Origin of the sequence: Waltera acetigignens, from assembly GCF_025567015.1 — a bacterium.
Lineage (GTDB): Bacteria > Bacillota > Clostridia > Lachnospirales > Lachnospiraceae > Acetatifactor > Acetatifactor acetigignens.
On record NZ_JAOQJO010000001.1, the window covers coordinates 407,448 to 465,118 of the forward strand.

55 protein-coding genes and 2 pseudogenes are annotated in these 57,671 nt (G+C 48.5%); 4 read left to right on the forward strand and 53 right to left on the reverse strand.

Going from position 1 to position 57,671, the window contains the following annotated elements; translation table 11 throughout:
- The 11 genes from OCV96_RS01900 to gpr form a co-directional block, all read right to left on the reverse strand.
- The coding region (locus OCV96_RS01900) for an exonuclease domain-containing protein (protein WP_262593356.1) at positions 1-2,402 on the reverse strand (2,402 nt) is incomplete at its 3' end.
- A 5-nt stretch (positions 2,403-2,407) separates the two neighbouring features.
- Positions 2,408-3,475, reverse strand: a complete 1,068-nt coding sequence (ispG, locus tag OCV96_RS01905; protein ID WP_262593357.1) for a flavodoxin-dependent (E)-4-hydroxy-3-methylbut-2-enyl-diphosphate synthase — start codon at positions 3,473-3,475, stop codon at positions 2,408-2,410.
- 66 nt (positions 3,476-3,541) lie between these two features.
- Complete coding sequence (gene dprA / locus OCV96_RS01910) at positions 3,542-4,711, reverse strand: DNA-processing protein DprA (RefSeq protein WP_262593358.1); 1,170 nt, start codon at positions 4,709-4,711, stop codon at positions 3,542-3,544.
- 105 nt (positions 4,712-4,816) lie between these two features.
- Positions 4,817-6,361 carry a YifB family Mg chelatase-like AAA ATPase gene (locus OCV96_RS01915; protein ID WP_262593359.1) on the reverse strand — a complete coding sequence of 515 codons (1,545 nt, stop codon included), beginning with the start codon at positions 6,359-6,361 and terminating at the stop codon, positions 4,817-4,819.
- 309 nt (positions 6,362-6,670) lie between these two features.
- Positions 6,671-7,723, reverse strand: coding sequence for a type IV pilus twitching motility protein PilT (locus OCV96_RS01920; RefSeq protein ID WP_022311815.1), 1,053 nt, complete (start codon positions 7,721-7,723; stop codon positions 6,671-6,673).
- Between the two features lie 12 nt (positions 7,724-7,735).
- The gene (locus tag OCV96_RS01925; protein WP_227732228.1) at positions 7,736-8,809 is read right to left on the reverse strand and encodes an HD-GYP domain-containing protein; all 1,074 of its coding nucleotides are present in this window, start codon (positions 8,807-8,809) and stop codon (positions 7,736-7,738) included.
- 75 nt (positions 8,810-8,884) lie between these two features.
- Positions 8,885-9,520, reverse strand: coding sequence for an RNA polymerase sporulation sigma factor SigK (gene sigK, locus OCV96_RS01930; protein WP_022311813.1), 636 nt, complete (start codon positions 9,518-9,520; stop codon positions 8,885-8,887).
- A 79-nt stretch (positions 9,521-9,599) separates the two neighbouring features.
- Positions 9,600-10,763, reverse strand: a complete 1,164-nt coding sequence (gene hemW, locus OCV96_RS01935) for a radical SAM family heme chaperone HemW (protein ID WP_262593360.1) — start codon at positions 10,761-10,763, stop codon at positions 9,600-9,602.
- Positions 10,764-10,784: 21 nt separating this feature from the next.
- Complete coding sequence (gene lepA / locus OCV96_RS01940) at positions 10,785-12,602, reverse strand: translation elongation factor 4 (protein ID WP_118502524.1); 1,818 nt, start codon at positions 12,600-12,602, stop codon at positions 10,785-10,787.
- A gap of 111 nt (positions 12,603-12,713) precedes the next feature.
- Positions 12,714-13,868 (reverse strand): stage II sporulation protein P, encoded by a 1,155-nt coding sequence (spoIIP, locus tag OCV96_RS01945; RefSeq protein WP_243102663.1) that lies wholly within the window; start codon positions 13,866-13,868, stop codon positions 12,714-12,716.
- A 152-nt stretch (positions 13,869-14,020) separates the two neighbouring features.
- Complete coding sequence (gene gpr, locus OCV96_RS01950; protein ID WP_117464776.1) at positions 14,021-14,941, reverse strand: GPR endopeptidase; 921 nt, start codon at positions 14,939-14,941, stop codon at positions 14,021-14,023.
- Positions 14,942-15,129: 188 nt separating this feature from the next.
- Between gpr and rpsT the strand changes: the two genes are divergently transcribed.
- The gene (gene rpsT / locus OCV96_RS01955) at positions 15,130-15,393 is read left to right on the forward strand and encodes a 30S ribosomal protein S20 (RefSeq protein ID WP_022311808.1); all 264 of its coding nucleotides are present in this window, start codon (positions 15,130-15,132) and stop codon (positions 15,391-15,393) included.
- A 328-nt stretch (positions 15,394-15,721) separates the two neighbouring features.
- Here the strand turns inward: rpsT and OCV96_RS01960 are convergent, their stop codons facing one another.
- The 11 genes from OCV96_RS01960 to gap all read right to left on the reverse strand — a co-directional run bounded on the left by OCV96_RS01960 (position 15,722) and on the right by gap (position 29,567).
- Positions 15,722-17,812: a polyribonucleotide nucleotidyltransferase gene (locus tag OCV96_RS01960; RefSeq protein WP_117464775.1), complete on the reverse strand. Its 2,091-nt coding sequence runs from the start codon at positions 17,810-17,812 to the stop codon at positions 15,722-15,724.
- 281 nt (positions 17,813-18,093) lie between these two features.
- Positions 18,094-18,360, reverse strand: a complete 267-nt coding sequence (gene rpsO, locus OCV96_RS01965; protein WP_022311806.1) for a 30S ribosomal protein S15 — start codon at positions 18,358-18,360, stop codon at positions 18,094-18,096.
- 126 nt (positions 18,361-18,486) lie between these two features.
- Entirely contained in the window at positions 18,487-20,409 is a 1,923-nt protein-coding gene (locus tag OCV96_RS01970; protein ID WP_227064081.1) for a GGDEF domain-containing protein, read from the reverse strand.
- 212 nt (positions 20,410-20,621) lie between these two features.
- On the reverse strand, positions 20,622-21,665 hold the full coding sequence (locus OCV96_RS01975) for a C40 family peptidase (protein WP_118668714.1): 1,044 nt from the start codon (positions 21,663-21,665) through the stop codon (positions 20,622-20,624).
- A 219-nt stretch (positions 21,666-21,884) separates the two neighbouring features.
- Positions 21,885-22,817, reverse strand: coding sequence for a TPM domain-containing protein (locus OCV96_RS01980; RefSeq protein WP_262593361.1), 933 nt, complete (start codon positions 22,815-22,817; stop codon positions 21,885-21,887).
- Positions 22,818-22,844: 27 nt separating this feature from the next.
- Entirely contained in the window at positions 22,845-23,939 is a 1,095-nt protein-coding gene (locus OCV96_RS01985; RefSeq protein ID WP_262593362.1) for a TFIIB-type zinc ribbon-containing protein, read from the reverse strand.
- Between the two features lie 132 nt (positions 23,940-24,071).
- A complete protein-coding gene (locus OCV96_RS01990; protein WP_022311801.1) occupies positions 24,072-24,608 on the reverse strand; it encodes a DUF3877 family protein in 537 nt (178 codons plus the stop codon).
- Positions 24,609-24,752: 144 nt separating this feature from the next.
- Positions 24,753-26,054 (reverse strand): amidohydrolase family protein, encoded by a 1,302-nt coding sequence (locus OCV96_RS01995; RefSeq protein WP_262593363.1) that lies wholly within the window; start codon positions 26,052-26,054, stop codon positions 24,753-24,755.
- Between the two features lie 329 nt (positions 26,055-26,383).
- Positions 26,384-27,133, reverse strand: a complete 750-nt coding sequence (gene tpiA, locus OCV96_RS02000) for a triose-phosphate isomerase (protein WP_022154141.1) — start codon at positions 27,131-27,133, stop codon at positions 26,384-26,386.
- 103 nt (positions 27,134-27,236) lie between these two features.
- On the reverse strand, positions 27,237-28,460 hold the full coding sequence (locus OCV96_RS02005) for a phosphoglycerate kinase (protein ID WP_262593364.1): 1,224 nt from the start codon (positions 28,458-28,460) through the stop codon (positions 27,237-27,239).
- 93 nt (positions 28,461-28,553) lie between these two features.
- The gene (gene gap / locus OCV96_RS02010) at positions 28,554-29,567 is read right to left on the reverse strand and encodes a type I glyceraldehyde-3-phosphate dehydrogenase (protein WP_022154143.1); all 1,014 of its coding nucleotides are present in this window, start codon (positions 29,565-29,567) and stop codon (positions 28,554-28,556) included.
- A gap of 236 nt (positions 29,568-29,803) precedes the next feature.
- Between gap and OCV96_RS02015 the strand changes: the two genes are divergently transcribed.
- Positions 29,804-30,625, forward strand: coding sequence for a histidinol-phosphatase HisJ family protein (locus tag OCV96_RS02015; RefSeq protein ID WP_022313482.1), 822 nt, complete (start codon positions 29,804-29,806; stop codon positions 30,623-30,625).
- 13 nt (positions 30,626-30,638) lie between these two features.
- On the opposite strand, the gene OCV96_RS02020 is transcribed toward OCV96_RS02015, so the two are convergent.
- From OCV96_RS02020 to nifS, 8 genes are all read right to left on the reverse strand, one after another.
- Complete coding sequence (locus tag OCV96_RS02020) at positions 30,639-31,007, reverse strand: DUF3783 domain-containing protein (protein WP_262593365.1); 369 nt, start codon at positions 31,005-31,007, stop codon at positions 30,639-30,641.
- On the reverse strand, positions 31,007-31,423 hold the full coding sequence (locus tag OCV96_RS02025; RefSeq protein ID WP_022313481.1) for a 2-thiouracil desulfurase family protein: 417 nt from the start codon (positions 31,421-31,423) through the stop codon (positions 31,007-31,009). The genes OCV96_RS02020 and OCV96_RS02025 overlap by 1 nt, the downstream gene beginning before the upstream one ends.
- A 31-nt stretch (positions 31,424-31,454) precedes the next feature.
- Entirely contained in the window at positions 31,455-33,035 is a 1,581-nt protein-coding gene (gene cls / locus OCV96_RS02030) for a cardiolipin synthase (RefSeq protein ID WP_337413172.1), read from the reverse strand.
- A 92-nt stretch (positions 33,036-33,127) separates the two neighbouring features.
- On the reverse strand, positions 33,128-33,328 hold the full coding sequence (locus OCV96_RS19570) for a hypothetical protein (protein ID WP_262593425.1): 201 nt from the start codon (positions 33,326-33,328) through the stop codon (positions 33,128-33,130).
- An 83-nt stretch (positions 33,329-33,411) separates the two neighbouring features.
- Positions 33,412-33,951: a hypothetical protein gene (locus OCV96_RS02040; RefSeq protein WP_262593366.1), complete on the reverse strand. Its 540-nt coding sequence runs from the start codon at positions 33,949-33,951 to the stop codon at positions 33,412-33,414.
- Between the two features lie 179 nt (positions 33,952-34,130).
- The gene (gene mnmA, locus OCV96_RS02045; RefSeq protein WP_022313478.1) at positions 34,131-35,210 is read right to left on the reverse strand and encodes a tRNA 2-thiouridine(34) synthase MnmA; all 1,080 of its coding nucleotides are present in this window, start codon (positions 35,208-35,210) and stop codon (positions 34,131-34,133) included.
- Between the two features lie 5 nt (positions 35,211-35,215).
- On the reverse strand, positions 35,216-35,653 hold the full coding sequence (nifU, locus tag OCV96_RS02050) for a Fe-S cluster assembly scaffold protein NifU (protein WP_022154150.1): 438 nt from the start codon (positions 35,651-35,653) through the stop codon (positions 35,216-35,218).
- 26 nt (positions 35,654-35,679) lie between these two features.
- Positions 35,680-36,858 carry a cysteine desulfurase NifS gene (gene nifS, locus OCV96_RS02055; RefSeq protein ID WP_022313477.1) on the reverse strand — a complete coding sequence of 393 codons (1,179 nt, stop codon included), beginning with the start codon at positions 36,856-36,858 and terminating at the stop codon, positions 35,680-35,682.
- 136 nt (positions 36,859-36,994) lie between these two features.
- Between nifS and OCV96_RS02060 the strand changes: the two genes are divergently transcribed.
- Positions 36,995-38,359 carry a polysaccharide biosynthesis protein gene (locus OCV96_RS02060; protein ID WP_262593367.1) on the forward strand — a complete coding sequence of 455 codons (1,365 nt, stop codon included), beginning with the start codon at positions 36,995-36,997 and terminating at the stop codon, positions 38,357-38,359.
- 37 nt (positions 38,360-38,396) lie between these two features.
- Here the strand turns inward: OCV96_RS02060 and OCV96_RS02065 are convergent, their stop codons facing one another.
- The 3 genes from OCV96_RS02065 to OCV96_RS02075 all read right to left on the reverse strand — a co-directional run bounded on the left by OCV96_RS02065 (position 38,397) and on the right by OCV96_RS02075 (position 39,658).
- Positions 38,397-38,768, reverse strand: coding sequence for a hypothetical protein (locus OCV96_RS02065; protein ID WP_262593368.1), 372 nt, complete (start codon positions 38,766-38,768; stop codon positions 38,397-38,399).
- Positions 38,769-38,906: 138 nt separating this feature from the next.
- Positions 38,907-39,371, reverse strand: coding sequence for a transcriptional regulator NrdR (nrdR, locus tag OCV96_RS02070; protein ID WP_022313475.1), 465 nt, complete (start codon positions 39,369-39,371; stop codon positions 38,907-38,909).
- Positions 39,372-39,424: 53 nt separating this feature from the next.
- The gene (locus OCV96_RS02075; protein ID WP_022313474.1) at positions 39,425-39,658 is read right to left on the reverse strand and encodes a YlmC/YmxH family sporulation protein; all 234 of its coding nucleotides are present in this window, start codon (positions 39,656-39,658) and stop codon (positions 39,425-39,427) included.
- Positions 39,659-39,820: 162 nt separating this feature from the next.
- On the opposite strand from OCV96_RS02075, the gene sigG reads away from it, so the two are divergent.
- Positions 39,821-40,600, forward strand: a complete 780-nt coding sequence (gene sigG / locus OCV96_RS02080) for an RNA polymerase sporulation sigma factor SigG (protein WP_118502548.1) — start codon at positions 39,821-39,823, stop codon at positions 40,598-40,600.
- Here sigG and OCV96_RS02085 read toward each other — a convergent pair.
- From OCV96_RS02085 to lgt, 20 genes and pseudogenes are all read right to left on the reverse strand, one after another.
- Positions 40,590-41,138: a VanZ family protein gene (locus OCV96_RS02085; RefSeq protein WP_118668721.1), complete on the reverse strand. Its 549-nt coding sequence runs from the start codon at positions 41,136-41,138 to the stop codon at positions 40,590-40,592. The two genes, sigG and OCV96_RS02085, sit on opposite strands and share 11 nt — an antisense overlap.
- A gap of 39 nt (positions 41,139-41,177) precedes the next feature.
- Positions 41,178-41,486 carry a hypothetical protein gene (locus OCV96_RS02090; RefSeq protein ID WP_022313472.1) on the reverse strand — a complete coding sequence of 103 codons (309 nt, stop codon included), beginning with the start codon at positions 41,484-41,486 and terminating at the stop codon, positions 41,178-41,180.
- Positions 41,487-41,633: 147 nt separating this feature from the next.
- Positions 41,634-42,371: an RNA polymerase sporulation sigma factor SigE gene (gene sigE, locus OCV96_RS02095; protein ID WP_022313471.1), complete on the reverse strand. Its 738-nt coding sequence runs from the start codon at positions 42,369-42,371 to the stop codon at positions 41,634-41,636.
- The gene (locus tag OCV96_RS02100; protein WP_262593369.1) at positions 42,331-43,242 is read right to left on the reverse strand and encodes a sigma-E processing peptidase SpoIIGA; all 912 of its coding nucleotides are present in this window, start codon (positions 43,240-43,242) and stop codon (positions 42,331-42,333) included. The genes sigE and OCV96_RS02100 overlap by 41 nt, the downstream gene beginning before the upstream one ends.
- 124 nt (positions 43,243-43,366) lie before the next feature.
- Positions 43,367-44,041, reverse strand: a pseudogene (locus tag OCV96_RS02105) (penicillin-binding transpeptidase domain-containing protein); the annotation flags it as partial.
- A 46-nt stretch (positions 44,042-44,087) separates the two neighbouring features.
- Positions 44,088-45,974 carry a recombinase family protein gene (locus OCV96_RS02110; RefSeq protein WP_262593370.1) on the reverse strand — a complete coding sequence of 629 codons (1,887 nt, stop codon included), beginning with the start codon at positions 45,972-45,974 and terminating at the stop codon, positions 44,088-44,090.
- Complete coding sequence (locus OCV96_RS02115) at positions 45,971-46,153, reverse strand: hypothetical protein (protein ID WP_262593371.1); 183 nt, start codon at positions 46,151-46,153, stop codon at positions 45,971-45,973. The genes OCV96_RS02110 and OCV96_RS02115 overlap by 4 nt, the downstream gene beginning before the upstream one ends.
- 899 nt (positions 46,154-47,052) lie before the next feature.
- Positions 47,053-47,304 carry a hypothetical protein gene (locus OCV96_RS02120; protein ID WP_178050114.1) on the reverse strand — a complete coding sequence of 84 codons (252 nt, stop codon included), beginning with the start codon at positions 47,302-47,304 and terminating at the stop codon, positions 47,053-47,055.
- 4 nt (positions 47,305-47,308) lie between these two features.
- Positions 47,309-47,575 carry a recombinase family protein gene (locus OCV96_RS02125; protein WP_227063120.1) on the reverse strand — a complete coding sequence of 89 codons (267 nt, stop codon included), beginning with the start codon at positions 47,573-47,575 and terminating at the stop codon, positions 47,309-47,311.
- Positions 47,576-47,933: 358 nt separating this feature from the next.
- On the reverse strand, positions 47,934-48,284 hold the full coding sequence (locus tag OCV96_RS02130; protein WP_227063122.1) for a DUF3846 domain-containing protein: 351 nt from the start codon (positions 48,282-48,284) through the stop codon (positions 47,934-47,936).
- Between the two features lie 33 nt (positions 48,285-48,317).
- Positions 48,318-48,842 (reverse strand): hypothetical protein, encoded by a 525-nt coding sequence (locus OCV96_RS02135; protein ID WP_227063124.1) that lies wholly within the window; start codon positions 48,840-48,842, stop codon positions 48,318-48,320.
- Positions 48,843-49,123: 281 nt separating this feature from the next.
- Positions 49,124-49,759, reverse strand: a complete 636-nt coding sequence (locus tag OCV96_RS02140) for a hypothetical protein (RefSeq protein ID WP_227063125.1) — start codon at positions 49,757-49,759, stop codon at positions 49,124-49,126.
- 156 nt (positions 49,760-49,915) lie between these two features.
- On the reverse strand, positions 49,916-50,374 hold the full coding sequence (locus tag OCV96_RS02145) for a hypothetical protein (RefSeq protein ID WP_227063127.1): 459 nt from the start codon (positions 50,372-50,374) through the stop codon (positions 49,916-49,918).
- Between the two features lie 16 nt (positions 50,375-50,390).
- Complete coding sequence (locus tag OCV96_RS02150; RefSeq protein ID WP_022312575.1) at positions 50,391-50,849, reverse strand: hypothetical protein; 459 nt, start codon at positions 50,847-50,849, stop codon at positions 50,391-50,393.
- Positions 50,850-50,966: 117 nt separating this feature from the next.
- Positions 50,967-52,055, reverse strand: a pseudogene (locus OCV96_RS02155) (peptidoglycan D,D-transpeptidase FtsI family protein); the annotation flags it as partial.
- 114 nt (positions 52,056-52,169) lie between these two features.
- Entirely contained in the window at positions 52,170-54,431 is a 2,262-nt protein-coding gene (locus OCV96_RS02160; protein WP_262593372.1) for a peptidoglycan D,D-transpeptidase FtsI family protein, read from the reverse strand.
- Positions 54,432-54,449: 18 nt separating this feature from the next.
- On the reverse strand, positions 54,450-54,905 hold the full coding sequence (locus OCV96_RS02165; RefSeq protein WP_022312572.1) for an FtsB/FtsL family cell division protein: 456 nt from the start codon (positions 54,903-54,905) through the stop codon (positions 54,450-54,452).
- Positions 54,906-54,938: 33 nt separating this feature from the next.
- Entirely contained in the window at positions 54,939-55,868 is a 930-nt protein-coding gene (gene rsmH / locus OCV96_RS02170) for a 16S rRNA (cytosine(1402)-N(4))-methyltransferase RsmH (protein ID WP_262593373.1), read from the reverse strand.
- Positions 55,869-55,903: 35 nt separating this feature from the next.
- Positions 55,904-56,335, reverse strand: coding sequence for a division/cell wall cluster transcriptional repressor MraZ (mraZ, locus tag OCV96_RS02175; RefSeq protein WP_262593426.1), 432 nt, complete (start codon positions 56,333-56,335; stop codon positions 55,904-55,906).
- A 299-nt stretch (positions 56,336-56,634) separates the two neighbouring features.
- Complete coding sequence (gene lgt, locus OCV96_RS02180) at positions 56,635-57,510, reverse strand: prolipoprotein diacylglyceryl transferase (protein ID WP_118668725.1); 876 nt, start codon at positions 57,508-57,510, stop codon at positions 56,635-56,637.
- Between the last annotated feature and the right edge of the window lie 161 nt (positions 57,511-57,671).

Sequence of the window (57,671 nt, forward strand, 5' to 3'; positions counted from 1 at the left end):
ATATTCTGAATATCCTCAATGGAATTTACATTCCTCACACGTTCCGAAGCGATCATGAATTTGTTGTTGCCGCAGGGCTGGATCTCCAGATAGTCATAGAATTTCACCAGTCTGGCAATCTGGGCATCCGACTGTCCGTCCAACAGTGCCCGGTACAGTTCTCCCGCCTCGCAGGCACTTCCCAGTATCAGTCCTTCTCTGTACTTCATCACCAGACTCTTGGGAATCCGGGGATGTTTGCTAAAATAGGTCAGATGCGACTGGGACACCAGACGATACAGGTTGATACGCCCCAGATCATTTTTCGCCAGAATAATGGCATGGTAAGAGGGCATCTTCTTCACGGCATCCACACTGGAAGCTCCCAGTGCATTGACTTCCGTCAGATTATGAATGTCCTGCTCTTCCAGCATTTTAATAAATTTCACGAAAATATGGGCCGTGCACTCCGCATCATCCACGGCTCTGTGATGATTCTCCAGGGAAATCCCCAGGGTCTTGGCCACCGCATCCAGCGTATGCTTCGACTGGTTCTTCAAAAGTACTCTGGAAATGCCCACGGTATCCACATAGGTAAACTCCTGCGGATAGCCCAGTCTTCTGCAATTCTCCATAATGAAACTCATATCAAAGCTGGCATTGTGAGCCACCATGATACAGCCTTCACAGAACTGCAGAAACTGCGGCAGGATCACGTCGATCTGGGGGGAATCCATAACATCCTCGTCCCGGATGCTGGTCAGCTTCTCGATTTCGAAGGGAATCGGCACATCCGGGTTGACAAAGGTGGAAAAACGATCCACGATCTCTCCACCGGATACCTTTACCGCACCGATCTCGATAATGCGGTTGTTGACCGGGGAAAATCCCGTGGTCTCGATATCGAATACCACATAATCCTCATGCAGACTCTGTCCCTTATCATTCGTCACTATCTCTTTCAGATCATCCACCAGATAGGCTTCCACACCGTAAATGATCTTGAAGAAATCCTGCTTGTCCGGATTCTCGTCTCCGGCTTCTTTCCGCTTGCCTTTTTCCGCTTTCCACAGGTCATCCCAGACATGGTTTGCATCGGTAAAACTCTGTACCACGCCGTGATCCGTGATGGCAATGGCCCGATGTCCCCATTTGTAGGCGCGCTTTACAATGTCCTTGGCCTCGGAGACACCGTCCATATCACTCATCTTTGTATGACAGTGCAGCTCCACACGCTTTCTGGCGGAGGTATCCATTCTCGTATTGGTAAAATCAGGGATCTTCTTGATTCCCGCAATGGAACCGATGGCCAGCTCGTGATCGAACTTATCCATCATACAGATTCCCTTGACCTTTAAGAAAGCTCCCGGCTTGATGTCCCCGGTCACTTCCTTCACCTGCTCGGTACGCACGAACATCTTGATGGTCATAGTATCGGTAAAATCAGAGATATTGAAAATAATAATCGTCTTCTCGTTCTTGATGTCACGGGTATCCACGGACAGTACCTTACCGCGGATGACCACCTCACCCATCTCTCCGATGAGTTCCTCAATCTTCATGGCCTCTTCTTCGAAATCACGCCCGTAGATGACATCCGGATTGTCTGATCTCTTCAACGCACCTTTTTCAAAGTTACCACCCTTACGAAACTCGCCCTTTTTGAATTCTCCACGCTTGAATTCACCGCGGCTGCCACCCTGAAAGCTCTTGGTCACGCCACCGGCATTCTCGGTCTTCGGCTTTTGTGCGGTCTCTGCAGCCTTGCCGGTTTCCGGATCCTGTGCTGTACTTTGCCCGCTTCCTTCCGCCGATGCAGTCTGCTCTCCTTCTTCTCTTCTGCCTTTCGTACGACTGTAAATGGCATCCACCTTCAGACGGATCTTTGCTTCCTCTTCCTCCTGGAAACGCCCGGTCTCTTTTTCCACATAAGCCGTATGGATCTTCACGGAGAATCCACAACGTTCCACCAGGATCTTCTCCAGAATCTGCAGGATCTCCCCTTCCATACTGTGATTTAATACCGTATCTTCCAGCGTTAAAAGCATTTCATTTTCCGAAGGATACTCGATTTTCGCCGTCTTCAGGGCATTATACTGGATATGGCTGTACTCCCGGAATTCCTCCAGAATACTTTCCTTATAAATATCCATCAGCTTTTCCGGATTGTACTGGGAAGACAATTCGAACTTTTCGTATATTTTCACTGTCAGGTTGGCCTGAGGGAACAGCTGCTTCTTGATCTCCTGTTCCGTGGTCCAGATGTCCGCTTTCTGGATCAGGCGGGTACTTTTTAAGTACACCCGAAGAAAGTCTCTGCGTTTTGTCGCCGAGACTCTCTCCACTTCTGTCTGCCCCATCAGGTCACGAATGTCCGTATTCAACTGTAACGAAGGAAATACCTCAAAAAACGGTTTACTCATTTATTTTAACTCCAATGATCCAATTCCTCTTTCAAGGCGGGGAGCAGCTGATCCTCCGGAAGCTTTTTTACGATCTCGCCATGCTTGATCAGCAGACCTTCTCCGATACCGCCCGCAACTCCCAGATCCGCTTCTTTTGCTTCTCCGGGGCCGTTTACCACGCAGCCCATGACAGCCACTTTGATATCCAGCGGGTAATCCTCTACCATTTTCTCCACTTTAGTGGCCAGATCGATCAGATTGATCTGGGTTCTTCCACAGGTGGGACAGGATACGACCTCAATGCCGCCCTTGCGCAATCCTAATGTACGCAGGATCAGCTTTGCGGATTTGATCTCCTCTACGGGATCTCCTGTCAGGGATACCCGGATGGTGTCACCGATGCCCTGGCTTAAGATCAGGGACAGACCGATGGCTGACTTGATATTACCGCTGTTCACAGTACCGGATTCGGTAATGCCCACATGCAGAGGGTACACCGTACGGCCTGCCAGCAGTTCATGGGCTTTCACGCACATCAGCACATCCGAAGATTTGATACTGATGACCAGATTGTCATATCCCAGATCTTCGATCATGTGTACCTTGTCCAGTGCGCTCTCCACAATACCTTCCGCAGTCACTCCACCGTATTTTTCCACCAACGGCTTCTCCAGGGAACCGCTGTTCACTCCCACACGGATCGGGATATTCCTCTCTTTTGCTGCATCTACCACAGCCTTTACCCGCTCCAGATTTCCGATATTCCCAGGATTGATGCGGATCTTGTCGGCACCGTTCTCAATGGCTGCCAGTGCCATACGGTAGTCAAAATGGATATCCGCCACTAAAGGAATGTGGATCTGCTTCTTGATCTCCCGGATAGCTGCTGCCGCCTCCAGCGTCGGTACTGTGCAGCGGATGATCTCACAGCCTGCCCTCTCCAGACGCAGGATCTGCTCTACGGTTGCCTTCACATCCTCGGTCTTCGTATTGGTCATGGACTGGATGGCGATAGGATTGCCGCCGCCGATCTTCCGGTCTCCGATCTGTATTACTTTGGTATGCATTCTGTAAGTATCTTTATCGTTCATAAGGGCACCTGACCTTTCTCGTCATTCTCATATGTCTATTACTATACCCCTTTTCCGAAAGCCTTGTCAATTCGCAGAAGTGCTGAAATGTCCCGGACTGTTCTGTCTGGCATATCCCAAAAGTTCCAGTTCCATCAGTGCCCGGTTCAGTGCGGAAATGTCCGTATATTCTCCCTTCTCCCAAAGTTCCTGCAACAGCGTCTCCGATGTCTTTGGCACAGGTTCCAGACATTCCAAGATCTTTTGCAGGGATTCTTTGGGCAATTTTACTTTTGCCGTATTTCTGCCGGTTTCCCTATTATTTTTCCGCCTGTTCTTTCCTCCGGAGCCATCTGCGGAAAGTCCCTGTTTTTCCTCCCAGCTCCGCAAAAAATCCTCTGCAAAACTCTCCGGAGATAAAAACACTCCCGCTCCCTGCGTCAGCAGATGATTGCAGCCGTCGCTGAGCCTGTCCGTAAGCCTGCCCGGCACCACATAGACGTCCCTGCCCTGTTCCAGTGCCATATCCACCGTGATCAACGTCCCGCTCTTCTGTCTGGCCTCAATGACGATCAGAGCATCCGACAGTCCGCTGACAATACGGTTTCTTGGTGGAAAATACTGGGGCAGCGGCTTTGTTCCCGGCGCATAGGTGGAGAGCAATCCCCCTTTTTCCAACAGTTCTTCATACAATCTTCGATTCTGTGCGGGATAACAGATATCCACTCCGCATCCCAGCACACCATAGGAAGTTCCTCCCGCAGATAACGCTGCCTGCTGGCTGATCCCGTCAATCCCCCGGGCCATTCCGCTGATGACCTGTATTCCCGCTCTTCCCAGATACTGTCCCAGTTCCTCGGCCACATATCTGCCGTATTCCGAACACTCTCTGGCACCGATGACCGCCACCGCCGGTTCGTTCTCATCCGGCAGTTTTCCCCGGTAAAAAATGCCGTAAGGCGGATCCGGAATTTCTGCCAGTTTCCCGGGAAATCCTTTCTCCTCCCGCAAAAGAAAGTGGATCTGTTGTTCCGAAAGCTGTCCATATTCCTGTTCCCACTCTCCGCTTTTCTTCTGCCGTTCCAAGGCTTCCGCCGCAGAATTGCCCACGCACTCCCTCCATTCCTCTGCCTCCGCCTCATATACCGCCCGGGGTGACCCGAAGCGTGCAAGCAGCCGTTCTGCCCGCACGCCCCCGATTGTATAGGTGCTGCACAAAAAATATGCATATTTTCTCTCTTCCTCCGCCATAAACATACCTGTCCCTTTCCCTGTTTTCACACAGCCCGCACGTTTTCCGTGATTTTCGTACCGGCCCCTTTTTCTTGCCGGACACTTAATGTACCCGGTTCCGGCACACAATTAATTCCAATACGTCTCCGAAGGTCGATAACATGCCGCCTCCAGCAAATGTTCCCCCGTGATCTCTTCCCGGTCCTCCAAATCAGCTATGGTTCGGGCAGTTTTGAGAATCCGGTGATAAACTCTGGCACTGAGCTGCAGCGTACGATACAGCTGTTCCATGACTTTCTGACCCTCCTCTCCCAACGGGCAATATTCTTCCACCTGTGCAGACCGGATGTCCCCATTGAAACGGCAATCCGTTCCTGCAAAACGCTCCGCCTGCCGTTCTCTTGCATGCCGGATCTGCCGCTTCATATCTTCACTGCTTTTTTCCGTTTTCGTTTTCTGCAGATGTAGAATATCCACGGGATGCAGTTCCACACACAGATCAATCCGGTCTAAAATCGGTCCCGATATCTTTCCCAGATATTTCTCGATCTGGGGCTGGGTACAGCGGCATTTATTCCGGTCCGGATAATACCCGCATGGACAGGGATTCATAGCCGCCACCAGAATAAAGTCCGACGGATAAGTGACCATCCCGGCACTTCTGGCGATCTGCACTTTACGCTCCTCCATAGGCTGTCGCATGCCATCCAGCACGTTTTTCCGGAATTCCGGAAGCTCGTCCAGAAACAGTACACCCCGATGGGCCAGCGATACCATACCAGGTCTTGGGATGCCGCTTCCCCCGCCGATCAGTGCTGCCTGTGTCACAGTATGGTGTGGTGCATAAAAAGGCCTCCTTGTGATCAGTGCCTGTCCCGGCGGCAGAAGTCCCGCCACACTGAAGATTCCTGTCACCTCCAGACTTTCTTTCAGTGTCAGAGGCGGCAGGATTCCGGGGATTCGCCCGGCGACCATGGATTTTCCCACCCCGGGCGGCCCTATCATCAACAGATTGTGGAATCCCGCCGCAGCGATCTCGGCACCCCGTTTAGCATTCTCCTGCCCCGCCACTTCCCGGAAATCTCCCGTATCCTGTCCAGTTCCTTCCCTTAGCAAGTCCTCCGCCCGGATCCTCGGCTGATACACTTTTTCAGTTTCCAGCTCCGGATGGTTCAGTGCCGCCAGCAGATCGTTCAGACAGTTCACACCCCAGACCGTGATCCCCGGTATCACCGCAGCCTCCATGGCATTTTCTCCGGGCACCACCACCCTTCGGATACCGCTTTTTGCCGCCTCCTGAACAATGGGAAGTACACCCTTCACCTTCTTGATCTCCCCATTCAGGCCCAGTTCTCCCAAAAACAATGTATCCTGCAGCGCTTCCTCCGGTACCAGTTCCATATCCCGCAAAAGTCCCACAGCTACAGGCAGATCAAAGGCGGTACCATCTTTACGTCGACCTGCCGGAGCCAGATTTACTGTGATATGTGCCGGTGGGATCTGGAAACCGGAATTTTTCATGGCCACACTCACCCTCTCCCGGGATTCCTTCACCTCACTCCCCAGCGACCCCACCAGCTGAAACGATGGTAGTCCCCCTGCCAGATCCACTTCCACGCGGACCAGATATGCCTGCAGACCATAGACTGCAGCCGAAAAAACTGTAGTAAACATAAAATACCTCCTTTAAAATGTTTTATTTATTATGGAAATAACAGTGAAACAAAACAGAAACAGATAAAACGAATGAATCTGACAAAAATAATCAGACTTAACAAAACAATTCATACAATGGGTAATCATAAGAGCCCGCAAAAGGGCAGTGAAACTACCGGAATCTTCTTAGAATTAATATCAGAAATTTTAAATGAAAACGTCTTTTGGTGAAAAATCCTCCGGAACCTCACTACAGATTCACAAAACCGTACGCTTTCCGCTGCGTCGTCTGGTCTGCTCCTATATAGCCGGTTCCGGATCATTCCTTTAAATTTTATTTTCCATGCTGTCGGGATCCTGAGCGAACTGGATCGCATGTTCCCTGTCGATCTTGCCTTCAAAATACAACTGAACAATAGCCTCATCCATGGTGATCATACCCAGTTTCCGGTTGGTCTGCATGACGCTGGCCAGCTGGTGGGATTTGCCCTCACGGATCAGGTTGCGGACCGCATGATTGGCATGCATGACCTCAAAAGCTGCCACACGGTGCTTGCCGTCCGCTGTCGGGATCAGCTGCTGGGATATGACTGCTTCCAGTGTGTTGGACAGCTGGACACGGATCTGTTGCTGCTGATGTGGTGGGAAGACATCGATCACACGGTCTACGGTGCTGGCTGCACCGATCGTATGCAGGGTGGACAATACCAGATGTCCGGTCTCCGCTGCCGTAATAGCTACACTGATGGTCTCGAAGTCACGCATCTCTCCGACCAGAATGACATCGGGATCTTCACGGAGTGCCGCTCTTAAAGCATTGGCATAATTATTGGAATCTATGCCGATCTCACGCTGGTTGACCATGGACATCTTATGCTGATGCAGATACTCGATAGGGTCCTCCAGAGTGATGACATGGGCATCTCTGTTGTTGTTGATCTTGTCGATGATGGCGGCAAGCGTCGTGGATTTACCGCTTCCGGTAGGTCCGGTGACCAGTACCAGACCACGTTTGCGCTGATATAGTTCCACCACGGATTCCGGTACACCCAGCTCTTCCGGAGAAGGCACCACGGTTCCTACCAGTCGGAACGCCAGAGCCACGGAACCTCTCTGCTTGTAGGCATTGACACGGTAACGTCCGCAGTTGGGAATAGAGAAAGACATATCGTATTCTCCCCGTTCCTCAAAACGTTCTCTCTGCACTTCCGTCATGATATTGACTAGTACTTCCAGCGTGTCTGCCGGAAGCATCCTGGGATAATCCATGGTGATCAGATTGCCGTTTACACGCATTTTGGGTGGGATACCTACCGTCAGATGTACATCACTTGCTCCCGCTTCCTTGGCGGCTCTGAGTATTTCTTCGATTGTTGGCATAATTGCTCCTCACTATTTATTGAATATGTACCGGTTGTCCATGGTCTTCATGACATCCACGATCTGGATGTCCTCATTCCCGGGAAGGGACAGATTCAGGATACTGTTATCCCGGAAGCTTACCACTGTCGGCCGCAGTACACTTTCTTCATTTTCATTCAATACCAGTGCTTTCTCTCCCGTACTGAGTTCCACGCTGGCACCGGGCGGAAGGATATTGATGGAACGGATCAATGCCCGTACCGTCTCCGGATCATATACCTCCGGGTGCTCCAGAAGTTCCTGAAGAGCCTTCACCTCAGACTGTGCCGTTCCCTGTAATGTCATGGCCGTGATCTCATCATAACGGTTCGCCACCAGCAATACATTGGCTCCGGCCAGCATTTTATACCTGTTCTTCTCTCCGTCTTCCGGGAACAGGTCCAGCTGTTTTCTGGCTGCCTGCTGGCAGATCCTGCGGATGCCGGATCCGTCGGTGGCAAAAGCCTCCTCGATGATACCGTAGGCCTCTTCCTGTGTCTCGCAGTTCCGCAGCATATCCTCTCTGGTATAAGGTGCCCCGTAATACACGTCATCATGTTTTTTCACTTTTCCCATATCGTGAAGGATGGCAGCACATACGGTATGATACTGTTCTTCCCGTCTGATATTCATCACATGGGTAATCATGGCACAGAGTATTGCCACGTTCAGGGAATGTCTGGAGAAATAATCCTCCCGGCTTCTCAGATTCTGGTAGAAATTGATTTTCTCATCCAAGTGTCCGTAATTGCGGATGACCATATCTGCGATGGACTGGGTACGATTCTGCTTTCTGGTCTTCAGGATACGATCCTGTTCCTCTTCGATGGCACTGACCGCCTGAATCTGAAACCGTTCGAACTCCAGGTCCTCCTGAGTCAGGGGTGGAAGCGGTTCTGCCGGTTCCAGTACATAGACACCGATCAATCCGAAATTACGAATACTTTCTATTGCCTGTAATGACAAAAGGGAATTTCTGTCAAACAAAAGAATACTCTTCTTATTATAAACAGGTCTTGCCAGACGCATTCCCGTCTTCAAGTCTTCCGTTCTTACAAAATGCATCCCTGTCCCCCCCTTATCTTTAGTCACTTATAGAAATAAATATATCACAGTGTTCCTTAATTGACAAGGTGATGTTTAGTCCTCACGCAGAGCCTCCGCCAGCTTATGCAATGCTCTTTTTTCCATGCGTGAGACATAGCTTCTGGAAATTCCGAGAACATCTCCCACCTCCTGCTGTGTGTGTTCTTTACAGCCCAGGATCCCATAGCGCATCACCAGAATCCGATACTCCCGCTCCGTAAGACAGTGGTCCAGAGCCAGGAACAGGCGCCTGATATTTCTGTCAAGCTCCAGATCCTCCACCACGTCCTTCTGCTTCTCTTCGATCACGTCCAACAGATGGATGGCATTTCCTTCCTTATCCTGTCCGATAGGTTCATACAGGGAGACTTCCCTGGAAAGTTTTTTGCGGCTGCGCAGCATCATCAGAAGTTCGTTATCAATGCATCTGCAGGCATAGGTAGCCAGTCTTCCTTTTCCTGAGTCAAAAGAATTCACTGCTTTGATCAGTCCGATACATCCGATAGAGATCAGGTCCTCCATGTCTTCCTCAACATTCTGGTATTTTTTGGCAATGTGTGCCACCAGGCGCAGATTCCTCTCCACCAGGATCTCCCTGGCCTGTCTGGATTCTTCCACGGTACCTTCCCTGAGCAAGCGGATATAATACGCTTCTTCTCCTGCGGTTAATGGCTGCTGAAAGGTCTTCAAAAAATCCCTCCGTGGACAGTTGCTTATGATAGTTTATGTGATTTTCTGTCCACAAGTGCCTGTCAGTCTCCCACGATCCTCAGAATAAAAACTGCGCCATCACGTAATTGCTCAGATCCAGACCTCTCTTTGTCAGTGCCAGGAACCGGTCTTTTTTCTGATTCTCTTTCCTCTCCGTAACGGTCAAAAGACCATCCGCCACATTCCGTGCGATCACTTCTCCGTAGACTTCCTCCACAGTCCTGCCGTATTGTTCTGCAAAATCCACACAGGATACTCCTCTTGTCAGCCGCAGTCCCAGAAACATGGTCTCCTCCATCCGGTCCTGTACCGTCAGTGTCTGCTCCTCTTCCCTGCTTTCCAGCGGATGTGCCAGATAAGCTCCCAGACTCTTTTCGTTCTGAAACCGCACATTATCGATAAGGGATGCCGCACCGATACCGAATCCCAGGTAATCCCTGCGGATCCAATAGCCCACATTATGTCTGCATTCATAACCATCCCTGGCATAGTTGGATATCTCATACCGATGGAACCCGTACTTTGACAGCACCTCTATGGTCTCCTCATACATGGCACGCTCCGTCTCTTCCTCCGGCAAGGGCAATTCTCCCCTCTCTGCCATGGCCGCAAAAGGGGTTCCCTCCTCCACGATCAGGCTGTAGGCAGAGATATGCTGCGGCATGGGTTCTAAGTGCAGCACCTTTTCCAGCGTGTCCCGATAGCTTGCAAGCGTCTGTCCCGGCAGTCCGCTCATGATATCCACATTGATATTCGTAAATCCTGCCTCCACGGCCTCCCGGTACACCTGGCAGAAGCCTTCAAAATCATGGATCCTGCCCAGATTTTTCAGTTCTTCTGCCTGGGCAGACTGCATACCGATACTGAGACGGTTGATTCCTGCCGTGTAAAAATTCCGAAGTTTCTCTGCGTTGGCCGTCCCCGGATTCACCTCCATGGTGATCTCCGCGTCCTGTGCCATTGCGAACTGCTCTCTGATACGGTCCATCAACTGCCCGATCTGTTCCCCGGACAACAACGACGGCGTACCTCCTCCGATAAATATACTGGTCACGGTACGGTCACTGTAATCTTTTGCTCTTCCCCCGATCTCTGCAAAAAGTGCAGCCATATAGGCTTCCCTTGTCTGCTCCGTGGCAGGGGCAGACAGGAAATCACAATAGCTGCACTTTCTTACGCAAAAGGGAATATGAATGTATAATTCCAGTTCCTTTTTATTCATATTGCTCCTTCAATTACTTCATCAGTTTTTATCATCCAGCTTCAGAACACTCATAAATGCCTTCTGCGGGATCTCTACATTGCCGAACTGACGCATACGCTTTTTACCCTCTTTCTGCTTCTCCAACAGCTTCTTCTTACGGGTAATATCACCGCCGTAACATTTCGCCAGCACATCCTTACGCATGGCCTTTACCGTTTCTCTGGCAATGACCTTGCCGCCGATGGCTGCCTGGATAGGAATCTCGAAGAGGTGTCTGGGAATCTCGTCCTTCAGCTTTTCACACATCCTACGTCCTCTCTCGTAAGCGGAATCTGCACAGACGATGAAGGACAGGGCATCCACTTCCTCGCGGTTGATCAGAATGTCCAGCTTCACCAGATTCGATCTCTCGTAACCCTTCAGATCGTAATCAAAAGATGCGTAACCACGGGAACGGGATTTTAAAGCATCAAAGAAATCATAAATGATCTCGTTCAGGGGCAGTTCGTATTTCAACAACGCTCTGGTGCCCTCGATGTATTCCATGCCGAGGTATTTGCCGCGGCGCTCCTGACACAGTTCCATGATGGAACCGATAAATTCGGAAGTCACCATGATCTCTGCATTTACCACCGGTTCTTCCATATATTCGATCTCGGAGGGATCCGGCAGATTGGAAGGATTGGTCAACTCAATTACTTCCCCATTGGTCTTATGCACCTTATAGACAACGCCGGGGGCGGTAGTCACCAGATCCAGATTGTATTCTCTCTCCAGTCGTTCCTGAATGATCTCCAGATGCAGCAGTCCCAGAAATCCGCACCGGAAGCCAAATCCCAGTGCCACAGAAGTCTCCGGTTCATAGAACAGGGACGCATCGTTCAACTGTAACTTCTCCAGCGCATCTCTCAGATCCGGGTACTTGGAACCGTCTGCGGGATATAATCCACAATATACCATGGACTGTACCTTTTTATAACCGGGCAGAGGTTCTGCGCAGGGATTGTTGTCGTCCGTTACGGTATCACCCACTGCTGTATCTTTTACATTCTTGATGGAAGCCGTGATGTAGCCTACCATTCCGGCAGAAAGCTCGTCACAGGGGATAAACTGTCCCGCTCCGAAATAACCGACCTCCACGACCTCTTCCTTCGCTCCGGTAGCCATCATGCGGATCATGGTACCCTTTTTCACTGTGCCTTCCATGACACGGCAGAAAATGATAACACCCTTATAGGAATCATATACAGAGTCAAAGATCAGTGCCTGTAAAGGGTTGTCCGGATTCCCCTTGGGGGATGGGATTTTTTTCACGATCTGCTCTAAGACTTCCTCAATACCGATGCCGTTTTTCGCGGAGATCAGCGGAGCATCCTGTGCCTCGATACCGATGACGTCCTCGATCTCTTCAATGACTCTCTGGGGATCTGCGCTGGGCAGATCGATCTTGTTGATGACCGGGAAAACATCCAGATCATGATCCAGTGCCAGATAGACATTGGCCAGTGTCTGTGCCTCAATGCCCTGTGCCGCATCCACCACCAGAATGGCGCCGTCGCAGGCCGCCAGAGAACGGCTGACCTCATAATTGAAATCCACATGGCCCGGAGTATCGATGAGGTTGAAAATGTATTCCTCTCCGTCCTGTGCTTTATATACGGTACGCACGGCCTGTGCCTTGATGGTAATGCCACGCTCTCTCTCCAGGTCCATATTGTCCAGGACCTGTGCCTGCATCTCTCTGCTGGTGAGCAGACCGGTCTTCTCAATGATACGGTCCGCCAGGGTGGATTTGCCGTGATCTATGTGTGCCACAATACAAAAATTGCGGATTTTGCTCTGATCTATTACTGCCATACTACTGTCCTTTCCTGACATATTCTTGCATCTAACGATTGTAGCATAAATTCCGCATTCTTGTCTATGATTTTACTTCGATTCGTTGTCTTATCCTGCTTTTATGTATCGCTACTCTCCCTTAAGCACCATATCCAGAATATGTGCCAGAGGATCACAGGCATTTATGGCCTCCTCCACAGTATTGTTCTGGGCTCCCAGTTCCACCAGAAGTGTCCGGGGACGCAGATGCATATTGTAGCGGTAGCCCTTCAGATAGATCCTGCGGGTCAGTCCCGGGTAATACTCCGCCGCCTTCAACTGCATCTGAAAAGAAAACGCCAGATTGGCCTCCTGGTTCTCGTTGGCCAGGTAGTCAATATCTCCCGTCTTGCGGGTCCTGCTCAGACCGTTAAAGAACATAAATCTTGCCGTGGGTCTCCCTTGAATATCCGTCACCAGCTTTGTCTCTTCCGCCACCTCATCCCGGTGCAGATCGATGATCACCTGGATAGAGGGATTCTCCGCAAGGATCTGTTCCACTGCCGGAAGTGCCCGGGAATACGCATTGTCTCTGGTCTCCACATCATATTGACCGGTATTGTGCAGCACCCGGTAACCATATTGTTCTGTCAGGATCTTGGTCAGACACTCTCCCACTCCCACGATACCGGTGTTCACATCTCCCGGAACCGAATCCGCAAAAGCCTCCTGGGAATGGGTGTGATAGATCAGGATCTGTGGTCCGTCACCTTCCTGTGGCAACGTCATATCCATTCCCAGCAGTTTTTCCACGGATAACTGATCACTGCCTGCCATGGTATTGGCATCTATGGCATAAAAATTCCGTACCAGTGTCTCATAATCCGCAAGCTGTGTGCGGTCAATCTGCACCTGTTGTACCGCCGGACGAAAATTGCTCAATGCAGTCCCGGCTGTTGCCTCCACACTCTCCGGGATAAGGGCCGTCTGCTGCGTTTCCTCCGGCTGCGGAAGGAGAAGTTCTTCGCTGATCAGATCTTCGGTGGTCAGGGTCCGGCAGGTAGTCTCATCCTCCTCCGGATTCTGTGTCCCCTGCTGCTCCACAATACCATAGCCTAACAGCGGTACTACTTCCCACATATTCTGCTGCAGCAGTAATCCGGTACTGCTGCTTTCTCCTGACAAAGCTTCGGAACAGGCAAATACCGGAAACTCATTTTCTCCCCGATCCGCCATCAAAAGCCCACAGACAACTGTCAGCAAAAACAGTGCGATCCGCCAGACAGTATTTTTCGGATTCTTCACGGTCCGCGCTCTCCTTCCGCACTTTTTTTGTTACGACAGTTCAGCCCGCGTCAGTCGCAAAGTCGCCTTGACCTGCTCTTACGTCACTTTGTGACTACCTTTGCTCGTAATCCGGTGCTCAACTCATGAACTGTTACCCTATATATATGCAGTTACGCCCAGTTTTTTTCCATGGCAATATTGATTCCCTCGGAGACCGTGTAGCTGACCCGTTTGATCACAGAATCGATATCCTTTCCGGTCATATACATATTGTTCAGTTCTGCAAAAGCCATGCGGTGCTGTCCCATATATTTGACCGCATCGAACTCCTTTTCCCCGCTCATCAGCTTCTCCAGTGCATCTCCCACAATCGTGGCGGCATCCACCACCGTGGGGATCCCGATGGCAATTACCGGTACACCCAGGGTCTCTTCGGTCAGGGCATTGCGGTGATTGCCCACGCCGGAGCCGGGCTGAATGCCGGTATTGGTGATCTGGATCGTACGGTTCAATCTTCTGGTGCTGCGGGCCGCCAGCGCATCCACCACGATCAACACATCCGGTTGCGTCTCCTTCACCACACCGCTTATGATTTCTGCCGTCTCCATACCGGTCTTCGCCATTACCCCCGGCTCAATACTACTGACCAGATTCATACGGGTACAGTTGTAGGCTGCTTTGCCGTAGGCTCTGACCACGTGTCTGGTGATCAGCAGATTGTCCACCACCTGCGGTCCCAGAGCGTCTGCCGTCACTTCCCGGTTCCCCAGCCCCACGATCAATACCGACAGTTCCTCCGCTTCCCCGGGCATCATTTTCAAAAGTTCCTCCGCTAACGCCTCCGAGATCTCCCTGTGGTAATCGTCATCCGGTTCCACCATGGCCGGTGCCTCCATGGTCACATAGACACCCATGGGCTTTCCCAGTGTTTTTTCCGCATTTTTCGTATCGATGGTCACCTTGGTAATGCGGATATCCGTCTCTTCCTCATAGTGCTCGTCCACCGACACACCCCGCAGTTTGCTTTCCTCTTCATTGACACTTTCTCTTGCCTCCAGAGCCAGGTCTGTTCTGATCTGAAAAGTTTCCATTTTTTCACCCTCTGTCTGCCTTTCTTATCAATACATTTTTTACAAAAATCCGCAAAATATGTATTGACAAAAGCTCCCAGATTGTCTAAACTACAATAGTATGTTTACGTTAGTCTTCCGTGTCTGGCTAAAGTGAAACATTTCTTGTAAATTATAATTTTATTGTATACATTATGGAGGTGTACGACTTGGCTAACATTAAATCTGCAAAAAAGAGAATTTTAGTATCCCGCACAAGAGCTGACAGAAACAAGGCTATCAGATCCGGCGTTAAGACCGCTATCAAGAAGGTATACGCTGCAATCGAGACCGGTGACAAGGAAGCAGCTAAGGCTGAATTAACCGCTGCTACCAAGACCATCGAGATGGCTACTTCTAAGGGCGTTTACCACAAGAACAACGCTGCAAGAAAGGTTTCCCGTCTGAGCAAAGCTGTCAACGGAATGGCTTAATTTTTCTTGCACTGGTACAGAATTTAAGACATACAAAAGCGCCTATACCGTCATGTAGGTGCTTTTTTTGTGCCCTTTTTCAAATGTCACTTCTTGCTGCCTCATTCCAAGCAGATCCGGCTGACTGTCTTCCGCCCGTTTCATATACTTTATACACCATCTCGCTTAAAAGCTCGATGGTGTACATTTGCCAAATACCGATTCTTGTGCAAGCACAAATCTGTACCTGGCTCATCGTATACACAAAAAAGGACCTCTGCACAGTACACTATGCAGTGATCCTTTCTTATTTTATATCTTATATTCTTATGCCTTGCGTTCTTACAGCTTACTGCTGTGCTACATCCTTCATGGAGAAGCTGATTCTGCCCATCTTATCCTTACCCAGGCATACTACAGTCACTACATCGCCCAGAGTCAGAACATCTTCTACACGGTTGATTCTCTCCTTGGCGATCTTGGAGATGTGTACCATGCCTTCCTTGCCGGGTGCGAACTCGATGAATGCACCGAACTCCTTGATGCTGACTACCTTACCCTTGAAGATCTGGCCCTCTTCGAAATCGGTGGTGATGATCTTCACCATCTCCAGAGCCTTATCCATCATTTCCTTGTCAGTACCGCAGATAGATACCTTACCATCATCGGTGATATCGATCTTCACACCGGTACGGGCAATGATCTCATTGATGGTCTTACCACGCTGTCCTACTACATCACCGATTCTGTCGGGATCGATCTGAATGGAGATGATCTTGGGAGCGTACTTGCCAACCTCTGTTCTGGGAGCAGAGATAGCGGGCTTCATGCAGGTATCCATGATGAACAGTCTTGCATCACGGCATCTTGCAATAGCGCCTTCTACGATAGGTCTGGTCAGACCGTGGATCTTAATATCCATCTGGATCGCGGTAATACCTTCGGTAGTACCGGTTACCTTAAAGTCCATATCTCCGAAGAAGTCTTCCAGTCCCTGGATATCGGTCAGCAGAACGAAATCGTCATCGGTCTCGCCGGTTACCAGACCACAGGAAATACCTGCTACCATCTTCTTGATGGGTACGCCTGCTGCCATCAGGGACATGCAGGAAGCACAGGTGGATGCCATGGAGGTAGATCCGTTGGATTCAAAAGTCTCAGATACGGTACGAATTGCATAAGGGAACTCGTCCTCACTGGGCAGTACGGGGATCAGGGCTCTCTCAGCCAGAGCGCCGTGACCGATCTCACGTCTTCCGGGTCCGCGGGAAGGCTTGGTCTCACCTACGGAATAGGAAGGGAAGTTATAGTGATGCATATATCTCTTGCTTACTTCGTTCTCATCCAGGCCATCGATCTTCTGCTGCTCGGACAGAGGCGCCAGAGTACATACGTTACAGATCTGGGTCTGTCCACGGGTGAACATAGCGGAACCATGTACACGGGGGATGATGTCTACTTCTGCTGCCAGAGGACGGATCTGTGTGATTGCACGTCCATCGGGCCGCTTGTGATCTTTCAGGATCATCTTACGAACGGTCTTCTTCTCATACTGGTATACTGCCTCACCTAAGATAGCCAGCCACTCTTCGTTCTCAGCGAAAGCCTCGGTCAGCTTGTCGGTGATCACACGGATATTCTCCTCACGGGTCTGCTTATCATCGGTGAATACAGCTTCTTCCATCTCAGCGGGAGATACGATCTTCTTCATCTCCTCGAACATTTCAGCGGGCACTGCACAGCTGGTGTACTCGTGCTTCTTCTTGCCTACTTCTGCTACAATCTTGTCGATGAAAGCAATGATGGTCTGGTTCACTTCGTGAGCCTTATAAATTGCTTCGATCATGGTTGCTTCAGGAATCTCGTTCGCTCCTGCCTCGATCATGATCACCTTTTCTCTGGTGGAAGCAACGGTCAGGTTCAGATCACCTTTCTTCCACTGCTCCTGGCTGGGATTGATGATGAACTCGCCATCGATCATGCCTACCTGGGTCATAGCGCAGGGGCCATCGAAAGGAATATCGGAAATGCAGGTAGCGATAGCTGCACCGATCATAGCCACCAACTCCGGACGACACTCGGGATCCACGCTCATTACCATGTTGTTCAGGGTTACATCATTACGGTAATCCTTGGGGAACAGGGGACGCATGGGTCTGTCGATGACACGGCTGGTCAGAATAGCATTCTCACTTGCCTTTCCTTCTCTCTTGTTGAAACCGCCGGGGATCTTACCCACAGCGTACATCTTCTCTTCATACTCTACACTCAGAGGGAAGAAATCGATACCGTCTCTGGGCTTCTCGGAAGCGGTTGCGGTACAGAGAACCGTGGTATCACCATAATGCATGAATGCACATCCGTTTGCCTGCTTACCTACACGGTTGATATCAACCACCAGAGGTCTGCCTGCAAGATCCATCTTGTAACTTTGATACATAAATTCCTCCTATCCATCGTACTGTGACTGTTATCTTTGGTGCCACGCTACGATATGAATTATTATTCTACGGGCTGGAGGATTACCGAAACTACTGAAAATTCCATGTCGCTCCCATGATCCGCAACATAATCTTTTCAGCGGTCTCGGGGCTCACTTCCATCCCGTGTGTTACCTTTTCAGGCGCGGTGAATTAGATTTTCACCGTGCATATGGATGTAATGAGAAACAAGAGAAGCGGAGCGCCGATGTAATCGGCAGACCCCGCTCACCAGTCAGCATTATTTTCTTAAGCCAAGCTTCTCGATTAATGCACGATATCTCTCAATATCCTTCTTCTTCAGGTACTCCAGAAGACCACGTCTCTGACCTACCATCTTCAGCATACCACGACGAGAATGATGATCCTTGGGGTTCTCCTTCAGATGCTCGGTAAGCTCCTGGATTCTTGCGGTCAGGACTGCTACCTGTACCTCAGGTGAACCGGTGTCACCGGGGGTTCTTGCATACTCGTTCATGATGGCTGTTTTCTTTTCCTTAGAAATCATTTCTTTTTCCTCCTGTTTTTTAAACGCCAGATACCAAGACTAAGGTCGGAGTGTCCGTAATCTGGGCATCGGCTAATCATACTATTTCAATATATCATAGTTTCTATCGGTTGTAAATATATTTTTCTATTTTCTTGCGGCCCGCTTCTGTACCTTTTCCTCGTACATCCGGCTGTCTGCAATTTTTACATAATCTGCAAAAGACAGTGCGGATTCCGGATCCGTCACGACAGTTCCGATACTCATGGACAACGGGAACGGAAGCTTCTGGGCTTTTCCCTCCGCCTCCAGTGTTCTGCGGATGCGCAGCACCAGTTCTCTGGAAACCTCATCGGACTGGTAACTCTGGATCAGGACGAATTCATCACCGCCGGTTCTGGCCGGCACAGCGTCCCGGCTGCTACACTGCATCAATGCTCTGGCTGCAGCGCAGATGGCCATATCCCCATACTCGTGTCCGAAGGTGTCATTGATGTATTTCAGACGATCCAGATCCACGAACAAGATCAGAAGTTTGCGTTTGTTCAGACCGGAAATACGGAAGGACTCCTCTCCCAGCTGTTGGTAGCCCATACGGTTATACATACCTGTCAGCGTATCCATAATATACAGGGAAGACAGCTTGCGGTTCATATAGGCCAACATTTCTTTTTTGTGAAGGTTCTCCATGGAGCGGGTCAGTGCGTTCATGATCTGGAACAGGTACTGTTTCTCCATCAGGTATACCGCATTACGGATAGCTACATAGCCAACGGTACGCTCTCCGAAATGTAACGGCAGGAACAAAAAGTCCTGTCCCGGCTTCGGATAATCGAAGGTCGGGAAGATGCCATCCACTTCCTGTCTGTCCAGATCCAGTCTCTGGTCCCTCTCGTAGGCAAAGGTCATCTGCATCTGTCTCGGATAACCATGAAAGGAAAATCCCTCGTCCGAAGGGGTGGCATCCAGATGAATACTCTTCTCCGTTTCTTTTTTATAGGCATTGAGGTGATCGTCCAGCACCAGATACATGGCATCGCATTTCAGGGACGGAATGCACTGGGGAATGCAGTACATCATTTCCTCTACGGTATTGCACTGCATCATCTCTGCCTCCATGGACAGGACTTCCTCGTCGAATTCCTCACTTTCCACGCTGTACATGATCTGATCCTTCAGATGGGCTCTGGCATCCCTGCTGCTTCCTTTGCCGCAGCCACAGCTCTCCTGCCACAGCATCTCAGTATTGGTGAAATTGTACCGGGGGACACTTTCTCCCGCCCAGATTTTCAGGAGAATATCCATTCCCTTGTATGCAGCTTCCTCTCTGATATGTCCCACAGTGGTAATACTCGGCGTGTAAAATCCGGCCTTGTCGAAGTTGTCAAAGCCTGTGATACGGAAGTCCTTCGGTGCTGTAAATCCCATCTGGGCCGCCGCTTCGCATACCGCTACAGCCACATTATCATTGATACAGATAATAGCATCCGGCAGCTCTTTGTGAGTATCCCACAGATGCCTGTAGCCTTCCAATCCGCTCTTGTAGTCAAAAGAGCCGTACCAGATGTCATTCTTATCTATTTTGATCTTGTGTTCTTTGGCATAGTCAAGCATTCCCTGCAGTCGGCAGCTGCTCTCATAATTGCTGTCAGCCCCCACCAGCAGCCAGAATTTTTTGCAGTTATGCACCTCATGCATATGTGCGATCACCTGCTTCATGGCAGAATAATTGTCAATACCCACATAATAAAAATCTTCCAGCTCGTTGGCAATAGAGACTACCGGAAGGTGCGACTGCTTCGCCTTGTGGATCACTTCCGCCAGCACTGCCGGAGAGCTGATATTGTTCAATTCCAGAATAATGCCGTCGAACTCTGACAGATCCGGAAGGTTAAAAATATTATATTCTGCCCTGTTGTACCCAGCATCTCTGCTCCAGTTGCCAGTACTGTTAAAAATATATAAATTTACTTCTTCGTCCCTCTCTTTGATTCTCTGCAAAATACCTGCCGGCCAGGCATAGGTAAACAACCTTCTCCAGCCATCGGTGATCAAAGCTACTTTCCGCATATTCCTCACCCATTTTCGTCTCTGTACGAAGCCCCCTTTTTTCCTGTCAGGGACCGCTGATGTATACAAAAATAGTATCATACTTCCCTGGGAAACGCAATTGTAAAAGAAAGATCCTGCGCATATCTTCGAATAATCAAGCAGGCTGTCTCCTACTCGATTTGTACACAAAAAAGCATTGCCCCGCCCTTTTGCGAAAGCAATGCTTTTTATCAGTCGTGAATGACACGGACACATTTCACAGGTGTACGATACTTATAGCTGCTGATCTTGATACCGGTCTTCGGGCTGCTGGCGTGAATTACCTGTCCTCCACCGATATAAATAGCTACGTGATTAATATTACCCTTGCCGTTACCATAGAATACCAGATCACCGGGCTTTAGCTCGGATGCACTGATCTTGGTGCCCTCATTGGCCTGTGCTCTGGAGGAATGGCTCAGGGTAATGCCGTATTTCTTGAATACGCTGAGAACGAAACCGGAGCAGTCCGCACCCTTGGTAAGGCTGGTGCCTCCCCAGACATAAGGGTTACCTATGAACTGTTTTGCATATTCTACCAGATCTACGCGGACATCGGATACCCCCTGTCCGTAGAGAAGCTCTGTCATGGTGATGGCGGTATCCAGCTTTTCTTCCACTGTGACATAATCCTGGGATACATAAGCATCTTCGCCATCAATAGAAATCTTCACCCAGCCGTCGGAACCGGTCTCCACATACTCCATCTCTTCTCCCTGTCCCACCTGAGTCACGATCTCACTGGTGGTATTGGGCTCCTGACGTACATTCAGGCCATCGGTATTGGCAATGGCTACCGTATGAACCAGTTCCATGGCTCGGATTCTGGCTTCCGGTCCAGTCAGCAGGAATTCCTTGCTGACATAACCTTCCACTTCACCGGACTTGATATGTGCCCAGTCATCTACGGTCTCGACCACTTCACAGGCCGCATCCTTGGGAAGCTTACCTACCAGCTTACCGTCTGTGGAAGATACCGCTCTCACATTCAGATTACCGGATTCCACATTGGCCACACCGATATTGGTATAGCCCCAGGAAGCTCCCTGGGCATCCTGTGCGATCTGGATGTATTCCTCCAGTGTACGCTCCGTCTCCAGGACAGAAGCCACACCGCCGGATGCCATGAGGACACTGCTTTCTGCAGCGGAAGCGGAAAGCGGTGCCGCCAGCATACACAATGCCAGGCCGGTGGCTACGATCTTTACTTGTTTTTCTCTTGTATGTTTTATCATAAATTCTTCTTTAAAATCCTTTTACAAATATATTACAGAATTGTTACATCGCAAGTCTGATTATACCTGTCTGCAGGCTTCCTGTCAACCCATGGAAAAATTTTCCACTACTGTTTCCCGCCGTCGCTCCTTCCTCCGTAAAACGAAAAAACCGGCGTATGAGTGTCTGTCTGCACCCGATACGCCGGATCTCTTGTTCCAGGAATGGAACTTGTTATTTTATCTTCTATGGCCACCGCCGCCATGGCTGACACCGCTGCTGCTCCGATGACTTCCTCCGTGACCGCCGCTGTGTCCGCTGCTGTGTCCGCTACTGCTACTGCTGGTCTCGATCCTGCGGGTCACCACGTTCTTACGCAGATACTGGTCTCTGGTATTGTTGATCTTGGGCTTTTTGCCATCAAGATACTGATTGACCGTAGTAGTATCCTTTGCTTTTCTCTGATGCAGGTTCACTGCGGCATAGATCAGTGCAACGACAAGACCTGTCAGGATCCAGGGAGAAAAGGTCATCGGCATGCTTTCCTGGCTCTCCTCCATGGTCCGGGTCACATAACTGATACAATTCTTATACGCTTTGTAGGGGCTTTCGTCTATGTAATCATCCACTGCGTACAGGGCCTGGTCGATCTCGTAATCGCCAAAATAATCATAGACATTTCCACAGGTAGACAGCCAGCTTCCCTTTTGTCCTTCATAGGCATTGTCCAGCAGCAGAACTCCGTTGCCGTGTACCTTGTCATAACCAAAATTGTTGTAATCATAGAAGTTATCCGCCAGATCTCTCATGGCTGTACTCCAGTCGGTACTGCCGACTTCCTTCGCATGAAATGCCTCCGCAAGATCCGGATTTTGCAAATCATACTCTACGGATTCGGAGATCGTTACGATCACGATGTCCGCCTGGATCTTTTCCTCACACTCTGCTATATATTCCCGCAGGCTCTGCTCCTCTTCGTCTGTCAGCATATCCGCATAGTCAAACACACGCTCTGTGGGATCCTGGCTGTTGCCCCGGACAGTCTTCGGTGTAAGCAGATGAACGACTGCCACTCCTATGGTGATCACCGCCAATATGCCGGCAATAATGAACCATACCTTAAAATATTTGAGGTACCGTCTCAGTGCCTCTCTCTTAATATCTTTTTCCATTGTCCCGTTATCCTTCCCTCATAATTTCTACACCAGACTGGCGATTGCATTCACCATGCATAGAATTGCCGCCAGTGTCACACCAAGTGTTCCCGCATAAGCCCACACCTTTGCTTTGGAAATCGGTGCAGTACCTACCAGTTTACCGGTCTGTCCGTTTACATAGAAAGGATATTCTTTGCCTTTGTAGCTATAGTCATACTTCCATACTGGCAGGAGACCATAACTTACAGAACTGTCCGTCACGTTGATGTTTTCTCCCATTTTGCGGACACTGGAATATCCAGAATAGCTGTCATGCAGCATCTTCTGTGCATCCTCCTGCATCTTGGCTTTGGCACGGCTCTCCACCAGATCGGAAGTCATATTGTAGCGTTCACTATGAAATCCAGACAGATATTCTGGCTTAAATTCCTGCAGTTCCTTGTAATCAAAGGGCTCCATCAGATCCATGACATCATCCGGCATTTCCACGGAAGCATCCACAGGAATCTTCACAAAATCAATGTCCATATCACGGACAATATCATAATATGAGGTCTCGGTATACTGTGTATTGTCGGTCGTCCAGCTACGCACCTTGGTACCTTCACCGTGGAACGTGCAGTTGGTATTGTAATCGTAGAACCAGAACGGTACATACTCACCGTAAATACCGTTCATTCTTACTTCCGACAGAAAATCCGTCGGTGCAAAAATACATTTCTCAAATTTATCACGGATCAGCTTCTTGCAGACTTCCTTGCCCATATGGAAGGGAATCAGCATATGCGGTGTGTAGGCACCGGAAATCTGATCATCCACGATCACATAATTGTCACAATAAGGACACTGTGTAGCGGAGGTGTTTACCGTCATGGGAATCTCGCCACCACAGTTGGGACATACCTTTGTCACCTTTTTCTGCGCAGCACCCTCGGCTGCTGCCATTCTGCTGACCGGCTGTCCGGCTCCCGCTGCCTGGACCGTTCCTTCCGCAGTGCCGTTTTCCTCACCGCTTGTCTCGATCACACCGTCCTCGCGTTCTTCGCTGTCCTCACTCTCACAGAAAGGACAGAACATCTTCTTTCTCTCCGGGCTGTAAACTACATTACCGCCGCAGTTTTTACATCTAAAGATCATTTTACCCCTCGCCTTCTGCCTTTTACGACATTTTTCTTCGTAGAACCTTTTTATCTTACCATAGATTCCATCGTATTTCCATATCGTAAAATACACATAATCTTTTCTTATCGTTCGTTTACCATGATTGTCTCATGCTTTCATCAGGTCTGCGTAATCCTCCGGCAGGAATCGGTGATAGATCACATGGCACCCTTCATCCCGAAAACAATAACAATAGGGATCTCCCATTTCCTCCGGGAAACGGATCATGACATCAAAGTCCTCGCCCCGCATCTCTTCCACATAAATATTCTCACTGTACCGCAAAAATAACTGTCGGATATCCTCCATCTTACAGTCATGCTGCCCGATCAGGCGGATCAGTTCATAGATAAATCCCTTCTCTGCAAAATGCTCATGGACATAAGCACTGCCTTCCTCCGGAATACAGAGGCAGAAACGGTCTCCCTTACGGCTCACAGCCAGTTTTCCAAGCTTTATTGTCATGCTCTCCGGCTGTCCTGCCAGTGTAACTTCCATCTGTTCCGCCGTATCCTGTGTACCCAGCAAGTGATTCAGTGTAGATAACGGATAATACAGGCGGATTTTCTCTCTGCGGAAGCCTAATTTTGCCTGTTCCTCCAGAACCACATCCATGAGGTTTTTTTCTAATTTTTCAAATGTCATTTTCTTTTTCCTATAATTTCCCATAATCTGTCAAAAATAAAAACTATGCAGCGGAGGTTTCCTGTCCTGCATAGTTTTTATTATACAATATTCACGCATCAGAATACAATTCTATTCTACGGAAACAGACATTGCCGTTCCATTCTAATTCAGAAATTTGTCCAGCTCCGTCTCTACGATCTGCTTTTTCTTCACCTTGGGAGCACGGATCACTTTTCCCTGTGCGATGACCATATCCACATTTCGAAGCACCCGTAGATCTTCTAACGGATTCTTCTCCACCACGATCATATCCGCGCATTTGCCGGGTTCCAGTGTACCGGTGATATCTCCGATACCCGCCATCTCGGCGCCGCGGCAGGTTGCGGTATACAGTGCAAAAGCGTTGGATACTCCCACATACTTGTGGAAATAGTACAGCTCCCGCCAGAAATCGTACTGGGTGATCCAGGGGCATCCCACATCATTGCCCAGCACCACCGGAATATCATTGGCAATGGCCGCCTTCGCACAGTCGATAATACCTTCAAATACAACATTGCCATTAAACTGCTCCACTTCAGAGGCATTGGTAATGGATCGGTCAAACAATGCATAAGGAAGTGCTGGAGACAATGTGGTACACAAAAATGCATTATGTTCCTTGAAAAGTGAAATCATTTCTTCATCTGCTTTTGCACCATGTTCAATGGAATCCACCCCGTTTTTCAGAGCTACCTTTACACCCTCCGGAGATTCCACGTGGGCTGCCACCATATACCCCATGGTGTGGGCCTTGTCACAGACTGCCTTTACCATTTCAGGGGCCATCTTCAGTTCGCCGGGCACACCCTTTTCCTTCGCATCCAGCACGCCGCCGGTGATCATAAGTTTCACCAGATCCACCTTTTGTGCCTTCGAAGTCTCTAAGTGCTGCAGCGCTTCTTCCACGCTGTCTGCGGCGATAGCTACAGAGCCTGCCATATGTCCGCCGGGCACAGAGATTCCTTCATTGGCTGCCAGAATTCTGGGTCCGGGCTTTTTACCAGCGGCAATGTCGTCCCGCAGTCTGGTGTCAAAATCTCCCAGTCCACCCACAGTACGGATCGTAGTCACACCGCTGTACAGTTCGTCTTTTGCAAAACCGCAGACCATATTGTAGGCGATAGCCTTTGTCAGGCCATTGCTCATGATCTTTTTGACCAGTGCTTCATTGTCACGCTGTTTCTTCTGGGGCTTTCCGTTGCCTGCCAGATGGACATGCATGTTGATCAACCCCGGCAGAATATATTTTCCCTGTAAGTCGATTTCTTCATATCCGGAAGCCTTCAGGTTTCGTTTCCCGGCTTCTTCCGCTGGCAGGATCTCTGTAATCCTCTCATTTTCCACCAGAATAACCTGCCCCTCCTGTACCTGCATGTCTTTTGTACCGTTTAAGATTTTTCCATTGGTAAATACATATTTCATATAGTGTTTCCTGACTTTCCATGTGTCTCAGACCTTCAAAACCTAAAACAGAAATCATAGCCTTATTCCATAGCCAAAAGCGAGTCATGCTATAATATAAAATTATACCTTATAAACACCCGACCAACCACATTCATTTTAATCTATCTGTCATAATCTACGTAAGAAAATGACATAACCCATCATTCCTGATGATAGTTTAGTGATAGAAAAAGGTGATACTTATTAAATTATATAACATAACAAAAGAGGATTCCATTGTTGGCTTTCAACAAAGAATCCTCTTTTTGCAAGGGTTTTAAGCCCTTATTTTTTGTGCAATTGTTCTATTACTTATAGTTTACGATCTGTCCGAAGTCAGCCTTCAGGGAAGCGCCGCCTACCAGACCACCGTCGATGTCTGCCTGTGCAAACAGCTCGGGAGCGCTGGAAGCAGATACGGATCCGCCGTACTGGATACGGATAGCTGCTGCGGTTGCATCATCATAGATCTCAGCGATGCACTCACGGATTGCCTTACATACTTCCTGTGCCTGCTCGGTAGTAGCTACCTTGCCAGTACCGATAGCCCAGATAGGCTCGTATGCGATGACAGCAGTTGCTGCCTGTGCAGCAGTTACGTTCAGGAATGCGATCTTGATCTGCTGACGGATGAAGTCGATGGTAACACCCTGCTCTCTCTGCGTCAGAGTCTCACCACAGCAGATGATGGGAGTAATGCCATGCTCGAAAGCCTTGAGAACCTTCTTATTCACGGTCTCGTCGGTCTCTGCAAAGTACTCTCTTCTCTCGGAGTGTCCGATGATCACATACTTCACGCCTGCATCATCCAGCATTGCGGGAGAAATCTCGCCGGTGAAAGCACCCTTCTCCTCGAAATACATATTCTCCGCACCAATCATGATATTGGAACCCTTTGCTGCCTCCATAGCGGGAATGATGTCGATTGCGGGAACGCACAGAAGTACGTCTACTTCATCATTTGCTACGAGGGGCTTTAATGTATTGATCAGCTCTACTGCCTGGCTGGGAGTCATATTCATCTTCCAGTTGCCGGCAATGATCTTCTTTCTTGCCATAATCATACACCTCTTCTTTTCTTATATTGCGTTTTCCACAGGATGCATCTGTGCCTGCAGGCAGGTTCGAATACATTCCGTGGGAAAGCTTTATTATTTCTATTTATTTGTCATCTGCTGCTGCCACGCCGGGAAGCTCTTTGCCTTCCAGGAACTCCAGGGAAGCTCCGCCACCGGTAGAGATGTGGCTCATCTTGTCAGCGAAACCAAGCTGGTTAACAGCTGCTGCGGAATCACCACCACCGATAATGGTAGTTGCATCAGTCTCAGCCAGAGCCTTAGCTACAGCGATGGTACCTGCTGCCAGGGTAGGATTCTCGAATACGCCCATAGGTCCGTTCCATACAACGGTCTTAGCAGTCTTAACAGCCTCAGCATACAGAGCTGCGGTCTTGGGTCCGATATCGCATCCCTCTCTGTCTGCGGGCATGTTGGTAACATCATATACCTGAACCTCAACAGGAGCATCGATCGGGTTAGGGAAATCAGCGATGGTTACGGAATCAACAGGCAGTAACAGCTTCTTGCCCAGCTTCTCAGCCTTTTCCATCATTTCCTTACAGTAGTCGATCTTGGTATCATCTACCAGAGACTTACCGATTTCATAGCCCTGAGCCTTTAAGAAGGTGTAAGCCATACCACCACCGATGATCAGGGTATCACACTTCTCTAACAGGTTGGAGATAACGTTCAGCTTGTCTGCAACCTTTGCACCGCCCAGAATAGCTACGAAAGGTCTTACGGGATCTTCTACAGCCTTACCTAAGAAGTTGATCTCCTTCTCCATCAGGTAACCTACTACGTTCTCGCCACCCTTAGCGGTGATGAACTTGGTAACACCTGCTACGGAAGCATGTGCTCTGTGAGAAGAGCCGAATGCATCACATACATACAGATCAGCCAGGTCAGCCAGTTCTTTGCTGAATTCCTCACCGTTCTTGGTCTCTTCTGCGCCGCGGAAACGGGTATTCTGAAGCAGAACAACGTCGCCTTCCTTCATGTTCTCAACAGCCTTGGTAGCTGCTTCGCCGGTTACATTGTAGTCAGCTACGAAAGTAACCTCTTTGCCCAGCTTCTCGGACAGTCTCTTGGCAACAGGTGCCAGAGATTCGCCTTCGTTGGGGCCATTCTTTACCTTACCCAGATGAGAGCAAAGAATTACCTTGCCGCCATCGTTGATCAGCTTCTTGATGGTAGGCAGAGCTGCAACGATACGGGTATCGTCAGTGATTTCACCGTTCTTTAAGGGAACGTTAAAGTCGCATCTTACCAGGACTCTCTTTCCCTTTGCGTTAATGTCATCTACAGATTTCTTATTTAATCCCATGGTATTAACCTCCAATTATTTTAGTATCTAAAAAGGGCCCGGTCCTTGTAAGACCGGACCCTGATAGGTCTTTACGCGTTAACGCCTGTCGGCTTATGCTAACTCGCTGAAGTACTTGATGGTACGAACCATCTGAGAGGTGTAGCTGTTCTCGTTATCATACCAGGATACAACCTGTACCTGAGTATTGCCATCTTCCATAGGAGCAACCATGGTCTGAGTTGCATCGAAGATGGAACCGTAGGTGCTGCCTACGATATCGGAAGATACGATCTCATCGGTGTTGTAACCGAAGGACTCGGTAGAAGCAGCCTTCATTGCTGCGTTGATCTCTTCCTTGGTTACAGCGCCCTTAACTACTGCTACCAGAATGGTGGTAGAACCGGTAGGGGTCGGAACACGCTGAGCGGAGCCGATCAGCTTGCCGTTCAGTTCGGGAATTACCAAGCCGATTGCCTTAGCTGCACCGGTAGAGTTGGGAACGATGTTGCAAGCGCCTGCACGGCTTCTTCTCAGATCGCCCTTTCTCTGAGGTCCGTCAAGGATCATCTGGTCACCGGTATAAGCGTGAACAGTGGTCATGATACCGCTCATGATAGGTCTGCAATCGTTCAGAGCCTTAGCCATAGGTGCTAAGCAGTTGGTGGTGCAGGAAGCTGCGGAGATAACGGTATCTTCGGGCTTCAGGGTCTTGTGGTTAACATTGTATACGATGGTAGGAAGGTCGTTACCTGCGGGAGCAGAAATAACAACTTTACGAGCACCGGCAGTGATATGTGCGGAAGCCTTCTCCTTAGAGGTGTAGAATCCGGTACACTCCAGAACTACATCAACCTTTAATTCACCCCAAGGAAGCTTGCTTGCGTCAGCCTCTTTGTAGATGGTGATGGTCTTGCCGTTAACGGTGATGCTGTCCTCGCCAGCCTCAACGGTGCTTGCATACTTGTAAACACCCTGAGAAGAATCATACTTCAACAGATGTGCCAGCATCTTAGGGCTGGTTAAATCGTTGATTGCTACTACTTCATATCCTTCTGCATCGAACATCTGTCTGAATGCAAGACGACCAATACGGCCAAAACCATTAATTGCTACTCTTACTGCCATTTTAGTTTCCTCCTAAAATTTTAATTTTATATCTTTTGGCTTTCCGTTATTCACAGATTGTCAAAATTTTATCAGCAAAGACATTTTACCTAATTCCTGATTATAATTCAAGATGTAAATGAAAAATATTTGTGATTTTGTGGTAAATTTTACAGTTTGTTTAGAAATGCTATGGTTTTTCCCTTCATTTTTGCTATAATAGGTTCGTATTATGATAACCAGAAAGGATGAAAAATATGTCTATCAAAGCAGATTGTCATCTTCACTCTTCTTTTTCGGGAGATTCCCAGGCTCCCATGCCGGAGATGATCGATAAAGGTCTTGCTCTGGGACTGGAGACCATGTGTTTTACCGAGCATAACGATTTTGATTATCCCCGCACCGAGGAAGGACCGGGAACAATCTTTTTACTGAATACGGATTCCTATCTGTACGACGTGCTCCGCTGCCGCGCGAAATATGAAGGGAAAATGCGGATCCTCTTCGGCGTGGAGCTGGGATTGCAGCCTCATCTGGCCGACCGCAACGAAGATTTTATTTCCGCCTATGATTTTGATTTCGTCATCGGCTCCACTCATCTCTGCAAAGGAATGGATCCCTATTATCCGGAATATTTCGAGAAATTCTCCTCCGAGGAAGAAGCCATCCGGGCTTATTTTGCAGAGACACTGGAGAATCTGAAATGCCATGACGATTATGATGTATTGGGACATCTGGACTATATCGTCCGTGTGGCTCCCACCAAGGACAAGAACTATTCCTATGACAAATATAAGGATGCCATTGATCCGATCCTGGAGCTTTTAGTGCAGCAGGGAAAAGGTCTGGAACTGAACACCGGAAGCTTCCGCTACGGTCTCAGACAGCCTCATCCCTGTACCGATGTTCTGCGCCGCTATCATGAGCTGGGCGGTGAGATCATCACCGTAGGAACCGATGCCCACAAACCTCAGGATGTGGGATCCTATCTGGATCTTGCCTCCGAGATCCTTCAGCTGTGCGGTTTCAAATATTACACAATCTACGAAAAGCGCAGCCCGGAATATCACAAGCTGTAATTTTCTTTATTCCCTATCCTCCAAGCTGAATGTGTTCCTTCATCAGCTTGCGAAGCAACGCATCCGCTGTCCATGAGACATTATACGGTGTCACAATCGCCTTCAGGGCAACCGGTGGTAAGCCGGTTGCCTTATATTCTGCCAGGAATGCATCCACCTGTTGCGAATCCATTCCGGAAAACACCAGCATTTCCATTGCAAAATCAGGACCGTTATATATTTTTCCATTCTTATGAAAACCGCTGATTTCCGCCAGTGTTCCGATCTTCTGTCCATAGTCCCTGCGGTTCACCGCCGTCACATCCACACCTATTTTCTCCGCTGCCACACGCACAGCCCGGTCTTTTTGTGTACTCACGCCAAACAATAATATTTTTGCCATTATATTTCCTCACAGTCCATCACCCGGAAGCCGTTCTTTTCCAGCAATTGTGCAAATACTCCCTGTCCGGGGATGAGTTTACCGGTAAAGTTTCCATCATAAATCTGCTTTACGCCGCAGCTGGGGCTTCGTGACTGTAAGATTGCCAGATCGATGCCATTCTCTTTGGCGATCCGCAGAGCCTCCTCTGCGCCTTCCCGAAACTGCCTGTCCACATTTACGCCTTTACAGTTTATGACCTCACCGCTCACGATCTCCGACGGATCCCTCGGGGTCGGAAGTCCTCCCAGCACCTCAGGACATACTGGGATCACCTCATGCCCTTCCAGATATTTTGCCACACGCTCGCTGTAATTATTTTTCCCGTTATATTTACAGTTTTCGCCCAGCAGACAGGCACTGACCAGTATTTTCATCGTAATCTCCAGCTTTCCGTTATTATGTCTGTTACAGCAACGGCGCGATCAGGCGCATGATACACTGCCAGCCTCTCACTGCCATATTTTTCCTTCCATCCCGGTATTTATCGGTGACTTCCTCACTATCCTGTAACAGCTTATCAAAATCCGCCTCAATATCCCGGATGGCATCACAGCCGTGCATCCACACACCGTTTTCAAAATGATGATAAAGGCTCCGGTAATCCATATTGATAGTACCGACGGTCGCCGTATCCCCATCACACAGCATCTGCTTCGCATGCAAAAAGCCCGGGGTATATTCATAAACCCGCACACCCTGACGCACCAGTCCGGAATAATAGGATCTGGTCACACCGTAAATGATTTTTTTATCCGGAATACCCGGGGTAAATACCCGTACATCCACGCCACGTTTTGCCGCCAGTCCCAGCTCTCTCGTCATCTCATCACTGATGATCAGATAAGGAGTTGCCACATAGAGGCGTTTCTTCGCCGTCTTGATCAGGTTCAGGTAGACATTCTCACCCACCGGCTCTCCGTCCAGTGGAGAATCCGCATAGGGCTGCACATAGCCGGATGCCTTCTGCACATTTCCATCTTCCGCACCTTCCTGCGATGCCTTCAGATACTTTTCATAATCTGTATCCGCCTGTCCCATAACATTCCACATTTCCAAAAACATCATGGTAAAATTCTGTACCGCTCTGCCGGTCAGCTTCACACCGGTATCCTTCCAGTAGCCGTAAGGATGCGTGATATTAAAATACTCATCTGCCAGATTATATCCACCGGTGAATCCTACTTTTCCGTCGATGACCATGATCTTACGATGGTCGCGGTTATTCATGAAAATATTTAAAAAGGGCACTACATAGTTAAACACCCGGCACTGCGCCCCGATGGCATTCATCCGGTCGATAAAGCTTTTGTCCAGAAAACCGATACAGCCCACATCGTCGTACAGAATACGGACTTCCACGCCCTCGGCAGCCTTTCTTGCCAATACATCCTTCAGCCGTGCAAAAGCCTCTGCCTCCTCTATGGCATGATATTCCAGGAATATAAAGTGCTTTGCCTTCTCCAGCTCCTTAAGCTGTTCCTCGTATCCCAGATAAGCTTCCGGATAGAATTTCACAGCTGTCGTGTCATACACCGGATAATTACCATACTTCCAGATATAATGGCATTGATTTGCCAGCAGAGGATCTTCCTGCTCCAGCTGCTGCAATATGGTCTCATCCTGCACATTCAGAGGAATCAGTTGTGCATCCACATCCTCAAATTTCCGGATGATTTTATGCATAGCCTCTTTATGCCCGAACAATCCGTAAATACACAGACCGAATACAGGAAATGCCAATATTACAATGATCCAAGGCATCTTAAATGCGGCATTGGTATGTTTTCCATAAATCCTGAGCGCCACTACCAGCGCAAACAGGCTGGTCAGCAGAGAGATCACTGAAGAATACTGATACAGTTTGATCATCAATATCAATATCCAGCCGATCTGTAAGAGCACAGCCAATGCTGCAAACGCAATTCTTCCTATACTGTTTTTCACATTCCCTTTTACTTCAGAACGCATCTGCTTTTTCTTACCCATAATGTCCTCTTTTCTCTTTCGTTCTGCCAGATCATAAGTAATCTCCCCCTTACAGGCTGCCTGCACTGCGCACAGACAGCCATGGGTATATTCTATGGTGCCAGGGTCAAAAGGTCTTTCGCCCACATGAGCTTGCTCATATGTGGGCGAAAGACCTTGGGACCCGCCCCGATATGAGCATAAAAGTGGGATGATAATCCCACGATATGCGAATATTGGGGCGGATTGTGGGAGTGCGCAGCACGGAACAATCCGTAGGCATCAAAGTCGGGGACTTTTGCCCCCGACATCATTCTATAGGGGATTATTTTATGGTATAACATTTTTGCAAAAATCTCAATAGGTCAATGGACTACAACTGTCCTCTTTTGTCTGCCTAACCGCAGTTTCTGTCACACAGCACCACGATGGTACCCGGGGTGGTCTGGGCCGGAATGCTTCTCGTGGAGGAAGCATAGCTGACTACCAGATTGTGATTGGCAGGACTCGCCTGGAAATACTGGTTGTTCACAGTACGCACATCCACAGTGCCATCCAGATTCAGCTGCAATGTCTGCTCCTCATTAGTCAGTGAATTGTTGTAGTAGCTCACATCCACATACCAGTCATTCCGATCCTCCGCTACTACCACTGCGGTATACTGAGGCGGATAGATCAGAGGCATGGGTGCATCATTGCGATACCAGAAGGTTGCCATCATTCCCACCGACAGTGTAGTGAAATCCACCACATACGTATCCGGGTTGATGAAAAAGTTCACCGTGTTGCCGTCCGTATCCTCGATTGTAGCGAACAAAAGGCATCCATCGGCTCTGCGGCCACCCTGTCCTGCCGGTACCAGATCCACAATGGTTCCCTTCATGGAGCCGAAACTGCTTCTTCTCATAGGTCTCTGAAATGAAAAACGATAATCCATAAACACTCCTGCTGCTGTTGTTAAAAGCTTTCTACTATTATATGCACGTCGGTGCCACTGTTGTCATACGCCGTGATAAAAATGCAGGACCACTATTGTAACAATAGTGATCCCGATCTTTTCCGCTATACAAATCTTTGTATCCGTAGGACGCAGAGACCTCCTCTTTGAGCGCTTTCCTACAGAATAATGGTTCCGCCGCCCAGTACATGCTCATCCTGATAAAATACCATGGCCTGTCCCGGTGTTGCGGCGCGTACCGGTGCGTCAAAGGTACAGAGCACTTTACCGTCCGGCTGTTTTGTCAGAGTTCCGTATTCTCCCTTATGGTTGTAACGGATCTTCGCCAATACTCTGGTGGGCTCTGTCAGATCTTCCACTGTCATGTAATTCACATGATCGCACAGCACTTTATCCGTAAAGAGTTCCTGATTGGAACCGATGACGACTTCATTGGTTTCGGGACGGATGGCGGTGACAAACACTCTTTCCCCCATAGGAAGTTCCAGTCCTCTGCGCTGTCCCAGTGTATAATGGGTAATGCCCTTATGCCGGCCTAAGATCCTGCCGTCCTCCGTGACAAAATTGCCCGGTCCCGGCACCTTTTCGCCGGCTTCTCTGTCAATAAAGGAAGCATAATCATTGTCCGGCACGAAACAGATCTCCTGACTGTCCGGCTTATGCGCCACCGGAAGTCCCGCCTCCTCTGCCAGGACGCGGATTTCATCCTTGGTATATTCACCCACCGGCATCAGGGTATGTGCCAGCTGCTCCTGGGTCAGATTGTACAACGCATAGGTCTGATCCTTGGCTGCGGTAACGGAATTACGGATGGCAAAACGGCCATTCGGCAGCCTGTCAATCCTCGCATAATGTCCCGTGGCAATATAATCCGCCCCGATCTCCAGGCTTCTCTGCAGCAGGGATTCCCACTTCACATAACGGTTGCAGGCAATACAGGGATTGGGGGTATGGCCTCTTAAATACTCTGCCACAAAATAGTCCATGACATGGCATTTGAATTCCTTCTTAAAGTTCATGACATAATAAGGAATCTCCAGTCTCTGTGCTACTCTTCTGGCATCATCCACCGCCGACAGTCCGCAACAGCCACCGTTGGCTTCCTTGGCTGCTTCCTCTTCGTCCTGCCAGATCTGCATAGTGACGCCGATCACGTCATAGCCCTGTTCCTTCAATAACATGGCTGCCACGGAGGAATCTACTCCCCCGGACATGCCTACTACTACTTTTTTCTTCATAGATCTTAATAATCTTCCTCTTCTTCGCCCTCACTGATGTCATTCTTGGGCTTCTGCAGTCCTTCGATGGTGATATGGTTCTTCTCTGCATAATCCCACAGTGCTGCATGAATCGCTTCCTCTGCAAGCAGTGAGCAGTGTACCTTTACGGGCGGCAGTCCGTCCAGAGCCTCCATTACAGCCTTGTTCGTTACCTGTAATGCTTCCTGAATGGTCTTACCCTTTACCAGTTCGGTAGCCATGGAGCTGGTAGCTACGGCAGCGCCGCAGCCGAAGGTCTTGAACTTTGCTTCCCGGATGATCCCGTTCTCGTCAATGTCCAGGAACATTCTCATAATATCTCCGCACTTTGCATTGCCCACGGTACCTACGCCGCTGGCATCCTCGATCTCCCCTACATTTCTGGGGTTCTGAAAGTGGTCCATTACTTTTTCACTGTACATGTATCTGTTATCCTCTTCTTTCTCACTTAATTGTTCTTCTGGCTTTTCAGGAAATCTTCATATAAAGGAGACATATCCCGCAGTCTCTGTACGATTTTCTTCACTTCTTCCGCCACGATGTCCATCTCTTCCTTCGTGCTTTCCTCAGATAAGGTCAGACGCAAGGAGCCGTGTGCTTCCTCATGCTTTAAGCCGATAGCCAGCAGTACATGGGAAGGATCCAGAGATCCGGAAGTACATGCGGAACCGCTGGAAGCGCAAATGCCCTTCATATCCAGCATGATCAACATGGATTCTCCTTCGATGAACAGGAAGGAGAAGTTGATATTGTTCGGAAGTCTCTTCGTGCGGTGACCGTTCAGCCAGCAGTGAGGGATCTCGTTCTCCAGACGTCCGATCAGATAATCCCGCAGTTCGATCTCCTTACGGGTCTTGGTATCCATAATACGCATAGCGCGCTCTACAGCAGCACCCAGTCCCACGATACCAGGAATGTTCTCTGTACCGGCTCTGCGGCTTCTCTCCTGTGCTCCGCCATGTACAAAGGAACGGATCTTCACACCCTTGCGGATATATAAGAAGCCGATACCCTTGGGGCCGTTTAATTTGTGGCCGCTGGCACTGAGCATGTCGATGTGCATTTCATCCACATTGATGGGAACCTGTGCATACGCCTGTACCGCATCGGTATGAAACAATACACCGTGCTCCTTCGCGATCTCACCGATCTCGGCAATGGGTTCAATGGTACCGATCTCGTTATTTGCAAACATTACACTGATCAGAATCGTGTCAGGGCGAATGGCTGCCTTCAGTTCGTCCAGACTGATCAGTCCGTCTCTGTCCACATTCAGATAAGTGATCTCAAAGCCTCTCTTCTCCAGATACTCACAGGTATGGAGAATGGCATGATGCTCGATCTTCGTGGTAATGATATGTTTTCCTTTGGAAGCATAGGCTTCTGCGGTAGCTTTCAGCGCCCAGTTATCGGACTCGGAACCGCCGGCAGTAAAATAGATCTCTTCCGGCTTTGCACCCAGACTGTCTGCGATGGTCTGGCGGGCATGATCCATGGCCTTCTTGCTCTCGGCACCCAGACTGTAGATGGTGCTGGCATTGCCGTAGTATTCACTGAAGTACGGAAGCATCGCATCTACGACCTCCGGTGCCGTTTTGGTAGTTGCTGCATTATCTAAATATATCATATTGCCTCATTTCCGCATATTTTCATGCTTATTTCACTGTTATTCATGATAGCATTCACCGCGCAGTTCTGTCAACAAGGTGGATGGAATATACTTTTGCAAGATCTTTTATCTGCAAAGGATCCAACGAAAAGCTATGAAGCATGCCAAACGTCATCCTCTGATCTTCGGTACTCTGATTCTGACGATCACCGGTCTTATCACCCGCATCATCGGTTTTTTCTACCGGATCTACCTGTCCAGGCTCTTCGGAGAAGAAGGAATGGGGATCTATCAGCTGCTCAGTCCCGCACTGTCTCTCTCCTTTTCCCTGACAGCTGCCGGCTACCAGACCGCCATCTCCAAATTCGTTGCCGCCAATACTGCGGGGCGGCGTTCCGATGACCTGAAAACGCTGCTGACCGGGGCAAGCATCACGCTCCCTCTGTCCCTTGGAGTCAATGCTGTCCTGTTTCTCGCCGCAGAACCCATAGGAATCTTCCTGTTAAAAGAAGCCCGTACCATATCCATGCTGCGGATTCTGTCCTTCTCTATTCCTTTTGCCGCGCTGCATGCCTGCATCAACGGCTATTTCTATGGAAAAAAGAAAGCTTCCGTTCCTGCCCTCACGCAGCTTCTGGAGCAGCTGGCCAGAGTCGGCTGTGTCTTTCTCGTCACCGGAGCCGATCTGTCTGAGGGGCGCACCCCCTCCATCAATGCGGCCGTCTTAGGTCTGACCGTCGGCGAGCTTCTGTCCATGCTGATCGCTCTGATCTGCCTGTACATACACCTGTATCCGGATGCCTCTGTTCTTTCCCTGCAAAATATCTGTCCTTCTTCCGCAGTCTACCGGGATCTGTTGGGCATGGCACTGCCCCTGACCGCCAATCGTATCGTTCTGAATATTTTGCAGAGCATCGAAGCTGTCTCCATTCCCCAGAAGCTTCTGCTCTACGGTTATGATACCACCACAGCCTTAAGTGTATACGGCGTACTCACCGGTATGGCCATGCCCATGATCTTTTTTCCCAATGCTCTCACCAGTTCCGTGGCGGTCCTTCTCCTCCCCACCATCTCCGAAAATCATGCAAAAGGTGACCGGGAAGCCGTATGGAACGACACTCTGCGTACCGTAAAATACTGCAGTCTCATGGGCTTTCTTTGTCTGTGCGGTTTTCTTTTTCTGGGGGATTGGATGGGAACCGAATTGTTCCACAGTGAACTGGCCGGGCATTTCATCGTGACGCTGGGATTCATCTGTCCTTTTTTGTATCTGGATACCACGCTCTCCAGCATTTTGCAGGGGCTGGGAATGGCGGGGCGGATCTTTTTCTCCAATGTGGTCTGTCTGCTGATCCGTCTGGCCTTTGTATTTTTCGCCATTCCACAGATCGGCATGCAGGGATATCTGTGGGGAATTCTGGCAAGTCAGCTGGTGCTGGCCGGAATCTATTTCTTCTGTCTGTACCGCTTTTTCAAAAAAGCGCTGCCTGAATTATCTGCACAAAAATACCTCCAGTGATCGGCTCTACGCCTGTCATCCGGAGGTACCTGTTCTCTTATTCTGTAAACACGGTCTTGCTGCCCACAAAGTACTGATACTGCTGCAGGATCTGATCCTTACGCATATCGGAGATCGCTTTCTCCACATCCAGAGAATGGATATCACTGTCTCTGCCGATGTATCCGAAATCATCCTGCTTGTGGAAAGTAATGGAGATGTCCTCCAGTGCCGCATTGGCGGAGGGCTTTTTCTCTGCCGCCTGTGTATTCTCTGCAGGAGAGCTGTCTATCTGATTCGAAGATGCTACACGGGATTCCTGTTGCGGGACTTCCGTGATCACTGTCTTCGCCGGCTGTCTGCTATAATCCGGTGCCTGTATGCTGTAATCCTGCATTCCGCCGATTCCGTTCACTCCGCTGATTCCCATGTACCCACCTCCTTGTCCTTTGTTTTTTTCTAATACCGCACTCCATTTTCCGAACAGCTGTTATAAAATGCGGAATTTTATCTTCTTTTCAACTATATTATCGACGCTTTTCGTCAAAAGTTAAGTCCTGTTGTGATTCTAGTTGTGATTCTTGTCGTTCAGAACGCTCTTCAGCTCATCCATGAAGGTATTCACGTCCTTGAACTCCCGGTACACGGACGCAAATCTCACATAAGCAACCGCATCCAGATCCTTTAACTTATTCATCACAAGCTCACCGATGGTGCCGCTGGGGATCTCCCGTTCTTCCCTGTTGAAAATCTCGTTCTCCACCTCATCCACCAAAGTCGTGATCTGCTGTGCGCTGACCGGACGTTTATGACAGGCTCTGAGCACCCCTGCCTCGATCTTGGCACGGTCATAGGCCTCTCTGTTATTATCCTTTTTAATAATGATCAGCGGAATCGTCTCGATCTTCTCGTAAGTGGTGAATCGCTTGCCGCATTCATCACATACACGACGGCGGCGAATGGAGTTGTTATCTTCCGCCGGTCTCGAATCGATGACTCTGGTATTTTCATGGCTACAGAACGGACATTTCATAGGCATCCTCCTTATAAAAACCACGTGTTATTTATGTTAAGATTATAGAAGATTCAGCAGTTAATGTCAACTAAAATTATGTCCGGTCCAATCTGTCTGATGTCCTTATACGGGATGACGATATTCGGCTCACAGCGCAGAAATGAAAGCCACTGGTTGCATCCCGGCACCATGATCTTACAGATGCATCCGCTGCACTCATCGAACTCCAGATCACATACATGCCCCAGCTTTTTACAGTCTCTGACATTGATTACATCTTTGCATTTTAACTCGGAAAAAAGCATACTCTGCTCCTCCCGTTTTCTTTCTATTTATTATATGATACCGCTCCGCTTCCCGTTCGGGAAAAACTGGAAAATCTTTCTTGCCGGTATAGTCACTGACTCTCCTGTGAATACTGTAGTTATCAAAAATCAGCAACGATTCAGAAAACTTGGGAGGTCTCTATGGTACAGGGAAAAGTAGAAATCTGCGGTGTCAATACAGCAAAACTGCCTTTGCTAAAGGCAGCGGACAAGGAAGCTCTCTTCGCAAAGATCCGGGAGGGAGATACCGCCGCCAGAGAGACCTACATCGAAGGCAACCTGCGTCTGGTCCTGAGCGTGATCAAACGCTTTTCCGGCAGTGCGGAAAATGTGGACGATCTGTTCCAGATCGGCTGTATCGGTCTGATCAAGGCCATCGACAATTTTGATTCCACGCTGGGTGTAAAATTTTCCACCTACGCGGTTCCAATGATTATCGGTGAGATACGCAGATTTTTACGGGATAACAATAGCATCCGTGTTTCACGGTCTCTGAAGGACACCGCCTACAAGGCAATCTACGCCCGCGATACCCTGACCAGGAAAAATCTGAAGGAGCCCACCATGGAAGAGATTGCCGCAGAGGTAGGTATCTCCAAGGAGGACATCGTCTATGCCCTGGATGCCATGCAGAATCCCATGAGCCTCTACGAACCGGTCTACACCGACGGTGGTGACACCCTCTACGTCATGGACCAGATCAGTGATAAAAAAAATAAGGAAGAGACGTGGGTGGAACATCTCTCCCTCAGTGAAGCCATGAAACGTCTGAACGACAGAGAGCGTCATATCATCTCTCTGCGCTTTTTCGAAGGAAAGACCCAGACCGAGGTCGCCGATATGATCGGCATCTCCCAGGCCCAGGTCTCCCGTCTCGAAAAAAATGCATTGAAAGCTATGCGGGGCTATCTTACCGCATAGACCTTGATCCTCGTATTCTCTGTAACGTATGATACACCAGCCAAAACATCCAGTATCCGATGATTCCTCCCAGCACATTGGTCAGGATATCATCGATCTGAAAATAACCTCTGCCGGTAATGAGCTGGAAAGTCTCCACTCCCAGGCTGGTCGCAAAAGCCGCAAAGATGTTCCTGAAAAATCCCCTAAGCCAGGGAAATGCCCAGGGGCATGCAAAGCCATACGGGATGAAAAGCAGCACGTTTTCCACCACGAAGGCGTTATTTCTCGTATTGATCCCCCAGGTGGAGAAAAGCTCCAGATCCATGGCACGGTTCCGGCTGCCATCCTCTCTGGAGAAAAAAGTGATCACCAGTATGATCATGAGGTACAAAGAAAACACCATGAGACCTGCCATCGGAAAGGCTTCTTTTCCCTTCCGCTCCCTCCTGGCATTCATTGCATTCAGGATCAGTCCCATGACGGCACCGGCCATCACACCATAGGGCAGATATTGTATGGCACCGTTCAGATCCCTTATTATATATTTCCAAATCATTCTTTCTTCATCCTATATCTGTCTCTTAAAATTCCCGTTTTACATCTGGTAAGTGTCCCAGCGGGAAGGCGCCTCGTCCCATAGCTTTTTGTTCTCAAATAATCTGTCGTTCATCCAGCCGACCGCATCCACCACTCCATCCTCGTCAAAGGAGAACATGGCCCTCTGTTTCTTCTCCTCCGGTGTCTTTAAAAAGTTAAAGGGCTCCGGCCAGACCGTCACGAGAAGCTTTTTGCCGCCTTCCGGATCCTCAGTCTGCTCCAGACGGTAACGCATCCCCTGGTGGCATCCGGTGAATTCCGTCTTTTTTAAATATTCCATTGATAATATATCATCACGTTGTATCATGTATTTGTCCTTTTTGGTTACTTCCGATTCCGTTACCTGAAAACTATCCTGTCTGTATTATATGGTTCACGAACTGCTCTGTTGCCACGCAGCTCCCACAATTCTGCACATGTTATATAGTATCATGTATCCGTCCCGAATGCAAAGTCAAATATGCAGGCTGATCTCCTTTTTCAGCTGCCGCATGATCTTTTTCTCCAGTCGGGAAATATAGGATTGTGAGATTCCCAACAGATTGGCCACTTCCTTCTGGGTCATCTCCTGTCCGTCCACTGTCCCCAGTCCGAACCGAAGTCTGACGATGGTCTTCTCCCGCTTGGACAATTTGCTCACGGCATTCATGAGAAGCTTCCGCTCCACCTCATTCTCTATACCGCGATAGATCACATCCTCATCCGTCCCCAGAATATCCGACAACAGCAGCTCGTTGCCGTCCCAGTCTACATTCAACGGCTCGTCAATGGAGACTTCCATTTTCGTCTTGTTATTCCGGCGCAGATACATCAGTATCTCATTTTCAATGCACCGGGAAGCATAGGTTGCCAGCTTGATATTTTTCTCCGGATTGAAGGTGTTGATGGACTTGATCAGCCCGATGGTGCCGATGGAGATCAGATCCTCCACCCCCACACCGGTGTTGTCAAATTTTTTGGCTATGTAGACCACCAGACGCAGGTTATGTTCGATCAGGATGGCTTTCGCCTCATCCTCGTATTCCGTCCCCAGATCACCGATCACCTGATTCTCCTGCTCACTGGGCAGGGGCGGCGGCAGTACCTCCGCGCCACCGATATAGTGGACATCTCCTTTCCGGTGCAGCAGATAAGGCTCCCTGCGCATCATTTTAAACTGCATTTTTCCCGGTATTGCTATCTTTAAGACCATATTTACTCCTATCTGCCACATTGTGCCTTGCCGGATCGTCCGGCTCTTTTATTTTTTCCTTCTTCCTTCGTGCTTTGTTCGTCTCCTGCAACAGCGCAGGAGGTAACAGCATCGGGATCTCTTCTCCTACGATCTCCTCCTCACTCACTGCCAGGTATACATTTCTGTATTCTCGTTCCACACCCTGCTGTATGAGCGTCATCTGCGGCACCGGATATCCCTTAAGGATCCCGCTCTTTTTCCCTACACTGTGATAAGGAATCACCCGGAATCCAGGCAGTCCTTCCGGCCACAGCCGATAAAATATCCGTGCGTCCAGCACCGATACCGGTGCTCCGCTGATAGGTTCGGTCAGGGTATTGCCGGAGTCTACCAATGCATGAATGCGCAACGGTCCCTCCGCTCCCTGTAACACTACCTCACAATAGCAGGCTTGTTCCGCTTCCTTTTTGCGCCCCCACACAAGTATCCAGCCGGAGAATGCTCCGACTCCCAGGGTCATACCGATCCCAGGCAGATAATTTCTTCCCATCGGGAATCCCCGAAGCAGTGCCGCCAGAATGCCTCCGATCAGGAAGGTGGACAGCATCAGTTTTCGGAAATAGTTCCACAACGTCCCAAGGCTGCGAATGTGAAATGTCACATACAGCATAAGTATTGTCCCCGGCAGAAAACAAAGCAACAGCTTCCCGGCGGCTGTTCCTTTCCATAAAAAAGGAAACAGATACCAGACCGCTCCGACCCCTGCTCCCGCAAGCAGCCGGTACCACGTGGCAGTGTGGCCCATGCTGTGATCCACCAGGCAAAGCAGCAGCAGATTCATCCCGAAATTGAGGAGGAACAGACTGTCTAAGTAGAGTTCATAATGCATCACACCCCTCCTTCAGAAACATTATAAAGGGTGGCATCAGCGGATTTTGTCAAATTTTCATCCGCCGGAACCTTTTTCTTTCCATTGTTTTCGACATCGTCCCTGGGGAAGTCTGCGACCGCCATCACTCCCCGGACTCCGCTGTCTCCTCCGGTTCTTCGGTCTTCTCCAGTCCCAGATAGGGCAGAATATTTTCGTACAGCTGCCTTATGATCGGTGCTGCCACCTGCCCCCCGTAGTAGATGCCCTGGGGATTATTGATAATAGCAATGGCGATGACCTGGGGATCATCCGCCGGAGCGAAGCCGATAAAGGAAGATATGTAACGTCCGCTTCCTCTGGGCAGAGTCTGGCTGGTTGCAGTCTTGCCGCCGACGCGGAAGCCCTGTACCTGACCGTTTCTGCCGGAGCCTTCCGCCACTACCATTTCCAGAATGTAGCGCATAGTAGCCGAAGTCTCCTCCGAGACGATCCCCGTCTGCACCGGATAGTAAAAGGTCTCTTCCACCTCCCCGTCCCGGGTCAACGCTTCAATCCCGAAATGTGGCGTGATCCGGTTGCCGCCGTTGATAATGGAGGACGCCGTGGTCAGCAGCTGGATTGCTGTGATCTGGAAAGACTGCCCGAAAGCCACGGTAGCCAGCTCCACATTTCCCATATCCTCTTTTTTATGCATGATAGTCCCAGCTTCTCCCGGCAGGTCGATGCCGGTGCGCTGTTTTAGGCCGAACTGTTCAAAATAATGGTAGTAATTGTCCACACCGAGCCGTAGGCCGACGGAAATCAATGCCGGGTTACAAGGGGTCTGGAACTACTGTCAGAGTTCGGGTTGGTGGCATACTTTTTTAACGTGCTGGGTACTCTACCACCTCCCAATAGCATTCGCTATGTTCGAACTTTTCCTTGATATAAACGATCCTGCCCTGCTCCTTTAACTGTTGGATACTGTGCCAGGTATAGCTGTAGGTGTTCCCCAGCCGCTCCGCCATCTGTGGGATCGTAATGTATTTTTCACTTCGGATCAGTTCCAGTACTTTCTCGTTGTAGGCTTTCCGGTTGCGGTCATAGATGGTTTCTTTTTTGTAGGTGAAGGAAAAGTAGAATAAACTGTAATCCGATTCCACAATGCTGTATAGTTCAAATTTACTCCGCATCAGTTCCCTGCTCATGGTGACATCCATATCCCCGTTGTTATGAATCTCTATGACCTCCACACAGCCATAGAGAATTTCCAGAATCGCCTGCTCGTTATAATTTTTGTTTTCTATGGTATTCCGGATCTGCTGTAAGCGGCGGTACTGATCCGCCAGACTCTTCTCCCCGTCTTTCTGGCCCTCTATCTTTTCTTCCAGTTCCCGAAGTTCCGTTTCCAGTCTGTCCTTGTAGATTCCAAAGTCCTCATCGGAAATCACTCCGTTCATTAACTTATGAAACAATACATCCTTATTCCGTAAAAGGAGTTCACGCTGGGTTTCCAGTGCCTTCAGTTTTTTTCCATTGTCGGAATTGCATAATGCCTTTTCAATGGTATGAATCGTATCGTTGATTAAACCGGAAGAGATATGGAAAAGGTAGGCATATTTTTCTTTCAGTGCTGCCGCCAGTTGCTTCTCTAACTCTTTCTCCGCTATCACCATGTTGTCACAGGTGCTTCGGGTTCTCTGAAACTGCTCGCTGCATTTCCACGTGATGACTTTTTCGGAATGAAGTTTGTAGTGCATTCTGTAGTATGGCTTCTTGCAATTTGCGCAGACCAGTCGGTTACTCCATTTGTAGGTACCTGCCAGTCCCTTGCAGCACCCCATCTGGAACCGCCTTGCATCTATGATCTGAACGATCTTCTCATGGTATTCCCTGCTGACGATGGGAGGAATCACGTTTTCCTTATAGATCCAGTCCTCCTGCGGGAGTTTCACACGCTCCTTGGTGTAGAAGTTGCTGACTTCCTTATGTAAAATGCAGTCTCCATGCAACATCGGAGAGGTCAGCATTTTCTTCCATGTATTCGCCGCAATACGCACAGAAGGCATCTTGTGATACCCTGTGGTTCCCTTGCTCCGCACCCCTCGGTCATACATGATGTTGGCTAAACGGTAAAAACCTATCCCCTGCTCCACCAGTGACAAGGCGTAGCGAAGTTCTGTGGCTTCCTTTTCGTTGACTGTCCACCAGACACGCTTGGTGTTCTCGTCGATAAACTCCACATTCCGATCCCAGCCGTATAAGGGTCTGCATATATGCAGTGCCTTGGAACCCGTGGCATAGATCTGTCTGTTGCTGTGAATATCTCTGATTTTCTTGGAAGTGATCTTACTCTGCTCTGCATCCACGATGGCCTGCACAGAATATTTTATATCGTCCCTCTCATGGTCATAGATGTGGTCATCCAGATAAAAATACAGTTGAAACTTCTTTTGCAGATGCAGTTTCACAAAATTGTGCCATTCCGCCTGATCTCTGCAAAGTCTGTCCGAACATTTCACAACCACCAGATCAATCCGATCCGCCTTAATGTCCCGAATCATCCGCTGATATTCCAGACGATGCTCCGCCTCCGTGCCGGTCTCCGGCTCTATATACTGATCCACGATCGTAAGGTGATTGTCCTCCACCAGTTTCCTCGTGTATGCCACCTGCACATCCAGTGCCTCCATCTGTACCTTCTTCTCCGTAGACACCCGGTTGTAGATTGCCACCCGTGTCTGCGGCGAAAATTTTGAAAGCTCGCTCATTTCTGTTTTCCTCCTTTTTCTTTTACATACAACAACTCCACAATGTCCTCATATTCCTTCTCTGATAAACTTCCGTCCTCGTACAGTAACCGTACAATTCCACACTGCACCTCTGTTTCCTTCCGTAAGGAAACCTCCCGGTTCTTTGCTGCTCTCTTAGCGCCAGATCCAGTTGCCATTCCATCCTCCGAACGAGGTTTTTACCAGTGTATGCCATTGAAACGCTGACCTACACAAAATGCAAGATTATTTCCGCTATTTTCCGAATGTTTTTATTCTTTCATAGCAGTGCATCGTTAATTATTTAACAAGTAAATATACCTCTTAATTTATTTAATCTAGCGCACAATACAAATGCGTTCCGTTTTCAAAAGGTGTGCTGTTACTGCTACGGGTATGGCTTCGGTGGGGACGATGTAAAGTGGTTCGGAAATAACCTGCTCCGAGGTGGGGACGCTATGCGATCAGGGGGAACGCTGTGGAGAAATCGATGAACGTATCAGGGTGAAAATTGAAAAAAGGTCAGTGCGGAGGAAAATAAGTGACTATTGCGCTTTAGAAAACTAACAACCAGTCTGAAAATGGTCTACTACTTCCAAAAATGAGAATGTCGGGTCACATGACAGATTGGCTCCTGTGGTTCACAGTGCTTTCACCACTTGTTCGGATGGTGCTGGTGGATTCATGGAAATGCTGCGTGGAAAACTTGAAAATATTTTTCTGAAATGCTTTATTACTGTTTTTTGCTTTGTCTGCGATTAAAAAATCACATGGTAGATGGGTGTAGGTTTTGATGGGTGGGGAAATTACTAACCAGTCGGGAAAAGGTGATAAACGGATTTTTCAGACACTGACTTTTCTTTTTCTCCGCACACCTAACTTTTTTCAGGAATTTTCCTGTATTTTTCACAAAAATATTTTTTATCGGAATTGCGTTTTTCTCATTTGACAGTTATTTATATTAAATTTTGAAAATTGGATTTTAATATAAAAAGATTTATGCTTGAGAAGTGTTGAAAGAAAAAAGCCATGGTACAGAAATGGAACTACTGCACCATGGCTTGCCGGGAAAGCATTGTTATGAAAGACCTCTGATCCGCTTTTTGTAAATCTGTACCAGACTGTCATAAAAGGCATCATTCGCCCTCCAGTTGCCATCGTTTGGCATCATATAAGCGGCGATCTGCATTTCGCTGCCATCGGGGAAACACAGGTAAACCAGATAAAACTGCTGTACTTTCCTCGTTAAAATCATGGGACGCAGACGCTGTTGTCTGGGAATATATACAGTGTCATCGTATCCTCTATTGCTTGTGGTGTTCTGTGCCATCTTCTCAGTCCTCCTCTTCCGGGTAGCGTACCGTCAATCGAAGATTGATGTCAGGGTTTACTTCCGTAAGTTCCTCTACCTTTTCCTTCAGCCTGCCATACTCTGGTCGGTCAAATTCTTTTCCCGTCCATTTATCCTTGTAAAAATACTTTGCTTTCAAATCAGGCACCGCATTCAAAATCGAAGCCTCCTGTCTTGCTAATGTCTGATTCTTGGAACTAACTCTGGCATACGCCATCTCAATATACTGATTCTCTACTGCATCTGTCATGTTCCTGTCCTCCCAATCACCTGAAAACTATACTTTTTCAGACATTTCAAACACTATGCAGTCAAATGTCCGAAAAACTATCAAAAATAAAATTAAAATATTTGACTTCCTATACCACCTTTGTCAGATAATTGGTCTGGAAACAAAAAGAACCCTGCCTACAAATTGCATAGGCAGGATCCTTTGAAAATTATATATTTTTTGTTATATACTGAATCAGTCGTATTATATAATTTCTGGCTTTCTCGCATAACCAGACGAATGCACAACAGATAAACATAAAACATGCAAAATTAAACATTGACTGATTACTTAAAATCTGCATGATAAATTCTATCTCCATGTTCACACCTCCTGCTTACAGCATTCCAAAATATTTTAATAAAGCCAGCCTGAGTAACATTTCCTCAGTGATGTACTGTACTTTTGATTCTATGAGGGGGATATCTTCCTCTCTGATGCTCTGAAAATTACCTCTGCGGTCATGGCGGCAGATAAAACAATCCCCGGCTATGATCGTTTCGCTCTCCGGTATTGCCACCCTCGGTTCCAGTCCTATCAGCCACCCCTCTTCATTGCAGATCAGGTCTATCTCTTCTGTCAACGCCGTACATTCTATCAGACCTCCGACAAACGCCTGCTCTGCCTTGAGAGAATTTTCTATTTCCATGATTCCTTGCTTATCTTTCGTGTATCCATATACTTTCATACTGCTGCCCTCCGAAAAGAAACGGACACCCCATTACAGGGTGTCCGACTTCTCCTTATCCTCTTTCTGTTTTCCATCCGCCACAGGTGCTGTTGGTTTTTCCAAAGATGCCACCACTACCGCACCATTTTCCAGTTTCGCCCCGGCACTGATGATATGCATATCCAACAGCGTTTTTACTTTTTCCTCCGTGAAGCTGGTTCTCTCATATCGGGAGGAAATCACATCATACATGGTATTTCCCTTTTCCTTATGTGTACCGATCACAATATAGAAAAGGTTGGCTAAACAGTCCTCCTCGACCATAGGAATTAAAGTGTTGGTGTGGATTTTCTTCATCATGTTGGTGGTGAAAAATGTCTTTTTATCCATTACCAGTTCCCCTGCTTCGGATAACTCCAGACCATAAACCTCATCCGTGGTAATGCCTTTCAAGGCATCTTTGATCTGCTTCTCTGTCAGTTCCACGACTTCCCCCTTGGGTAAGCTGTAGGCTTCATAACAGATTGCTCTTGTTCCTAAAAAGATCTCGTTGGTTACTACTAATTTTCTGCACATAATTTTTTCCTCCTGCGTTTCGCATTTACTATTTTGTTTCGGACATTTTCTTTTCTGTCCTCCTTACATTTAATACAATAACGCTGGGAAAATGTTTTGGCAGTGGCGAGAATAGCCAGAGATTTTATAGGGTGATTAGTGATGATGTAGAAGCCTCATGCCCTCTACAAAATAACCAATTTTGACCCTGGCAATTTTGGTGTATATTTCAGAAAAATAAACATCAAAAAAAAGCAACCGCCTCTCGCCAGGAATAGGTTGCTTTCCTTGTATCCACCTTTTCAAATCTGCTGAAGCTGGTAACCGCTGTCCTTGCAAATGGATCTTGTGTCTAAATCTATCAGCTTATCTACGGTACCCTTATCTTTACAACAGTATTCACACTTTTTATCGCATATATTTATCACTTGCTGTTGTGCCATTTTTTCTTTTATGTCACTGCAATCTCTCAACCAACATTCCGCCGATTTCCGGAACGCTCCCACTGATTTCGTTATAGCAAAATGACCGTTCCCTTTTAATGCCCTTGTTACCTCCATCAGCAGTTCGTTTGCAAAGTGTTCTCTGTTTTTTCCTGCGCTGTTATGTAAATCAATAAAGTTCTGAATCTCACGACTGGTATCAAAATAATCTGTTCCATTTTGCAAATTATCATGTACATACTGTAATGCAGCAATGACCACATTTTCTGCCACGGGGTTCTTCAAGTACATCGCTAAGACTTCGTCATAGGAAAGGTACAGATCCTCAAAGCACCAATAGGATGTAGCAACAAACTCAGCGCCTTTTTTCATGCACAGCCTGGTTCCCCATTTCACAAAGTCATGTGCAATAAACCCTTTGGTATTGTTTGCCACACAGTCAACCGCTACAAATACTTTATCTCCTGCCTGCAATTTGGGAAATATGCCTAACACCTGCGCCTTTAAGGTTGTATTTCCCGAAGCAGTCTGTCCATCACTCCCGATTGGAAATGATACTAACAGAAAGGAATCCACAGATCTGAATGTCTGGGCTACACATTGCCAGAAATCACGGGCTGAATTTGAATCCTCTGTAATGATATACAACAATTATGCCCACCCCCGTACATAACACTCATATTCCAACTGCAGTTCCCCATCCTTCTTGCACAACGTCCCGAAATAGTTCGGTGACAACTCGATTCCCATAGGTTTTCTTAAAAATATCAGGTATCTGTTGTACCCTCTGTCCGCATTGATAATTTCTACCATCTGTTCATCCAGTATAAGCTCTGCTCTGTCTATTATGATAAGCTTACCCTTTTGTAAGGAAAGCTTGTCCTTATTATCCTTTGATACAATAAAAATATTGTCAGCATTATACGGCTTAAAGCTGGCATTATTATTATCGTTGATGTAGCTTTTCAACATAGTGCACAGTAAAGATTTTCCCGTTGCACTATCCCCATGCACTATGGTCTTATTTCCCCGGAATTTTAAGTTATATTTATTTCCGTTTACATCCGTAAATTTCAAAACATTGCTTTGCCAATCATAACACTGTTGCATGTTACCTCCCCATAAACTACACCATGAAAAGTAAGTCTGTTATTCTTTCGGAATCGTTGATCAAATACTCTCTGTTACCGCATTCATATATTTCATCCTCATGCTCCAGGACGATTCCTATGTCCATATTAGTCTTATCAATATAACAGAAAAGCTGCTCTAACGCATTCTTTCCGCATTCCGTTGCATTAATCGCTCTGACCGTCGGGTATACCTTCTGGTTCTCTTGCAGAAAAATGCAATTCAATATGGTTTTGCACCCCGTTGACAAGTCCTGAATACCAGTAATGCCGTAAGGAGTTTCTATTTTCCCGATATTCTGATCCAATAGCTTTGCATGGTCAACTTCTTCCATGACCTTAATAGAATTTTCGGAAAGGCTTTTTGCAGATACATTGTTATTAAAAAAAGAATCATTGTCTATGATGATTTCGTTGTCTTTAAAATATTTGCCTGAGGTATATAATCTAACCATACTTCACCGTTCTCCTTTTCATTTATTATACCGCCTAATTCACAAAATTACAAACCACCGTTTTGAAATTCCCCGTTTCTCCCCACTCGCACCCCAACCTCAGATCCAGACCCTCTGGTTACAACTGTTCTCCATGCACTGTACAAAAGTCTGGCCGCCATGTCCGGCAATCTTGTGGCAGCGGATCTTACGGTCATCCACGATGATAAATCCGGGGCAGGAAAAGGTGCTTTCCGGGGTCACCACTCCCGCCTCCAGTCCCGCAGCGGCCGTGATGATCTTGAAGGTGGATCCCGGTTCGTAGGTGTCGTTGATACAGCCGTTTCGCCACATGGCATTCAGCTTTTCCTGTTTCTGTTCCGCCGTCAGTGTGGCCGGGTCCACCGCCACAATGCTGCCGTCCTCCTTCACTTCCGTCAGCTCCGGTAAGGTATAAGGGTCATTCAAATCAAACTCCGGATAATTCACCATAGCCAGGATCTCGCCGTTCTGCGGATTCATAGCCACTATATAAACACTGTCCGCCTCCTTGGTAGCACAGGCCTGCGCCGCCAGCTGTGTAGCATACTCCTGGATGTTCCGGTCGATGCTGATACGAAGATCCATGCCCGGCACCGGTTCCACCCGACGCTCCCCTGCCGTATCCACCTCGATCCCCTTGGCGTCCGTGATCGTCAGGATCATTCCCGGATCCCCCTGCAGGATCTCTTCATATACCACTTCCAGTCCGATGATTCCCTGATTGTCTCCTCCGGTAAAACCCAGCACCTTGCTGGCCAGATCCCCGTAAGGATAATATCTCTTGTAATCTTCGTCCACTTTTACCCCGGCCAGATCATATTCCCGGATCCGGTCTCCCACGGTCTTATCCACGTTGCTTTTCACCCGCTCGATGGAGGAATATTTCTCCACCCGCTTTCTGGCCTCTTCCTCGGAGATTCCCAGTTCCTTCACCAGTATGGCGATCACCTGCTCCGGCTCCTCGATCTGATTGTGGATCACCGATACCGTACAGACCATCTTGTTGTCCGCCAGCACGACCCCGTTGCGATCCAGAATCCGTCCTCTCGCCGCCTTGATGCTGCGCTCTCTTTCGTGCAGCCTTGTGGCCGCTTCCTCATAATATTCCGCCCGCCATACCATCAGATACAATAGTCTTCCCAACAGTCCGCAGAGCACTGCCGCACATACGAAAAATATGGTCATGATCTTCTTCCGATGAAAGAAACGATTCTGATGATCTGCCATAAAAAAACCTCACAACAAGAGCTTTTTACATTTTATTGCTCTTGCTGTGAGGCTATTCGTCAGATTACCTTACTATTCATTCTGCTGGTTCAGCAGATTATTGTTGACCGGGCTGTCCCCCAGGGAATCATCGCCGCCGACATCCGCTCCCGTAACAGGGTCAATCAGTCCACCGTCAATCGGGCTTACCAGATAACCGGTGGCCGGATCCACCGGATAATTTCTCCAATCCTCGGAAGGCGTTGTATTATCACCGCCCTGAGCGTCGCCGGTTCCATCTCCACTGCCCGTCTGATCGTCTCCGGTCTGTCCATCACCGGTTCCGTCACCGTTATTCTGATCTTCACCGTCCTCGGGCTTCTGGGTATACTGATTGGTGATCTCGATCTGTTTTTCTGCCAGCTCCTGGATCTCCTTCTCAGACAGCTCCTCCGTCATGAAAATATTCAGGTACGGCAATACTTCCGTCAGAACATTTCGTACAATACCGGTTGCGAACTTCGCATCATCCTGCGGTGATGCATTGGCACGATCTACGACCACATAGATAGCAATCTGGGGATCATCCGCCGGTGCATATCCCATAAAGGATACGACATACTCACCGTTTTTACGGGGAATGGTCTCTGCGGTACCGGTCTTGCCACCGATGGCGTAGCCTGCAGGTCTTGCGGTTCTACCGGTTCTGCGGTCACCACCCTCTTCCATTACGGTAGCCCGGCAGTACTGTCTGATCTTCGCCGAGGTGCTCTCGGAAATGGTCTGACGCAGTACTCTGGGCTCGATGTTTTCCACTGTTGCGCCGTTAGAATTGGTGATCTTATCCACCATATGCGGCTCATAATAATAACCGCCGTTGATCAGGGAACAGAATCCCGTGATCATCTGGATCATTGTTACATTAAAGTTCTGTCCGAAACTGTTGGTAGCCAGATCGGCACTGCCCATCTGATCCACCGGGAACAGGAGGCTTGCCGTTCTCGCTTCTCCTGCCAGATCCACGTTAGTCTTTAATCCAAAGTTAAAGGTCTGTTGGAATTTGGCAAACTCTTCTTTTCCCAAAGTAGCTGCAATCTTCATCAGCGCCACGTTGCAGGACCAGGCAATGGAATCCTGTACGGATACATCTCCTTCACCGCCGGAACGATAGCTGTGACACTTGATCGTATGTCCGCCGACTTCCAGAGATCCGTTACACTGATAGTGCTCGTTGCCGGTGATAGCACCGCTCTCCAGTGCTGCCGCCACAGTAAACGGTTTTGCTGTGGAACCCGGCTCGTAAGTAGTGGAGATACAATAGTTCTTCCACAGGTAATTCAGGTTGTCCAGCAATTCGTCATCCGTTAAGGCATCAATGTCTTCCTGCGTAAAATAGGTATCTGTCTTGGTCAGAACATCATAACCGTTGGCATTGGTCACCATCTCGATCTTACGGGATCCCAAAAGGGCGTCCGTATTTCTGGTGTCGTTCAGGTCATAGGTCGGATAGCTGGCCATGGCCAGAATGTTGCCGGTATTTACCTCCATAATAATGCAGCCCACATTTTCCGCACCGTTACCGGGATGTACCGCATCCTTATGCTCATCGTTGAATTGTTTCAGATATTTTTCCACGATACCCTGGATATTGGCATCAATGGTACTGTGTATCGTATTGCCGTCCACGGCCGGTTTGATGGTCCGCTCCAGGTTGGCATCATCATTCAGATATCCATACTCTCTTCCGGTGGTTCCGTTCAGCACATCATTGTAATACTCTTCCAGTCCGTACTGTCCTTCGTTGTCCGATCTGGAGAATCCGATCACGTCCGCCGCCAGGGAACCATTGGGATAGACTCTCTTGTATTCTTCCTGGAACCAGACGCCCTTGATCTTGCTGTCCTCCAGTGCTGCCGCCTGAAAACCGCTGATCTGATCATAGGTCAGCCTTCTGAGAGGGACATACCAGGAAGAATCCGGATGACTGATCACATACTGTCTCACTGCCGTCATATCCAGATCCGGGAAATTTGCGGACAGCGCCTCCATCGTCGGTTCCAGATAAGTCTCACGGCTTAACATTACATAGGAATCAATGACCAGATTATATACCTTCTCGCTGACTGCCAGTTTTGTTCCCTTGGTATCCACGATGTCTCCGCGGCGGAACGGCAATGTCACGGAGTCGTATTTCTGCTGTGACAAAACCTGTTTTTCGTAGGTTGCTCCATCCGCTTTCACGATCCAGGACAGTCGGACAGACAGCAGAATAAATGCCAGTATGATCAGGGCATACAGGCATAAAAGTTTTTTCTGCATCTTTATGGAAAATTTCTTAGGCTTCTGTTCCTTCACGCTTTCTGCCTCCCAGACTTAGTTCTGGCTGGTATCCGCCTGACGCATATAGTCGTTGCTGCTACTTGCGTAGGTAATCACCTGTCCCTCGGTGGCATAGGTCATTCCCAGCTCGCCGATGGCAATTCTCTTGATCTCTTCCAGGTTAATATTACTGGTGATCCGGCTGTACTCTTCATCATTTGACAGCTTCAGAGAGTTTAGCTCACTCTCCATTCTGGACACCTCTGTGATCTTGGTGGTCAGTTCTGACTGCATCTGGATATAATTTACCAGAAAAGCAGCGCAGGCGATCAGGGCTCCCATCAGAAAAGTGACGTAGCCGATGCTCATATGTCTTGCTTTTTCTCTGTTTTTTCTTGTCTCATGAGACAGTTGTCTCCGAGGCTCCTCCATCTGCCTGCGGATCTGTAAGTCTCTTGCTGTATTATCATATATGTAAGGAGTATTGCTTACTCTTCTTCTCTGTGCCATACTCTTTCTCCCCGCTTTCACTACTAAAGTCTTTTATTTTTTCTCAAATACCCTGAGCTTTGCACTCTTGGATCTGCTGTTTACTTCCAGTTCTTCCACACTGGGAAGAATGGGTTTTCTGGTGATCACCTTTCCCTTGGAGACCTTACCGCATACGCACACCGGAAATTCCGGCGGACAGGTGCAGGGATTCTCATTCCTGCGGAATGCGTTCTTCACGATCCGGTCCTCCAGGGAATGGAAGGTAATAATGCAGAACCTTCCGCCGGGATTCAGCAGATCGATCAGCTCGTCCAGCGCCTTTTTCAGTACTTCCAGTTCCTGATTACATTCGATACGGATTGCCTGGAAAGTCTGCTTCGAAGGATGTCCGTTCTGTCGCATCTTTGCCGGGACTGCGGCTTTGATGATCTCATTTAATTCAAAGGTGGTCTCAATGGGCTTGTCTGCCCTGTTTTTCACAATGTGTTTCGCTATATTCTTGGCAAAAGGATCTTCACCGTAATCCCGGATGATGTGATACAGTTCCATCTCGGAATAATTGTTGACGATATCTCTCGCTGTCAGGGTCTGCCTGCGATCCATCCGCATGTCAAGAGGGGCATCAAACCGATAGGAAAATCCTCGGTCTTCGGTATCCAGCTGATAGGAAGATACTCCCAGATCCAGCACGATTCCGTCCACGCCGGTGACACCATATTCTCTGAGGGCCTCCACTGCATTCACATAATTGTTGCGGATCACGGTCACTTTATCTCCAAACGGCTGCAATCTTGCGGATGCTGCTGCGATTGCTGCATCATCCTGATCAATGCCGTAGAAATGTCCGTTTTTCAGGCGTCTGCATACTTCGTAGGCATGTCCTCCTCCACCTAAAGTTCCGTCCACATAGATGCCGTCCGGGTTAATATTCAGTTGTTCAATGGTCTCATGCAGCATCACAGAATAATGATTGAATTCCACGACGGTCATCCTTTCTCGGTCACGTTTTTCACCCGTTAAATGGTCAGTCCCAGTCCTTCCATGGTGCTGGTGATCTCATCCATATCGGTATCGGAGTTCATATTCTCCCATTTATCCTTGCTCCAGATCTCCACACGGCTGCCGACGCCGACCAGTACCACGTCCTTTTCCAGTCCAGCGAATTCTCGCAAGTGTGCCGGCAACAGGATTCTTCCCTGCTTGTCCACTTCTACCGTAGCTGCACCGGCCAGGAAGAAACGGGCAAATTGTCTTGCTTCTTTATTGATCAGAGGTAATGAGGTCAGCTTCTGTTCAAAAGCATTCCAGTCATCGTTGGCATACACAAATAAGCAGCCATCCATTCCCTTGGAAATCACAAATTCCTCTCCTAAGATTTCTCGGAATTTCGCCGGAATGATCAACCTGCCTTTCGTATCTAACGTATGGTTGTACTCGCTCATAAACATCGCACTCACCACCATTCATCCAAAAGGGGACTGCCACGAAAAGGAGGTCATTTTTCTAAAAATCTACCACTTTGTGGCACTTACCTCCACTTTCTCCCACTTTTATTATGATTTTATACTAAAATAGGGTATTTTACAAGAGAAATCAAGTGGCTTTTTTCGACAGCTCCACGTAAAAAAGCGCCTTGTCATACGGCAAAGGCGCTTTTTGCTACAATATCTGGTATAAAAATAAGAGCAAACACAATATCTATGTATTTGCTCCTGTTTCGATATTCTTAATAAATTTTTAAAAATTTTTAATATTTTTCCACTTTCGGCTGTTTTTCCAGGCGGATACGTACCACAACGTCCGTCACCACTGCGAAGATCACCATGCACAAGGATAATACCTGTGATACGGCGAGGGTCGTTCCGGGGATAAACAGGGTATCTGTCCGGATACCTTCGATCCAGAATCTGCCAAGACCATAGCCTCCGAAGTACAGCAGACAGATCTCACCCTCGAACTTTTTGTGCTTGCGGTACACTAGCATAAGGATCAGGATCATCAGATTCCACAGGCTCTCGTAGAGGAAAGTGGGATGTACCTGAATGTAATTGGTCCCATCGATAATGTGAGCTGCTACATTCTCAGAAATATCCCGGCTGCGCACAGCTTCGATAGGAAGCCGCATGGCCAGAAAACTGTCCGTATATTCCCCGAATACTTCACGGTTCATAAAGTTACCCCAGCGGCCGATGATCTGTCCCAGGATCAACCCTGGCACACACAGATCTCCCAGCCGGAACGGGTTGATCTTCTTGATCCTGCAGTAAATGAGCAGTGTCAGGAATGCTCCGATCACACCGCCGTAGATCGCCATACCGCCGTTACGGGTATTGAAGATGCTTAACAGATTGTCCTTGTAATAGTCCCAGGCAAAGACCACGTAATAGATTCTGGCTCCGATCACGGAAAAGATCACGGCATAAATGGCGAAATCCCAGATCGTATCCGGATTTTCTCCTGTCACCTTTGCCTGATGCACCGCCATCAGAATGCCTGCCAGTACCCCGATTCCGATGATCAGGCCGTAAAAGGCGATTTCGAAACCGAATACGGAAAAGCTTCTGGGAACATTCTCCAGGTAAATGCCTAAATGGGGAAATGCAATATCTCCTGCATTCATCATAATATTTATTTCCTTTCTTGGTACTATCCGGCTTCTGCGCGCTTCGCGCTCCCGAATCCGGCACATACATTCGCATTCCGGGCTGTCGCCCTACTTGCTCATGGCTCCATACTATCCGGCTTCTCCGCGCTTTGCGCTCCCGAATCCGGCACATACATTCG

Bases quoted from the DNA above. Each gene is read 5' to 3' on its own strand.
- ispG (WP_262593357.1), bottom strand. From the start codon at position 3,475: ATGAACGATAAAGATACTTACAGAATGCATACCAAAGTAATACAGATC.
- dprA (WP_262593358.1), bottom strand. From the start codon at position 4,711: ATGTTTATGGCGGAGGAAGAGAGAAAATATGCATATTTTTTGTGCAGC.
- OCV96_RS01915 (WP_262593359.1), bottom strand. From the start codon at position 6,361: ATGTTTACTACAGTTTTTTCGGCTGCAGTCTATGGTCTGCAGGCATAT.
- OCV96_RS01920 (WP_022311815.1), bottom strand. From the start codon at position 7,723: ATGCCAACAATCGAAGAAATACTCAGAGCCGCCAAGGAAGCGGGAGCA.
- OCV96_RS01925 (WP_227732228.1), bottom strand. From the start codon at position 8,809: ATGCATTTTGTAAGAACGGAAGACTTGAAGACGGGAATGCGTCTGGCA.
- hemW (WP_262593360.1), bottom strand. From the start codon at position 10,763: ATGAATAAAAAGGAACTGGAATTATACATTCATATTCCCTTTTGCGTA.
- lepA (WP_118502524.1), bottom strand. From the start codon at position 12,602: ATGGCAGTAATAGATCAGAGCAAAATCCGCAATTTTTGTATTGTGGCA.
- gpr (WP_117464776.1), bottom strand. From the start codon at position 14,941: ATGGAAACTTTTCAGATCAGAACAGACCTGGCTCTGGAGGCAAGAGAA.
- OCV96_RS01960 (WP_117464775.1), bottom strand. From the start codon at position 17,812: ATGTATCAAAGTTACAAGATGGATCTTGCAGGCAGACCTCTGGTGGTT.
- rpsO (WP_022311806.1), bottom strand. From the start codon at position 18,360: ATGATTTCTAAGGAAAAGAAAACAGCCATCATGAACGAGTATGCAAGA.
- OCV96_RS01970 (WP_227064081.1), bottom strand. From the start codon at position 20,409: ATGCGGAAAGTAGCTTTGATCACCGATGGCTGGAGAAGGTTGTTTACC.
- OCV96_RS01975 (WP_118668714.1), bottom strand. From the start codon at position 21,665: ATGATAAAACATACAAGAGAAAAACAAGTAAAGATCGTAGCCACCGGC.
- OCV96_RS01980 (WP_262593361.1), bottom strand. From the start codon at position 22,817: ATGGAAAAAGATATTAAGAGAGAGGCACTGAGACGGTACCTCAAATAT.
- OCV96_RS01985 (WP_262593362.1), bottom strand. From the start codon at position 23,939: ATGATCTTTAGATGTAAAAACTGCGGCGGTAATGTAGTTTACAGCCCG.
- OCV96_RS01990 (WP_022311801.1), bottom strand. From the start codon at position 24,608: ATGACATTTGAAAAATTAGAAAAAAACCTCATGGATGTGGTTCTGGAG.
- OCV96_RS01995 (WP_262593363.1), bottom strand. From the start codon at position 26,054: ATGAAATATGTATTTACCAATGGAAAAATCTTAAACGGTACAAAAGAC.
- tpiA (WP_022154141.1), bottom strand. From the start codon at position 27,133: ATGGCAAGAAAGAAGATCATTGCCGGCAACTGGAAGATGAATATGACT.
- OCV96_RS02005 (WP_262593364.1), bottom strand. From the start codon at position 28,460: ATGGGATTAAATAAGAAATCTGTAGATGACATTAACGCAAAGGGAAAG.
- gap (WP_022154143.1), bottom strand. From the start codon at position 29,567: ATGGCAGTAAGAGTAGCAATTAATGGTTTTGGCCGTATTGGTCGTCTT.
- OCV96_RS02015 (WP_022313482.1), top strand. From the start codon at position 29,804: ATGTCTATCAAAGCAGATTGTCATCTTCACTCTTCTTTTTCGGGAGAT.
- OCV96_RS02020 (WP_262593365.1), bottom strand. From the start codon at position 31,007: ATGGCAAAAATATTATTGTTTGGCGTGAGTACACAAAAAGACCGGGCT.
- OCV96_RS02025 (WP_022313481.1), bottom strand. From the start codon at position 31,423: ATGAAAATACTGGTCAGTGCCTGTCTGCTGGGCGAAAACTGTAAATAT.
- cls (WP_337413172.1), bottom strand. From the start codon at position 33,035: ATGGGTAAGAAAAAGCAGATGCGTTCTGAAGTAAAAGGGAATGTGAAA.
- OCV96_RS19570 (WP_262593425.1), bottom strand. From the start codon at position 33,328: ATGATGTCGGGGGCAAAAGTCCCCGACTTTGATGCCTACGGATTGTTC.
- OCV96_RS02040 (WP_262593366.1), bottom strand. From the start codon at position 33,951: ATGGATTATCGTTTTTCATTTCAGAGACCTATGAGAAGAAGCAGTTTC.
- mnmA (WP_022313478.1), bottom strand. From the start codon at position 35,210: ATGAAGAAAAAAGTAGTAGTAGGCATGTCCGGGGGAGTAGATTCCTCC.
- nifU (WP_022154150.1), bottom strand. From the start codon at position 35,653: ATGTACAGTGAAAAAGTAATGGACCACTTTCAGAACCCCAGAAATGTA.
- nifS (WP_022313477.1), bottom strand. From the start codon at position 36,858: ATGATATATTTAGATAATGCAGCAACTACCAAAACGGCACCGGAGGTC.
- OCV96_RS02060 (WP_262593367.1), top strand. From the start codon at position 36,995: ATGAAGCATGCCAAACGTCATCCTCTGATCTTCGGTACTCTGATTCTG.
- OCV96_RS02065 (WP_262593368.1), bottom strand. From the start codon at position 38,768: ATGGGAATCAGCGGAGTGAACGGAATCGGCGGAATGCAGGATTACAGC.
- nrdR (WP_022313475.1), bottom strand. From the start codon at position 39,371: ATGAAATGTCCGTTCTGTAGCCATGAAAATACCAGAGTCATCGATTCG.
- OCV96_RS02075 (WP_022313474.1), bottom strand. From the start codon at position 39,658: ATGCTTTTTTCCGAGTTAAAATGCAAAGATGTAATCAATGTCAGAGAC.
- sigG (WP_118502548.1), top strand. From the start codon at position 39,821: ATGGTACAGGGAAAAGTAGAAATCTGCGGTGTCAATACAGCAAAACTG.
- OCV96_RS02085 (WP_118668721.1), bottom strand. From the start codon at position 41,138: ATGATTTGGAAATATATAATAAGGGATCTGAACGGTGCCATACAATAT.
- OCV96_RS02090 (WP_022313472.1), bottom strand. From the start codon at position 41,486: ATGATACAACGTGATGATATATTATCAATGGAATATTTAAAAAAGACG.
- sigE (WP_022313471.1), bottom strand. From the start codon at position 42,371: ATGGTCTTAAAGATAGCAATACCGGGAAAAATGCAGTTTAAAATGATG.
- OCV96_RS02100 (WP_262593369.1), bottom strand. From the start codon at position 43,242: ATGCATTATGAACTCTACTTAGACAGTCTGTTCCTCCTCAATTTCGGG.
- OCV96_RS02110 (WP_262593370.1), bottom strand. From the start codon at position 45,974: ATGAGCGAGCTTTCAAAATTTTCGCCGCAGACACGGGTGGCAATCTAC.
- OCV96_RS02115 (WP_262593371.1), bottom strand. From the start codon at position 46,153: ATGGCAACTGGATCTGGCGCTAAGAGAGCAGCAAAGAACCGGGAGGTT.
- OCV96_RS02120 (WP_178050114.1), bottom strand. From the start codon at position 47,304: ATGGCACAGAACACCACAAGCAATAGAGGATACGATGACACTGTATAT.
- OCV96_RS02125 (WP_227063120.1), bottom strand. From the start codon at position 47,575: ATGACAGATGCAGTAGAGAATCAGTATATTGAGATGGCGTATGCCAGA.
- OCV96_RS02130 (WP_227063122.1), bottom strand. From the start codon at position 48,284: ATGAAAGTATATGGATACACGAAAGATAAGCAAGGAATCATGGAAATA.
- OCV96_RS02135 (WP_227063124.1), bottom strand. From the start codon at position 48,842: ATGTGCAGAAAATTAGTAGTAACCAACGAGATCTTTTTAGGAACAAGA.
- OCV96_RS02145 (WP_227063127.1), bottom strand. From the start codon at position 50,374: ATGCAACAGTGTTATGATTGGCAAAGCAATGTTTTGAAATTTACGGAT.
- OCV96_RS02150 (WP_022312575.1), bottom strand. From the start codon at position 50,849: ATGGTTAGATTATATACCTCAGGCAAATATTTTAAAGACAACGAAATC.
- OCV96_RS02165 (WP_022312572.1), bottom strand. From the start codon at position 54,905: ATGGCACAGAGAAGAAGAGTAAGCAATACTCCTTACATATATGATAAT.
- mraZ (WP_262593426.1), bottom strand. From the start codon at position 56,335: ATGTTTATGAGCGAGTACAACCATACGTTAGATACGAAAGGCAGGTTG.
- lgt (WP_118668725.1), bottom strand. From the start codon at position 57,510: ATGATGAATGCAGGAGATATTGCATTTCCCCATTTAGGCATTTACCTG.